The sequence below is a fragment of the Pseudomonas sp. WC2401 genome, from assembly GCF_041200115.1.
GTDB classification, from domain to species: Bacteria; Pseudomonadota; Gammaproteobacteria; order Pseudomonadales; family Pseudomonadaceae; genus Aquipseudomonas; species Aquipseudomonas fragi.
In genome coordinates this window covers 3,519,982-3,577,652 of the sequence record NZ_CP165623.1, presented here as the reverse complement: position 1 = coordinate 3,577,652, position 57,671 = coordinate 3,519,982, and the positions used below count along the sequence as shown (strand labels likewise).

Annotated in this window: 41 protein-coding genes (2 of these 41 only partly in view); 21 read left to right on the top strand and 20 right to left on the bottom strand. The window is 62.0% G+C overall.

Going from position 1 to position 57,671, the window contains the following annotated elements:
• The 4 genes from AB3G35_RS16200 to AB3G35_RS16185 all read right to left on the bottom strand — a co-directional run.
• Window positions 1-30 carry the 5' portion of a FecCD family ABC transporter permease gene (locus AB3G35_RS16200; RefSeq protein WP_369781764.1) on the bottom strand. 1,014 nt of this gene lie to the left of the window's left edge, so only the first 30 of its 1,044 coding nucleotides appear in the window; its start codon is at window positions 28-30; the stop codon falls past the left edge of the window.
• Between the two features lie 3 nt (window positions 31-33).
• Entirely contained in the window at window positions 34-921 is an 888-nt protein-coding gene (fepB, locus tag AB3G35_RS16195) for a Fe2+-enterobactin ABC transporter substrate-binding protein (protein ID WP_167380454.1), read from the bottom strand.
• On the bottom strand, window positions 914-2,233 hold the full coding sequence (locus AB3G35_RS16190; protein ID WP_086797360.1) for an NtaA/DmoA family FMN-dependent monooxygenase: 1,320 nt from the start codon (window positions 2,231-2,233) through the stop codon (window positions 914-916). The genes fepB and AB3G35_RS16190 overlap by 8 nt, the downstream gene beginning before the upstream one ends.
• Window positions 2,234-2,308: 75 nt before the next feature.
• Complete coding sequence (locus AB3G35_RS16185; protein ID WP_369781763.1) at window positions 2,309-4,399, bottom strand: TonB-dependent receptor; 2,091 nt, start codon at window positions 4,397-4,399, stop codon at window positions 2,309-2,311.
• 223 nt (window positions 4,400-4,622) lie between these two features.
• Between AB3G35_RS16185 and AB3G35_RS16180 the strand changes: the two genes are divergently transcribed.
• Complete coding sequence (locus tag AB3G35_RS16180; RefSeq protein WP_369782750.1) at window positions 4,623-5,417, top strand: IclR family transcriptional regulator; 795 nt, start codon at window positions 4,623-4,625, stop codon at window positions 5,415-5,417.
• 3 nt (window positions 5,418-5,420) lie between these two features.
• On the opposite strand, the gene AB3G35_RS16175 is transcribed toward AB3G35_RS16180, so the two are convergent.
• Window positions 5,421-6,209 carry an ABC transporter ATP-binding protein gene (locus tag AB3G35_RS16175; protein WP_134048671.1) on the bottom strand — a complete coding sequence of 263 codons (789 nt, stop codon included), beginning with the start codon at window positions 6,207-6,209 and terminating at the stop codon, window positions 5,421-5,423.
• Between the two features lie 135 nt (window positions 6,210-6,344).
• Window positions 6,345-7,559: an MFS transporter gene (locus AB3G35_RS16170; RefSeq protein WP_369781762.1), complete on the bottom strand. Its 1,215-nt coding sequence runs from the start codon at window positions 7,557-7,559 to the stop codon at window positions 6,345-6,347.
• Window positions 7,560-7,681: 122 nt separating this feature from the next.
• On the opposite strand from AB3G35_RS16170, the gene AB3G35_RS16165 reads away from it, so the two are divergent.
• On the top strand, window positions 7,682-8,140 hold the full coding sequence (locus AB3G35_RS16165; RefSeq protein ID WP_016781138.1) for a helix-turn-helix domain-containing protein: 459 nt from the start codon (window positions 7,682-7,684) through the stop codon (window positions 8,138-8,140).
• 79 nt (window positions 8,141-8,219) lie between these two features.
• Here AB3G35_RS16165 and AB3G35_RS16160 read toward each other — a convergent pair whose 3' ends face one another.
• Genes AB3G35_RS16160 through AB3G35_RS16150 form a run of 3 tightly spaced genes read right to left on the bottom strand, consistent with a single transcriptional unit; the run spans window position 8,220 to window position 10,818 of the window.
• The gene (locus tag AB3G35_RS16160; RefSeq protein ID WP_016781137.1) at window positions 8,220-9,401 is read right to left on the bottom strand and encodes an acetyl-CoA C-acetyltransferase; all 1,182 of its coding nucleotides are present in this window, start codon (window positions 9,399-9,401) and stop codon (window positions 8,220-8,222) included.
• A 26-nt stretch (window positions 9,402-9,427) separates the two neighbouring features.
• Window positions 9,428-10,087 (bottom strand): CoA transferase subunit B, encoded by a 660-nt coding sequence (locus AB3G35_RS16155; protein WP_016781136.1) that lies wholly within the window; start codon window positions 10,085-10,087, stop codon window positions 9,428-9,430.
• 32 nt (window positions 10,088-10,119) lie between these two features.
• Window positions 10,120-10,818, bottom strand: a complete 699-nt coding sequence (locus AB3G35_RS16150) for a CoA transferase subunit A (protein ID WP_016781135.1) — start codon at window positions 10,816-10,818, stop codon at window positions 10,120-10,122.
• A gap of 132 nt (window positions 10,819-10,950) precedes the next feature.
• Here AB3G35_RS16150 and AB3G35_RS16145 point away from each other — a divergent pair, with 132 nt between their 5' ends.
• Complete coding sequence (locus tag AB3G35_RS16145; RefSeq protein WP_369781761.1) at window positions 10,951-11,829, top strand: LysR family transcriptional regulator; 879 nt, start codon at window positions 10,951-10,953, stop codon at window positions 11,827-11,829.
• Window positions 11,830-12,015: 186 nt separating this feature from the next.
• On the opposite strand, the gene AB3G35_RS16140 is transcribed toward AB3G35_RS16145, so the two are convergent.
• The 3 genes from AB3G35_RS16140 to AB3G35_RS16130 form a co-directional block, all read right to left on the bottom strand.
• Window positions 12,016-14,145, bottom strand: coding sequence for an FAD-dependent oxidoreductase (locus tag AB3G35_RS16140; RefSeq protein ID WP_369781760.1), 2,130 nt, complete (start codon window positions 14,143-14,145; stop codon window positions 12,016-12,018).
• Between the two features lie 75 nt (window positions 14,146-14,220).
• A complete protein-coding gene (locus AB3G35_RS16135; protein WP_016781132.1) occupies window positions 14,221-15,048 on the bottom strand; it encodes an alpha/beta fold hydrolase in 828 nt (275 codons plus the stop codon).
• A gap of 17 nt (window positions 15,049-15,065) precedes the next feature.
• Window positions 15,066-16,397 carry an MFS transporter gene (locus AB3G35_RS16130; RefSeq protein ID WP_029611439.1) on the bottom strand — a complete coding sequence of 444 codons (1,332 nt, stop codon included), beginning with the start codon at window positions 16,395-16,397 and terminating at the stop codon, window positions 15,066-15,068.
• 392 nt (window positions 16,398-16,789) lie between these two features.
• Here AB3G35_RS16130 and AB3G35_RS16125 point away from each other — a divergent pair, with 392 nt between their 5' ends.
• From AB3G35_RS16125 to AB3G35_RS16055, 15 genes are all read left to right on the top strand, one after another.
• Window positions 16,790-17,524 carry an SDR family NAD(P)-dependent oxidoreductase gene (locus AB3G35_RS16125; protein ID WP_369781759.1) on the top strand — a complete coding sequence of 245 codons (735 nt, stop codon included), beginning with the start codon at window positions 16,790-16,792 and terminating at the stop codon, window positions 17,522-17,524.
• A gap of 22 nt (window positions 17,525-17,546) precedes the next feature.
• The gene (locus tag AB3G35_RS16120) at window positions 17,547-18,320 is read left to right on the top strand and encodes an SDR family NAD(P)-dependent oxidoreductase (RefSeq protein ID WP_016781129.1); all 774 of its coding nucleotides are present in this window, start codon (window positions 17,547-17,549) and stop codon (window positions 18,318-18,320) included.
• Window positions 18,321-18,330: 10 nt separating this feature from the next.
• Window positions 18,331-18,960, top strand: a complete 630-nt coding sequence (locus AB3G35_RS16115) for a nuclear transport factor 2 family protein (protein WP_016781128.1) — start codon at window positions 18,331-18,333, stop codon at window positions 18,958-18,960.
• 9 nt (window positions 18,961-18,969) lie between these two features.
• Window positions 18,970-20,043 carry an alkene reductase gene (locus AB3G35_RS16110; RefSeq protein WP_106116698.1) on the top strand — a complete coding sequence of 358 codons (1,074 nt, stop codon included), beginning with the start codon at window positions 18,970-18,972 and terminating at the stop codon, window positions 20,041-20,043.
• Complete coding sequence (locus AB3G35_RS16105; RefSeq protein ID WP_095039588.1) at window positions 20,040-21,902, top strand: long-chain-acyl-CoA synthetase; 1,863 nt, start codon at window positions 20,040-20,042, stop codon at window positions 21,900-21,902. Before AB3G35_RS16110 ends, AB3G35_RS16105 begins: the two co-directional genes overlap by 4 nt.
• Window positions 21,895-23,004: an MBL fold metallo-hydrolase gene (locus tag AB3G35_RS16100; protein ID WP_106116699.1), complete on the top strand. Its 1,110-nt coding sequence runs from the start codon at window positions 21,895-21,897 to the stop codon at window positions 23,002-23,004. The genes AB3G35_RS16105 and AB3G35_RS16100 overlap by 8 nt, the downstream gene beginning before the upstream one ends.
• A gap of 43 nt (window positions 23,005-23,047) precedes the next feature.
• Window positions 23,048-24,715 carry a DUF1302 domain-containing protein gene (locus AB3G35_RS16095; RefSeq protein WP_016781124.1) on the top strand — a complete coding sequence of 556 codons (1,668 nt, stop codon included), beginning with the start codon at window positions 23,048-23,050 and terminating at the stop codon, window positions 24,713-24,715.
• Window positions 24,716-24,856: 141 nt separating this feature from the next.
• Window positions 24,857-26,068, top strand: a complete 1,212-nt coding sequence (locus AB3G35_RS16090; protein ID WP_016781123.1) for a thiolase family protein — start codon at window positions 24,857-24,859, stop codon at window positions 26,066-26,068.
• A gap of 5 nt (window positions 26,069-26,073) precedes the next feature.
• Window positions 26,074-27,012: an OB-fold domain-containing protein gene (locus AB3G35_RS16085; protein ID WP_169845940.1), complete on the top strand. Its 939-nt coding sequence runs from the start codon at window positions 26,074-26,076 to the stop codon at window positions 27,010-27,012.
• Window positions 27,013-27,215: 203 nt separating this feature from the next.
• Complete coding sequence (locus AB3G35_RS16080) at window positions 27,216-28,109, top strand: VOC family protein (protein ID WP_016781121.1); 894 nt, start codon at window positions 27,216-27,218, stop codon at window positions 28,107-28,109.
• 10 nt (window positions 28,110-28,119) lie between these two features.
• Window positions 28,120-28,995 (top strand): CoA transferase subunit A, encoded by an 876-nt coding sequence (locus AB3G35_RS16075; protein ID WP_095003684.1) that lies wholly within the window; start codon window positions 28,120-28,122, stop codon window positions 28,993-28,995.
• An 11-nt stretch (window positions 28,996-29,006) separates the two neighbouring features.
• Window positions 29,007-29,804 (top strand): CoA-transferase subunit beta, encoded by a 798-nt coding sequence (locus AB3G35_RS16070; protein WP_169869179.1) that lies wholly within the window; start codon window positions 29,007-29,009, stop codon window positions 29,802-29,804.
• 15 nt (window positions 29,805-29,819) lie between these two features.
• Window positions 29,820-30,725, top strand: a complete 906-nt coding sequence (locus AB3G35_RS16065) for an enoyl-CoA hydratase (RefSeq protein ID WP_016781118.1) — start codon at window positions 29,820-29,822, stop codon at window positions 30,723-30,725.
• Window positions 30,722-31,828 (top strand): NAD(P)H-dependent flavin oxidoreductase, encoded by a 1,107-nt coding sequence (locus tag AB3G35_RS16060; RefSeq protein WP_369781758.1) that lies wholly within the window; start codon window positions 30,722-30,724, stop codon window positions 31,826-31,828. Before AB3G35_RS16065 ends, AB3G35_RS16060 begins: the two co-directional genes overlap by 4 nt.
• A 120-nt stretch (window positions 31,829-31,948) precedes the next feature.
• The gene (locus tag AB3G35_RS16055) at window positions 31,949-34,927 is read left to right on the top strand and encodes an RHS repeat domain-containing protein (protein ID WP_369781757.1); all 2,979 of its coding nucleotides are present in this window, start codon (window positions 31,949-31,951) and stop codon (window positions 34,925-34,927) included.
• A 29-nt stretch (window positions 34,928-34,956) separates the two neighbouring features.
• Here AB3G35_RS16055 and AB3G35_RS16050 read toward each other — a convergent pair whose 3' ends face one another.
• The 4 genes from AB3G35_RS16050 to AB3G35_RS16035 form a co-directional block, all read right to left on the bottom strand.
• Entirely contained in the window at window positions 34,957-35,724 is a 768-nt protein-coding gene (locus AB3G35_RS16050) for an SDR family oxidoreductase (protein WP_134048652.1), read from the bottom strand.
• Window positions 35,725-35,746: 22 nt separating this feature from the next.
• Window positions 35,747-36,814, bottom strand: a complete 1,068-nt coding sequence (locus AB3G35_RS16045; protein WP_016781114.1) for a phosphotransferase family protein — start codon at window positions 36,812-36,814, stop codon at window positions 35,747-35,749.
• Between the two features lie 202 nt (window positions 36,815-37,016).
• Window positions 37,017-37,331 (bottom strand): SCP2 sterol-binding domain-containing protein, encoded by a 315-nt coding sequence (locus tag AB3G35_RS16040; RefSeq protein ID WP_016781113.1) that lies wholly within the window; start codon window positions 37,329-37,331, stop codon window positions 37,017-37,019.
• A gap of 57 nt (window positions 37,332-37,388) precedes the next feature.
• Window positions 37,389-38,099, bottom strand: a complete 711-nt coding sequence (locus AB3G35_RS16035; protein WP_016781112.1) for a histidine phosphatase family protein — start codon at window positions 38,097-38,099, stop codon at window positions 37,389-37,391.
• A gap of 207 nt (window positions 38,100-38,306) precedes the next feature.
• Between AB3G35_RS16035 and sohB the strand changes: the two genes are divergently transcribed.
• The gene (gene sohB / locus AB3G35_RS16030; RefSeq protein WP_016781110.1) at window positions 38,307-39,326 is read left to right on the top strand and encodes a protease SohB; all 1,020 of its coding nucleotides are present in this window, start codon (window positions 38,307-38,309) and stop codon (window positions 39,324-39,326) included.
• Between the two features lie 203 nt (window positions 39,327-39,529).
• Window positions 39,530-44,614: an NEL-type E3 ubiquitin ligase domain-containing protein gene (locus AB3G35_RS16025; protein WP_369781756.1), complete on the top strand. Its 5,085-nt coding sequence runs from the start codon at window positions 39,530-39,532 to the stop codon at window positions 44,612-44,614.
• Between the two features lie 48 nt (window positions 44,615-44,662).
• On the opposite strand, the gene AB3G35_RS16020 is transcribed toward AB3G35_RS16025, so the two are convergent.
• The 3 genes from AB3G35_RS16020 to AB3G35_RS16010 all read right to left on the bottom strand — a co-directional run bounded on the left by AB3G35_RS16020 (window position 44,663) and on the right by AB3G35_RS16010 (window position 47,448).
• Window positions 44,663-45,157 carry a DUF934 domain-containing protein gene (locus tag AB3G35_RS16020; RefSeq protein ID WP_016781108.1) on the bottom strand — a complete coding sequence of 165 codons (495 nt, stop codon included), beginning with the start codon at window positions 45,155-45,157 and terminating at the stop codon, window positions 44,663-44,665.
• Window positions 45,141-46,799, bottom strand: coding sequence for a nitrite/sulfite reductase (locus tag AB3G35_RS16015; RefSeq protein WP_016781107.1), 1,659 nt, complete (start codon window positions 46,797-46,799; stop codon window positions 45,141-45,143). Before AB3G35_RS16015 ends, AB3G35_RS16020 begins: the two co-directional genes overlap by 17 nt.
• A 430-nt stretch (window positions 46,800-47,229) precedes the next feature.
• Window positions 47,230-47,448, bottom strand: a complete 219-nt coding sequence (locus AB3G35_RS16010; RefSeq protein WP_086797331.1) for a DUF2970 domain-containing protein — start codon at window positions 47,446-47,448, stop codon at window positions 47,230-47,232.
• 143 nt (window positions 47,449-47,591) lie between these two features.
• Here AB3G35_RS16010 and AB3G35_RS16005 point away from each other — a divergent pair, with 143 nt between their 5' ends.
• Window positions 47,592-54,065 carry an NEL-type E3 ubiquitin ligase domain-containing protein gene (locus AB3G35_RS16005; protein WP_369781755.1) on the top strand — a complete coding sequence of 2,158 codons (6,474 nt, stop codon included), beginning with the start codon at window positions 47,592-47,594 and terminating at the stop codon, window positions 54,063-54,065.
• 39 nt (window positions 54,066-54,104) lie between these two features.
• Here AB3G35_RS16005 and metH read toward each other — a convergent pair whose 3' ends face one another.
• Window positions 54,105-57,671, bottom strand: partial view of a methionine synthase gene (gene metH / locus AB3G35_RS16000; RefSeq protein ID WP_369781754.1) — the 3' portion only. Its footprint extends 144 nt past the window's final position; only the last 3,567 of its 3,711 coding nucleotides appear in the window; its start codon lies off the right edge, out of view — the gene reads right to left on this strand; the stop codon is at window positions 54,105-54,107.

Here is a 57,671-nt window from a genome sequence, read left to right as displayed (position 1 = left end):
TACCGCGGTTCGCTGAAGAGACAGGGCCATGACTCAGGGGAAACTCCGTGCGACGGTATCGATCATCTGCTTGCCCGAGTAGTAGTCGATGCGAAACGAACTGACCCCCAGTGGGTACACCTGTTTGTTGCGCACCGCAGGCAGATTGGCCAGTACCGGGTCGGCGAGAAACGCCTGTACATCGGCATCACTGCCGCCGAGCAGGAACACGCTGTCACCGGCAATGACCCGGGACAGGTTCTCGCGGGATATAAAACCCACGTCCGAGCTACGCCGCACCTGATCCTTGAGTGCGTCAGGCAAGCCCGCTACGGTAAACCCCAGTGCGCTGAGCAAGCGTGCCTGGGGGCTGGCGGGCAACCCTACCGAATAACTGCCTGCAATGTTGTAGCCCACCACACTGACCGTGCCCGGGGGCGGGGTCAGGCCTGAGGCGACCTTCAGGGTGTAGGCATCGAAGCGCTGGATTGCAGCCTGCGCCTGCTGCTCCAGCCCGGTGACCTTGCCCAGTTCGACGGCCATTTCCTGCCAGCTGTGATTGGAATAGTTGACCACGGCGCTATTGATGCCCTGGGCCTCAAGCTCGGCCTGATGTTGCAGCACGCTGTCGGCACCGGTGGCCGACACCACCAGCAGGTCAGGGGCCCAGCCGATCACGGCCTCAAGATCAAACTGCAGGTTGGGATACAGCACTTGCACTGCGCGCTGGTCGGCGACTTCGGCCCACTGCCGGAAAAAACCCTTGGCATCTGTCAGGCGGCTGGGTGCGGCAGCGGCGGTGGCAATCACAGGTGCATTTATTGCCAGCAAGATCCCGGTCACGCTGGGGGTGGTGGAGACGATGCGTTGCGGTTTGTCGGCGGCGTGGGCCAGCCCCGTCAATAGCAACGCGACCAGGGGCAAGGCGAGTGTTCTAAGCATGCTCGCGACCCTCGTTAAGGTGATGGGCAAAGGTCGTGCCGCTGTAGCCCTGGCGGAACAGCCCGGCCTGCACCAGACGCGGCATCAGCTGTTGAAGAAACAGATGCACCGACTCCACCGAGCCGCCCGGGGCGGCAATGAAACCGTCAATCGCACCGCTGTGGGCCCAGTCGATAATCTGCTCCAGGGCGTCGTCCACTGTGCCCACCACTTGCCAATGCGCTGCAGAGATCACCTCGGGGCGCAGCAGCAACTGCTCGAGGGTCAGGGATTCACGCTCGATCAGGCGGCGCAGCAGGCTGTTGTGGGTGCGGCTGCCGGCATCGGGCGCCACAGGTGGCAGGTCGGTGCGGGTCACCGGGCGGCCTGGGGGCCAGTCAGTCAGGTCGAGGCCGATCATGTCCTTGATCGACGCCAGTTTGCGCGGCTTGTCCAGCCGCGCGTGGGTTTGCATAAACAGGGCGCGGGCCTCTTCGCGGGTGGCGGCCAGGTACAGGCTCAGGCCAGGCAGCAGCCGAATCCCGGCGGGGTCGCGGCCGTGGCGCAGGGCCCGCTGCGAGAGATCGCGACGCAGTTCCAGGGCGGCTTCCTTGTCGGGCGTCGGGGCGAAGACCAGGTCTGCCACCGAGGCGGCAAAATCGCGCCCCGATGCCGATGCACCCGCCTGGATCAGCGGGATGCGCGGGCCGGGGTAGGCGGGCAGGTTGAGCGGCCCCTTGACCTTGAGGTGCTTGCCGTCATGGTCGATGGCATGCACCTGGGACGCGTCAGCATAGTGGCCGCTGGCGCGGTCGATCTTCAATGCCGCGTTGGGGAAACTGGCCCACAGTTGCTGCACCACCGACGTAAATTCGGCGGCGCGCTCATAGCGTTCCTCGGCGCTGGGCATTTGCTCCAGGCCGAAGTTTTCGTGGCCCTGCAGGGCGGTCACGATATTCCAGCCGGCGCGGCCACGGCTCACCCAATTCAGCGATTGCAACTGGCGGGCCACCACATAAGGCGGAAAAAAGGTGGTCGATACCGTGGACACCAGACCGATATGCGACGTTTCCCGGGCCACGGCAGCGAGCAGCACTGTGGGGTCGAGGCTGGCAAAGCCTGAGCCGCTGTCGAGCATGTGCATGGGCATGCAGCTGACGTCGGGGCGAAACACGAAATCCAGGTGCGCGGCTTCGGCGCGCACCGCCAGATCGATGGCGTAGTCTGCGGTGAAAATCTCTTCGATATTGCTGTTTTCCCGTCTCCAGCCATCGCCGCTCAACCAGGTAGGGGCCAGCGACAGGCCTATATGCAGGTGTTTGTGGGTGCTCATAAATGCAGGTTTCCAGCTTGAAAAAAAACCAGGGCAGCCCGCCACGGGGCCGCCCGTTCATGGGCAGGCAAAGGCTCAGAACGCGCCCTTGACCCCGATACCGAACATGCGCGGCGTGGTCATGCTCGCTTCCAGGCCGCCAATGCCACGGTTTTGCTGCATATAAATGGCGGAGCGGTCATCGAACAGGTTTTTCACATAGCCATACACTTCGATGGCCTCGCTGAAACGATGGCTCATGCGTGCATCGGTCAGGGTGTAGGAGTCGATGGTCAGGCTTTTGCTGTTGGCCGTGTCGGAGTAGTAGCCGTCGTAATGACGCACCTGTACCGACAGATTGGTTTTTTCGGTGATGTCCCAGCTCGGCCCAATGCTCAGTGTGTAACCCGGCGAGCGAGCGAATTCGTTGGCCTGATACGCCTCGTTGCTGGAGATCTTGTCGATGCGGGTGCGCAGCGTGCCCAGGCTGGCGCGCAGCTTAAGGCTGTCGAGTAGCTGATAGTCGGCGCCCAGCTCCAGGCCGTAGCCGTGGGCTTTTTCAGCATTGATGGTGTAGGACTGGGCAATACCCGGGGAGACCACTACTGGGATGTTGTACTGGGCATCCTTGAAGTCCATGTAAAACAGGTTGGCGCTGAGGATCAGGCGGTCATTCAGCAGATTGGCGCGGGTAAACAGTTCGTAGTTCCACACCGACTCTTCCTTGAAGTCCTGCCACTGGCGGGTAGTCAGGTTGAGCGACATGCCACCCGGGTTATAACCGCGGCTGATCATGGCGCCCAGTGTCCAGTCCGGGGTAGCGGCGAAGGCCAGCGACACCTTGGGCAAAAAGGCCGAGAAGGTTTTCTGATAATCCAGCGGCCCCGGTGCCAGCACCGATGTGCCCTGGCGGTCGATGCGGTCTTGCTGGTAGCGCAGGCCGCTGCTCAGGGTCCAGCGGTCGTTGAGGCGGTAATTCAACTCACCGAACAGGCCGAAGTTTTCCTTGGTGTCATCAAAGCTCGACAGGCCGGAGAGTAAAAGCGATTCGTCGGATTTGGTGCGGGCTACATAGACCCCGCTGACTCCGCTGAACTCGCTGTGCTGGTCGCCAAACACCAGGCGGGTTTCGTTGGAAATATTGCTTTGCTTGATATCCGCATCACCCTGGCCAGCGATACCGGTGTAGCGCTTGACGCTGGAGTGGGAGTACTGCGCCTGGTTGAACAGTTTGATGCCGTTGTCGAAGTCATAGCTGACATCCAGGATCCCGGTGTTGGTGGTCTGTTCCCAGGACGGCATGGTGTTGGTGATGTGGTCGAGTTTGTGGAAGGGTTTGGAAGCTGATTCCTGGCTCGGGCGGTTGCTGTCGTTGTGGGCCAGGGTGAGCTTTGCCTGCAGCCCGGTCATCGAACTCGGTAACCACAGCAGCTTGGCGCGGGCATTGAGTGCGCTGAAGTCCTGATCAGTCTTGCCCTTCTGGAAGTTGGGGCTGGTGTAATCGATAAAGGTGTCGCGGGCCGAGTAGTCCACCGCCAGGCGCCCGGCCAGGTCTTCGCCCATCAGCGGGCCGGAGAGGGCAATCGAGGTGCGCTTGTGGTTGTAGTTGCCGATCTCGGCCTGGTACAGCGCCTCGGGGGTGAAGGTGGGGTTTTTCGTGTTGACGATAATCGCCCCGGCAATCGCGTTGGCACCCTGGGAGGTGGTCTGCGGGCCGCGGAACACCTCGATATTGTCCAGGTCCCAAACCGAGGTGGCCCCAAAGAACATCTCGTTGTAGTTCAGGTAGTGGCCGTCCAGGTTGATGGTGGCGCGGGGTACCGTGCCGCCCCAGAACACATTCTGGCCATTGTTTGGCCCCTGGCTGTCCATGCCGCGAATCACCGGCGCGCCAACGGTATCGGTATAGATGACGTTGGGTACGCCTTCGAGCACTTCATGCACGGTGGAGTCGCCGGTTTTTTGTTCGTCGATCTCGCGCCCCGAAATAACCGTTACCGACGAAGCAGTGCTCTTCAGGTCACGCTCGAGCTTTTCGCCCGTCACGGTAATCGGCTCGAACACCAGTGCCTGTTTTTTATCGCCAGCAAGCGCTTCATCTGCCAGTGCGGCGCTGGCGCCAAGCAGGGTAGACAGGGTCAGTACGCTGAAACCGCACGTCAGCTTTCGGGGGGAGTAGGCCTTCAAGAGATGCTCCAAATGAGAATGATCCGCGTTATGGTGATCGTAGCATGTGGCTATCACGTTCCTCAATAAAGAATTGATTCCTCTATGTGGTATTTGTTGGCGTGCTATATGCTGGATTTTGTCGCAGGCGACGCCTGCCAAAGCCGGTATCATGCGCGGCGTCGATTGATGCCTATTGAGAAACAGCCGCGAGACAGTGGCGAGGAGAGAACCCTTGAAAAACCTGAAGGCACCGGATGACGATGCACCGGACACCCCGAGCGAAAAGCGCTCGGGCACCATCCAGTCGGTGGCGATTGCAGCGCGGTTTCTCAATGTGCTGGCCAGCGCCGAACGCGAACTGGCCTTGGGCGAAGTGGCGCGTCGCACCCAAACCGGCGGTTCGACGACTCATCGATATTTGCAAAGTCTGGTCAAGGAAGGGCTGGCCAAGCAGGATCCGGCCAGTGGCTTGTACGACTTGGGCCCGGCGGCATTGAGCATCGGCATCGGCGCGTTGAAGCGCGTGGATGCGGTGGAAATTGCCGCCCAACACATGAAGTCGCTGGCCCATGAACATGCGGCCAGTGGTGGTGTGGCGATCTGGACCGACCGCGGGCCGACGCTGGTGCGCTGGTACCGCAGTGCCTTTTTTTCCATCAGCCCGCTGGCGTTGGGCGATATCCTGCCGCTGGACAACACCGCCTGTGGCCTGGTGTTTCAGGCCTGGTTGCCGAAAACCACCATTGATGCCGCGCGCAAGCAGCAACCGGCGCATTTTCGCGGCACGCCGCCAACCAAGGCGGTACTGGACGAAGTGCGCCAGCGTTGCTGGGCTGAACTGACCAGCCACTTGCTGTCCAATGTCACCGGCCAGGCCGCACCGGTGTTTGATGCCCAGGGCGAACTGGTGTGCGTGATGACCACAGTGACCGACCTGGGCCAGCTCAAGACACCAGAGGACCGCCAGGCACTGTTCCACGCTGCCCACCGGGTCAACCAGTCCACCGGTGGCTTGCCCTGGCAGGGTGGCGAGTAAGCCCTAGGCAGGCACCCGGGGCTTGGGCACCACCAGCGGGGTGCCGGTCACCGGGTCGGCGATGATGAGCGACGCCAGGCCGAATACCCGTTCGACCAGGCTTTCGGTAAAGACCTCGGCTGGCGCTCCCTGGGCGACAATGGCCCCGTCTTTCATCGCAATGATGTGCGAGGCATAGCGAGAGGCCTGATTGAGATCGTGCAGCACGGCGACGATGGTGCGGCCTTCGCGGTTAAGCCGGGCGAGCAGTTCGAGCAGTTCGATCTGATGGGCAATATCGAGAAACGTGGTGGGCTCGTCCAGCAACAGGATCGGTGTTTGCTGTGCCAGCACCATGGCAATCCAGACCCGCTGGCGCTGGCCGCCCGACAACTCGTCCAGCAGGCGTTCGCCCAGCTCGCTGACCCGGGCCGCAGCCATTGCAGCACTCACGGCTTGCTCGTCGGCCGGTGACCACTGGCGCAGAAAAGACTGATGCGGGTAACGACCGCGCGCCACCAGATCGGCCACGGTGATGCCATCCGGCGCCGTAGCACTTTGCGCCAGCAGGCCGAGCCGACGCGCCACCTCTTTGCCGGGCAATGCATGGATCGGCGTGTTGTCGAGCAACACCTGCCCGGTTGAGGGCACCAGCAGGCGCGACAGCGCCCGTAACAAGGTGGACTTGCCGCAGGCATTAGGGCCGACGATCACGGTAAACGAGCCATCGAGAATGTTGACGCTGAGGTCGGTGGAAATGGTGCGCTGATCGTAGCCAAGGGTTACGGCATCGGCATGCAGGCGATGGGGCATCAGTCAGGATTCCTGGCGTCGGTGAGCTGGCCAGTATCACTCATATGGAATTTGTTCCGCAATACGGAACGGTGGCGAGTGCTGCCGCGGCCCGTATGAGTGAGCGAATGTCACAGGGCCGGCCGACCTGTACGACTACGCGGGCAGGGCCGTTGCGGGGGCATGACGCAATGTGGCTGCCCAGAATCCTAGGGCAGCCAGGCTCACTCCGGCGCCGAGCAGGCATACGCCGTTCCAGCCGAATGAGGCATGCACGGCCGTGGAGGCCAGCGCCCCCGATCCGCTGCCGACGGCATAGAAGAGCATGTAGCAGCCCACGGCCCGGCTGTGGGAGTGGCCCGGGCTGCTGAAAATCATGCTCTGGTTGGTGACATGTACGGCCTGCGCGCCAAGGTCGAGGATGACAATGCCAATCACCAGCCACAGCAGCGACCAAGGGGCCAGCCACAAGGCTGCCCAGGCCAGTATCAGCAACCCCAGGGCCGCACCGGTTGTTCTTTGGCCCAGGCCTTGGTCCGCCCAACTCCCTGCGCGTGAGGCTGCCAGTGCGCCCGCGACGCCGACCAGGCCAAAGGTGCCGATGATGGTATGTGAGAATTCATAGGGGGCCTGAGTCAGAAGGAACACCAGCGCGCTCCAGAAAATACCCAGTACCGCGAAGATAAACAGGCCGAGCATGCCGCGAATTTGCAGCACGCGATCGTTCCTGAGTAACACAAACATCGAGAGCACCAACTTGGGATAGGCCATCGGTGCCGCCGTGGGCCGCTGTGATGGCAAGACTTTGCACAGGATCAGGGCCAGCGCGGCCATCACCAGCGCCGAGCCTAGATAGACCCAGCGCCACCCGGCCAGATCGCTTATCAACCCGGCCGCCAGCCGTGACAGCAGCAGGCCGATGACCACGCCGCCCTGAACCGTGCCCAGCACCCGGCCCTGTTCCTGTGGCCGTGCTGCGGTGGCGGCGAAGGCAATCAGGCCTTGGGTCATGGCGGTGCCCAGCAGCCCAACCATCATCATGGCCAGCAGCATGATCGCCGCAGAACCAGTGATGCCGAGGCAAACCAGCGCCGCAACCAGGGCGCCGATCTGGGCCAGCATCAAGGTGCGGCGGTTCAGTTGGTCACCCAGCGGCACGACTAACAGCAATGCCAGCACACTGCCGACCTGTGTTGCAGCCATCACGCCACCTGCTGCGCCCGGGTTGATGGCAAAGTCGGCGGCCATCTGGTCAAGCAGGGGTTGGGCGTAATAAACATTGGCTACGCTCAAACCGCTGGCGCAGGCAAACAGCCCTACCAGTGCGGGAGAAGCCGCGGTATTGACCGGGTTAAGATGATGACATGGCACGGGCGGACCTCTCGGCAATCTAGTCTCGAATTAAGACTTGTTTCATTCTAGGTCAACCAGTCTTAAAATGAAACTCGTTGCTCGACGTCACCCTGACATCCCGTTTCACCAGAGGAGCCTGCATGGTCAAGCCGCTTACTGATTCTGCCTCAACTGCCCCAGCCTGCCCGGTGGCCCGGGGGGTGGACTTGATCGGCGATCGCTGGTCATTGTTGATCGTACGTGACGCCTTTGATGGCGTTCGCCGCTTCGGGGATTTCCAGAGTGGTCTGGGCGTTGCGCGCAGCGTGCTCACCAACCGCCTGAAGAATCTGGTGGAAGCCGGGATTTTCGAGGTGCGACCCGCATCAGATGGCACCTCGTATCAGGAGTATGTGCTGACGGCGAAAGGCCAGAGCCTGTTCCCGGTGGTCGTGGCGTTTCGTCAATGGGCCGAGCAGCATCTGTTTGCTCCCCACGAGGCACATTCGCAGTTGGTGGACAGCACCACTGGCCAACCGCTGGGCCTGATGCAGCCGGTGACTGCGCAAGGGCAGGTGATTGCCCCCGAGCAAACCCGGGTGAAAAAAAACCCGGCGTAACCGAGGTCACGCCGGGCGTACTGCCAGCCAGCACTTGGCTATCGTGGAGCTGCGTACTGGCTGTTTGAACGCTTGGCCCTCAGTCGCGCTCGATGGCCAGGGCCACGCCCATGCCACCACCGATGCACAGGGTCGCGAGGCCTTTTTTCGCATCACGCTTGATCATCTCGTGCAACAACGTCACCAGCACCCGGCAACCCGAGGCGCCGATCGGGTGGCCCAGGGCAATGGCACCGCCGTTGACGTTAACCTTGTTCATGTCCCATTCCAGTTCCTTGGCCACGGCCAATGATTGCGCGGCAAAGGCTTCGTTGGCTTCGATCAGGTCCAACTGATCGATGTTCCAGCCAGCCTTGCCCAGGCACGCGCGGGTGGCCGCGACCGGGCCGATGCCCATGATTGCCGGGTCGACCCCGGCGTTGGCGTAACCGGCGATACGGGCCAGCACGGGCAGGCCCAACGCCTTGGCCTTGTCGGCACTCATCAGGATCACGGCAGCGGCGCCGTCATTGATGGTCGATGAGTTGCCGGCAGTGACGCTGCCATCCTTTTTGAACGCAGGCTTGAGCTTGCCCAGGGACTCGGCGGTGATCCCGGCGCGGGGCTGTTCGTCGACTTCGAATGACAGCGGGTCGCCCTTGCGCTGAGGGATCAGAATCGGCGTGATTTCGTCAGCGAAGCGCCCGGACTCGATTGCCGCGCTGGCTTTTTGTTGCGAGGCGGCGGCAAACGCGTCTTGCTGTTCGCGACTCAACTGGTACTTGTCTGCCAGGTTCTCGGCGGTGATGCCCATATGGTAATCGTTGAAGGCATCCATCAAGCCGTCGTGCAGCAGGCTGTCGAGCATCTTCCCATGGCCCATGCGCAAGCCGGTACGGGCTGCGGGCAGCACATAGGGGGCCAGGCTCATGCTTTCCATGCCCCCGGCGATCACCACCTCGGCATCGCCACAGCGAATGGCCTGGGTAGCCAGGTGCAAGGCCTTGAGGCCCGAACCGCAGAGCTTGTTGAGGGTCAGTGCCGGAACCGTGTTGGGCAGGCCGGCAAGGATCGACGCCTGGCGTGCCGGGTTCTGCCCGCAGCCTGCGGTGAGCACCTGGCCGAGGATCACTTCATCCACCTGGTCACCCTTCAGGCCGGTTGTCGCGAGCAACTGACGGATCAGCGCAGCGCCCAGTTCGGCGGCCGGGACAGTGGCCAGTGAGCCTTGAAAGCTGCCTATCGCAGTACGGGTGGCGGCAACAATAACGACATCTTGCATCAAATCTCTCCTGAAAAATGGGCGGCTCAAGCGAACTGCATTTGCGGGACATGCTCCGGGACGATCAACTTGCCTGCGGTTTTGCGCACGATCTCGTCAATGCTGACGCCGGGGGCGCGCTCCTTGAGAATGAAGGCGCCGTTTTCGATCTCCAGATAGGCAAGGTCGGTCAGCACGCGCTTGATGCATCCTGCGCCAGTCAGTGGCAGGCTGCAACGCGACAGCAGTTTGGACTCGCCGTCCTTGGAAGCGTGGGTCATGGTGACGATAATATTGTCTGCGCCGGCTACCAGATCCATCGCGCCGCCCATGCCCTTGACCAGTTTGCCGGGGATCATCCAGGAAGCGATATTGCCCTGTACGTCGACCTCGAAGGCACCGAGTACGGTGAGATCGATATGGCCGCCGCGAATCATCGCGAAGGATTCGGCCGAAGAAAAAATCGAGGCCCCGGTGCGGGCCGTCACGGTTTGCTTGCCGGCGTTGATCATGTCCGCGTCTGCTTCACCGACGCGGGGGAAGGCGCCCATACCGAGCAGCCCGTTCTCCGATTGCAGCATGACTTCCATGCCTTCGGGGATGTAGTTGGCGACCAGGGTGGGGATACCGATCCCCAGGTTTACATAAAAGCCGTCCTGCATTTCGCGGGCGACGCGCTGGGCCATTTGTTCGCGGGAAAGTGCCATGTGGGTACTCCGTCAGAGCTGGGGGAAGGGGATCAGGCGCGCTCGGTGAGCTGTTCGATACGTTTTTCAAACGTGCCGCAAATGATCCGGTCGACGTAGATGCCGGGGGTGTGGATCTGCGTCGGGTCCAGCTCGCCGGGCTCGACGATTTCTTCGACTTCGACCACGGTGATCTTGCCGGCCGTGGCGGCCAGGGGGTTGAAGTTTTGCGCGGTATGGCGATAGATCACGTTGCCGAAGCGGTCAGCCTTCCAGCCTTTGACAATCGCGAAGTCGCCGGTGATGGACTCTTCCATCAAATAGGTGCGCCCTTTGAACTCGCGGGTTTCCTTGCCGTCGGCAACGGGGGTGCCGACCCCGGTCGCGGTGAAAAACGCCGGGATGCCAGCACCGCCAGCGCGCATTTTTTCGGCCAGCGTACCTTGCGGGGTCAGTTCCACTTCAATTTCGCCGCTGAGCAATTGCTTCTCGAACAAGGCGTTTTCACCCACATAAGAAGCAATCACCTTGCTGATCTGGCGGTCCTCCAGCAACACACCTAGGCCAAAACCGTCAACGCCGCAGTTGTTGGAGACCACGGTGAGATCGCGGATGCCCTGGCGCTTGATCTCGTTGATCAGGTTTTCCGGGATGCCGCACAGGCCAAAGCCGCCGGCAATCACGGTCATGCCGTCCTTGAGCCCGGCCAGCGCCTCTTCGTAGGTCGCCACGCACTTGTCGAAACCAGCCATATGCACCTCTTTTATTGTTAGTGGGCTGTCGTCAGCCGTTTGCAGCAGTGTTACTGCCGGTGATTGTTTTGTTAAGTTGATTTTTAAGGTGAATTAATAGATAAAAGAAATTAATCAGCGTGAGGCTATGTGATGACCGTCAAACAGATCCGCGCCTTTCTTGCCGTGGCCCAGAGCTTGAGTTTTGCGGTGGCCTGCCAGCGCCTGCATTTGTCGCAGTCGGCCCTGAGCCTGACCATCAAGGCCCTGGAAGAGGGCCTGGGCGGGCGCCTGTTCAGCCGCACCACGCGCAATGTGGCCCTGACTCCCGAAGGTGAATCGCTGCTGCCCCTGGCCCGGCGCCTGATCGCTGAATGGGACAACGCCGAGGACGAGATACGTCAGCGCTTTACCCTGCAACGTGGACGCGTGACCCTGGCGGCCATCCCGTCGTTCGCGGGTAATTTGCTGCCGTCGATCCTCAAGGATTTTCGTGTGCGTTACCCCAAGGTCAATGTCACGGTCAACGACGTGATCAATGAGCAGGTTCTGGAGCTGGTTGGCGATCGGCAAGTGGAACTGGGCGTGGCTTTCGAGCCCGCGCCGGGTTCTTCGTTGACCTTTACCCCGTTGTACAGGGACCGTTTTGTCGCCGTGGTACCGCGTGACTCAGCGCTGGCCGGGCATACCCTGATTGACTGGCACACCTTGCTGCAGCAGCCCTTTATCACCTTGCAGCGGCCTTCAGCCGTGCGGGTCATGCTGGAGGAACACTTGCAGGCCCGGCAGATGAAACTGCCGGTGGATTTTGAAAGCCATCAACTGGCAACGGTGGGGCGCATGGTCGCCTGCGGGCTGGGTGTCAGTGTGGTTCCAGCCTTGTGCGCCGAGCAGATGCGCGAACTCGGTGCATGCTGCATCACCCTGCATGAGCCGGTGGTGGAGCGGGCCATCGGGGTGTTGACCAAGCCCGGCCATGAGCTGTCTGCCGCGGCCCAGGCGATGTTTGACTGTTTGCTTGAAACGCCCTGATGAGCCTGCTTTCGTCGCCACGGCAAAAGTAACAATGTGCAACAACAACCCGCTCTTGTGGGAGCGGGCTTGCTCGCGATGGCAGCACTTCGCTCATTCAGACAGAACGAGGTGCCTGCATCGCGGGCAAGCCCGGCTCCCACAGAGAAAGTATGTCGCTCGCAAAACCCTGAAGCGGCTAGCGGATCAGGCTTCGCGCCCGGCCTTGTGCCCGGCGCTGATGGCGCCTTCGATGTAGCCGATACTGTGGCAGTCGCCAATGCTCCTGGCGCTCAGGCCCGCCCGGGTCAGCTCGTCGAGCAGGCCGGTATCGGGCTGGGCACCGATAGCCAGCACCACGGAGTCGGCCTCGCTCTGCGCCGAGGTCCCATCGGCCAGTTGATAGCGCACGCAATGACCTTCAATGGCGCTGACGCTGGCTCCGGTGATCAGCTGGCCGCCATGCACATGAATCTCATGCAGCACCCGCCAGCGGCGCACAATGGCCAGTTCGCGGCCCAGGTGGGTACTGCTTTCCAGTACGGTCACCTGGCGCCCGCGGGCAATCAGGAACTCCGCCAGCTCCAGGCCCACCAGGCCGCCACCGATAATGGTCACGCGCTTGCCCAGCGGCATCCACACCCGTGACAGTTTTTCCATGGCTTCACGGCTGTCGGTGATACCAGTCAGGCTGCCGGCTTTCATCATCGCCCGTTGGGTAAAGGACAGTTTGCGTTTGGCGATTTCTTCAGCGCGGTCGCCGGTCATCAGGCGACGCAGTTCGTCGCCGCTCCACACATGGTCCTGATCGGCGCCGGGAATCGCCGGGGCCGCACGTTCGGCTCCGACGGCCACAAGCACCTGATCGGCGCCCAGGTCGCGCAGCAGGGCAGGGCTGGCCTGGGTATTGAGGCGGATATCTATCGACGACTGCTGCACCTGCACCTTGAGGTTGTCCAGTAACCGCGCGTTTTCGGCATAGGCCAGACCTGCGAAAAACAGCGTGCCACCGAGGCGGTCGCTGCGTTCGAGCAGGGTCACGCGGTGGCCGCGCAAGGCGGCGATGCGTGCGGCTTCCATGCCCGCCGGCCCAGCCCCGACCACCACCAGATGTTTGGGCGTGGCCGTGGGGCCGATCACGTATTCGAACTCATGGCCGGTCATGGGGTTGACCGCGCACTTGACCCGTTCGTTGATAAAAATCTGGCTCACGCACACATAGCAATAGATGCACGGGCGGATGCTGGCTTCCTGATCGTGGAGCAGCTTGTTGGGCAAGTCGGGGTCGGCCAGGAACTTGCGCGCCATTGCGATAAAATCACAGTCGCCACGCTTGAGGGCTGCTTCACCGACATCCGGCTCGATGCGCCCCACGGCAATCACCGGCACCTGTACGCTGCGCTTGAGGGCGGCGGTCCATTCCAGATAACCGCCGGGCTTGTGCACCAGTGGCGCCTCGGTAAACACCACGCCGCTGGTGATTCGCGCAGTGGCCGATACGCTCACGGCATCTACCCCGGCGGCCTCTGCCAGGCGCGCCACGGCTTTAGCGTCTTCAAGATTGATGCCGCCGGGGGTGTGCAACTCTTCGGCGTCCAGGCGCAGCCACACGGCAAATTCATGGCCGACCTTGGCCCGTATGGCCGCGATGATTTGCAGCAACAGCCGGGCGCGGTTTTCCAGCGTGCCGCCGTATTCGTCTTCACGCTGGTTGTAATAGCCCGACAAGAAGCCGGCGATGATGTAGCCGTGGGCCGCGTGGATCTCCACACCGTCGAAACCGGCGCGCTTGGCGCGATCGGCGGCACAGGCAAACCAGTCAATCATCTGCGCGATATCGGCGCTGTCCATCACCCGGATCGGCGAGCCTTCGGCGCGGCGTTTCATGGAGCTGACAAAGTTGGCCAGTTCTTCAGGCGTCAAAGCGGCCATCATGTCGCTTTGCAACACGGGCGGTACCGAAGGCACCCACAGTTGCCGGCCTTCAGCCATGTCGCGCACTGCAGTCTTGCCCGCGTGCTGTAACTGCATGGCGATTTTGGCGCCGTGCTGATGCACGCGTTCGGCCAGGCGACTGAGCCCGGGGATAAAGTCATCGCTGGAAACGCCGACCTGGAATGGCTCGGCGGTGCCGGCCGGGAACGCCACCGAGCACACGCCCATGATCAGCAGCCCGGCACCGCCACGGGCGCGGGCTTCGTAATAGGCCTGGATGCGCTCGCCACACTGGCCATCGGCCTCGGCGAAATTGGAGCCCATCGGCGCCATGATGATGCGGTTGCGCAGTTCCATCGAACCGATGCGACCAGGTGCCAGCAACTGAGGGTATTTTGTCATTGTTATTTCAGCCCGAGCGGGTGTTGGAAGGGGCTGCGGCCGCCCGCAGGCAGCCGCAGTTGATACGGGTTGACCTCAACTGCGCAAAAACTCCAGGCACGCCTTGTTGAACAGCTCACGGTGTTCAACCTGCACCCAGTGCCCGCACTGGTTGAGCATGATAAAACGCGCATTGGGCGCGTGGTTCAGCACTTTCAGCGCGCCGGTGGCGGGGTTGAAGTTGTCGTTGGTGCCCCAGAAACCGAGGATCGGCGCCTGCAGTTCCTCAAGGCGTTCGGTCATGTTGGGCACCAGCATGGTGCTGAACAGATTGCGCGGCTGGTGTAAGGCCACGGCTACGCGCTCGGCCAGCAGGTTGTCGTCCAGTTGCGAGCTGTCGAACAGTTGCAGGCTCATGATCCGGCGCATCTGTTCGATGCCCAGCGGGCCTGCGTTGTACAGCTCGACCATGCGCTGGATGCCGATCATCTTGAAATAGGTCTCGCGCTCTTCAACACCGCCGGGGGCCATCAGGATCAGCTTTTCGACGCGCTCCGGCTCCGCCAGCGCCAGGCCCAGGGCAATCGCCCCGCCCAACGAGTTGCCGAGCAGGGTAGCGCGCTTGACGCCTACGGCCTTGAGAAAGCCCGACAGGGTGTTAACGAAAAACTCGAGGTCATAGTTCACCTCTTCCGGCTTGTCGGAGCGGCCGAAACCCGGCAAATCCACCACCAGGTTGCGAAACCCGGCAGCGACAAACTGCGGGTAGTTGCCCTTGAAGTTGCTGTAGCCGCTGGCGCCCGGGCCGCTGCCATGCAGCCACAGCACAACCGGGCCACTGCCCTCGTCGAGAAAGTGCAGGCGCAGGCCGTTGTCCAGTGTCACAAAGTGGCCGATGGGCAGGGGAAGGTCTTGTTCGGTCATCAGTCAATCTCCAGTTGTCAGGCAGTGGCCGCGTCAGCCAGCGGTGCTGGGGTAGGGGTCTTGTTCATCAGGTGGTTGCGATAGCGCGGCAGGGCCAAGGCCAGAAACACCGAGGCCAGGACCAGCAGCGAAACACAGGAGGCCAGGGCATAGCGCAGGCCTTCGTTGCCCAGGGTATGGGCGAAGCCGTCACTGAGCATGCCGATCAGTAGCGGCCCGACGCCAACCCCGAGCAGGGTCATGGCCATCACGAAAATCGCTGTGGCCTGCGCCAGTCGCGTGGCCGGGAACAGATGGGAAATCGCCCCCAGGCAAGGTGTTGCCCACCAGGTGCCGAAGAAGCTGAACACGCCATAAAACAGGAAAGCGCTGGGCACGGGGGTGTTGCCCACATAAAACGCGGTGCCCACCGGCCACAGAAAATAGGCCAGGCCAAAGGGGATGCTGATCAGCGTGCCCAGCAGCGGCACGCCGATTTGCCAGCCCTTGTCACGGCGCGCCAGGCGATCGCACAAGATGCCGCAGGTGAGGGTGCCGAACGTTGCCCCGGCGCCGCCAGCGACCCCGGCCAGCAGCCCGGCGTCCTGCAGGCTCAAGCCGTGGGAGCGGATCAGAAAGCTCGGGCTCCAGGTGCCGATGGCATAACCGGCAATGGCCGCAGAGCCGCCCGTGCAGACCAGCCAGAAAAAGGACGGGGTCTGGAACAACTGGCGCACCGTGACCGCCCAGTGGTCTTGCGCCACCAGACTGGGACTTACCAGCCGTGCCGGTTTGGGCGCGCGCACGGTGAGCAGCAGAAGCAGCCCGAGGAAAATTCCCGGCGCGCCGATGACCACAAATGCGAAACGCCAGCCGTAATGCTGGGCGATCCAGCCGCCCAGGCCCAGACCGAAAATCGCTCCCAGGCTTGAGCCCAGCATCAATACCGACAGGGCGGTGGAACGGCGTTCGGGCGGGTACAGGTCCGAGACCATCGCCATTGACGGTGCGGTCCCCCCGGCTTCGCCGATGGCCACCCCGATACGCGCTATCACCAGCATGGCAAAGCTGGCGGCGAAGCCGCAGAAAATGGTCATCACGCTCCAGGCGATACAGCTGAAGGCAATCACCTTCTTGCGCCCGATACGGTCGGACAGGCGCCCCAGTGGAAAGCCGAACAGGGTGTAGAACACGGCAAAGGTCACGCCTGAGAGCAGGCCGATACCGGTATCGGAAATGCCGAACTCGGCTTTGACCGGCTCGATCAAAATGGCCATCAGCAGCCGGTCTATGTAGTTGAAGATATAGATGGCAGCCAAGACGCCGAGTGCGTAATGGGTTCGCCAGGTGGGGCGCAAGGGTATGGACACGGTGGGCTCTCCCGGTTTTTGTTCTAGTGGGGGTGTTATTCCACGAAGGGGGGCTGGAGAACATCGTCCATTTAGACCAGCCGGTCATGCACAGGATCTCTCTGGGGATGCAAGTTGTAGCAGCTGCCGAGGAACGAAGGCTGCGTCCGGCGGCGAAGCCGTCGTAAAACCCTTTGGGTTCGGTGTTTCAGACACACCGCGTTTAACTGATTTACGACGGCTTCGCCGCCGGACGCAGCCTCGCGCTGCTCGTCAGCTGCTACGGTCGTCATCCGCTGCGGGGCTGCTTAGTCCCATCGGACGATGTTCAGCTTTTTGCGCCAGTCAATGATTGCTCCCATACACCGTCCGGGTTTACCGGCGGGCCAACATCGGGCAGGTGGGAGAACACGATGAAACTGCTGAATAAAGTGGCGTTTGTAACGGGTGCAGGCCAGGGCATGGGGCGGGCGATCGTGCGCCACTTTGCCGAGCAAGGGGCCAAGGTCGTTGCCGCCGATATCAACCTCGAAGCCGCACGCCAGAGTATTGAAGGCTTGGGCGACATGGCGCTGGCGGTGAGTTGCAATGTGGCCGACAGCGACTCGGTGGCCACTGCAATGGCGGGGGTTTACGCCCATTTCGGCAGCCTCGATGTGCTGGTCAACAACGCCGGTATCGGCTCCATCGATGCCTTCGCGCAAACCCCTGACGAGCACTGGCAACGGGTGATCGGGGTCAACCTCACCGGGACGTTTTTCTGCAGCCGTGAAGCGGTAAAACTGATGCTTGCCGCCGCCACGCCCGGGGTGATTATCAATATCTCCAGCACCGCGGCGCTGACCGGTGAAGGCCCCAGCCATTACTGCGCGGCCAAGGCCGGGGTAATGGGCCTGACCCGCAGCATGGCCCGCGAACTGGCAGGCAACGGCATACGCGTCAACACCATCGTTCCGGGCCCGACCAACACGCCGTTGATGGCCGACATCCCGGACGACTGGATGCAAAGCATGCTCAAGGCCATCCCCCTGGGCCGCATGGGCGAAACCCATGAAATCGCCCGTGTCGCCGCCTTTCTGGCCAGCGAAGACGCAGCATTCATCACCGGCCAGAACCTCGCGGTCAACGGCGGCATGGCGTTTATCTGACAGGCCAATGGGAGAGCAGAACATGGGTACTCGTTTACAGGGCAAGGTTGCATTTGTTACCGGCGCCGGTTCCGGCATCGGGGCGGCTACGGCGTTGCGGTTTGCCGAGGAGGGCGCGCGGGTGGTGCTCTGTGGTCGGCGCATCGAGCCATTGCAGGCCGTCGCTGCGCAGATCCGTGACAGCGGTGGGTGCGCCGAGTGCGCAGTGGCCGATGTCAGCAATGAAGCGGCCTATGTCGCAGCCATCAACGATGCGGCGCAGCGCCACGGCCGCCTGGACATTCTGGTCAACAACGCGATGGCCTACAGCTGGGGCGCGATTGACAGCACCTCGACCGCTGACTGGCATTCGAACTTTGCCACCACTGTGGACGGCACCTTTTGGGGCACGCGCACGGCCCTGGGCCTGATGCGTGCCCAGGGCAGCGGCTCGATCATCAACCTGGCGTCGATCTGCGGGCAGTTCGGTACGCCGTGGATGGCCGGTTACTCGGCCGCCAAGGCGGCGGTGATCAACTTCAGCCGCGCTGCGGCCAGTGAAGGTGCCAGCCACAACATCCGTTGCAACGTGGTCAGCCCGGGTGTGGTCGAGACCCCGGCCACGGCAGGCATGCTCACCGATGACAAGACGCGCACCAATACCGAAAAACTCATCCCGCTCAAACGCGTCGGCCAGCCGGTGGAAGTGGCCAACGCCATTCTGTTCCTGGCCAGCGACGAAGCTTCTTACATCACCGGTGCTTGCCTGCCGGTGGATGGCGGGCGCAGCAGCGAGCTGTACACGGTACTGGAATAAGGACCTTTTTATGGAACAGAACGCCTTGCTAGCCCGTCTCGACCGACTGGAGTCGATTGAAGAAATCCGCCAGTTGGCCGGCAAGTATTCGCTGTCGCTGGACATGCGCGACCTCGATGCCCACGTCAACCTGTTTGCTGAAGACATTCGCGTGGGCCGCGAAAAAACCGGGCGTGCGCACCTCAAGGCCTGGGTCGATGACACCCTGCGCGACCAGTTTCACGGCACCTCCCATCACCTGGGCCAGCACCTGATCGAGTTCACCGACCCCGACCATGCGGTGGGCGTGGTGTATTCCAAGAACGAGCACGAGACCGGCCCCGAATGGGTGACCATGCAAATGCTCTATTGGGATGACTACGAGCGTATGCAGGGGCGCTGGTATTTCCGCCGCCGCCTGCCGTGCTACTGGTACGCCAGTGACCTCAACAAACCGCCGATCGGCACGCAAAAAATGCGCTGGCCGGGGCGCGAACCCTACGCCGGTACGTTTCACGACCTGTTCCCGTCCTGGACCGAATTCTGGGCCCAACGCCCGGACAAGGAACAACTGCCGCAAGTGGCGCCAGCTGCCCCGGTCGAACACTTTCTTGCCACCCTGCGCCGCGGGGCTGGTGCGCCGAAAATTCGCGTGCGCTGAGGAAAAACCATGAGCATTTTGTTTGAACCCGTGCGCCTGGGCGAGCTTGAGCTGGCCAACCGCATCGTCATGGCCCCCATGACCCGTAGCCGCGCCGATGCGCAGGGCGTGCCGACCGCCGAAATGGTCGATTACTACCGCCAGCGTGCCTCGGCCGGGCTGATCGTTGCCGAAGGCACGTCGCCGTCGGCCAGCGGCCTGGGTTACTGCCGCACCCCGGCGATTTATACCCAGGCGCAGATCGCTGCCTGGAAAGCCGTGACCGCGGCGGTCCACGCCGAGGGCGGCCTGATCGTGCTGCAACTGATGCATGTGGGGCGCGCCGCCAGCGCGCTGAACAAGCCCAAGGGGGCCGCCACGGTGGCACCCTCGGCCTTGCGCGCCCGTACCCAGCTGTTTACCGATGCGGCCGGGCTGGTCGATACCGACGAGCCCCAGGCCCTGACGCTGGACGCTATCGGGCAGGTGATCGGTGACTACCGCCAGGCGGCATTGAATGCCCGCGCCGCCGGTTTTGACGGCGTCGAGCTGCATTGCACCAGCGGCTACCTGCCCATGCAGTTCATGGCGTCAGGCAGCAACCTGCGCGATGACCAGTACGGTGGCAGTGTCGAGAACCGCGTGCGTTTCCCGGCACAAGTGCTGGCGGCGATGGCGGCTGCCATCGGCGCCGGGCGCGTGGGCTTGCGGCTGTGCCCGGGTAACCCGTTCAACGATATTGAAGATCAGGACCCGCTGGGTACCGCCGTGGCGCTGTGCAAGGCCGCCGAGCCGCTGGGCCTGGCCTATGTACATATCATGCGCTCACCCCTGGCCGAGCTGGATGCCTTTGCCCTGGCCCAGCGTCATTGCAGCAACGGCCTGATCCTAAATGACGGCTTTGACGGCGAATCGGCACACGCCGCGCTGCAGGCCGGGCAGGGCGACGCGGTGTCGTTTGCCCGGCACTTTATCGCCAACCCGGACCTGGTCGAGCGCCTGCGCAGGGGCCTGCCCCTGGCCCGTTTCGAGCGCAAGACCCTGTATTCCCCTGGCCCTGCAGGCTACAGCGACTACCCCCTGGCCGAAGCGGTGAGCGCATGAATGACATGTCCCGGATCAGCGCACTGGTGGCGCCCACACAACAGCCCGTCCCGCGCCAGCAGACCCAGGCCCTGCTGGACTTGCGTTCTGCGGCCAGTGCCCGGATCAAACCAGCGGACCTGTACACCCTGGCCGACCGCCTGGAGGAGCAGGCCCGGGACTTTGCCGAGCGGCCCTTCTTGATCGCTGGCGAGCAGCGGTTCAGCTACGCCAGCGTGGAGGCCCAGGCCAATCGCATGGCCCATGTGTTCTATGCCAAGGGGCTGCGCCCGGGTGACGTGTGCGCGATTGCCATGGAAAACCGCCCGCAGTTTTTCTTCAGTTGGTTCGGGTTGGTTAAGCTCGGTGTGGTGGTGGCGTTCATCAATACCCAGGTCACCGGTAAGCCGCTGGTGCATGCCCTGCAATCCACCGGCGCCAAGGCGGTGGTGGTGGGCGAGGAGTGCCTGGGCAACCTGCTGGGCACCGATGGCCTGCCGGATGTGCCGCTCTGGCTGGTTGAAGATGCCCTCAACCCGTTTGATGGCCCGTTGCCGACCTTTGTCGATTGCGACTTTGCCGAGCAGATCAGGCAGGCGCCAGGCACGGTGTTCCCCCGTGACGTGCGCGCAGCGATCACGGCTGAAACCACCACCCTGCTGATTTTTACCTCGGGCACCACCGGCCTGCCCAAGGCGGCGCGCTACAGCCATATGCGCTGGATGTCTTCGGGTGACGTGATGGAGGTGACCCTGGGGGCCACCTGCGACGACGTGTTTTACTGCTGCCTGCCGCTGTACCACGGCGCGGCGGCCACCTCGGTGACGTCAACGGCATTGCGTGCCGGGGCGAGCATCGTCATGCGGCGCAAGTTCAGCGTGCGCGAGTTCTGGGCCGATGTGCGGCGCAATCGCATCACCGTGTTCCAGTACATCGGCGAGATTTGCCGCTACCTGCTCAACCAACCCGTGGTAGCCGGCGAGCGCGAGCACAGCTTGCGGCATATGCTCGGTGCCGGGCTGACCCCGGAATCCTGGCAACGCTGGTTGGAGCGGTTCGGCCCGATCCAGGTGTTCGAGGGCTGGGGCGCCACGGAGTCCAACGCCAACCTGATCAACGTCGACAACTATGTAGGGTCCTGTGGTCGTGTACCAGACTGGAGCCGCACCAATCTGCGCCTGGTGCGGTACGACGTCGAAAGCGACAGCCATCCCCGGGACGCAAACGGCTTCTATCAACTGTGCCAGCCCGGTGAACTGGGCGAGGCAATGGGCTTTATCATTGACCACCCGCAAATTGGCGGCGGACGTTTCGAGGGCTACACCCAGGCGGCCGCCACCGAGAGCAAGATCCGCCGCAACGTGTTCCAGGAGGGGGATGCCTACTGGAGTTCGGGGGACCTGCTGCGTTATGACGACGAGGGTTATTTCTACTTCGTCGACCGCATCGGCGACACCTACCGCTGGAAAAGCGAGAACGTTTCCACCCTGGAAGTGGCCGACACCCTGAGCGATATGCCGGGTCTTGAGCTGATCAACGTCTACGGTGTGCAGGTGCCCGAGCATGAAGGGCGGGCCGGGATGGCGGCGGTGCTGATGCAGCCCGGGCATGTCTTTGACCCGCAGGCCTTTTATGACCTGACCCTGGCGCGTTTGCCCCGTTATGCGGCGCCGGTGTTTGTGCGGGTCACCCCTGCAGCTGACCTGACTAGCACTTTCAAGCTGCGCAAGGTCGACTTGCAGCGCCAGGGCTACGCCCCGCAGTTTTTCAGCGACCCGCTGTTCGTGCGCGATGAAAGCAGCGCCAGCTATCAGCCGTATTCACTGCAGGTACTGGCCCGTAACGGCCTGCTGCCGTTTGCCGGGGCCAGCCATGAGTGATGACCTCGACGCCCAGGGCCATCAATGGCGTGATGGCCTGCGCTACCCCTGGCCGCAGGCCCCGGCCAACGGCCAGGTGCAGTTTGTGGCCGAGGGGGTGCTGTGGTTGCGCATGCCGCTGCCATTTGGCCTCGACCACATCAACCTGTACCTGCTGCGTCACGCTGACGGTTGGGTGGCGGTGGATACTGGCCTGAACAGTGATCAATGCCGCAGCGTATGGGAGCAGGTGTTTGTCGAGGCAATGGCTGGCTTGCCGCTCAAGGCGGTGATCTGCACCCATTTTCACAGTGACCATACCGGTGTGGTCGGCTGGCTGGCCGAGCGCTTCCGCTGCCCGGTGCTGATGACCCAGGGCGAGTTCGATGCCTTGCATCACGGTCCGCCCACGGCGGCAGAGCCGGACTGGGCGTTTCTGGATTTCTATCAAAAGGCCGGTTTCAGCGCCGAGCGCGCCACCTCGCTGCTACCGCTGATCCAGGGCGAGCACTTTCGCCCGCAGCTGGTGGCCGGGTTTACCCGGTTACGCCACGGCAGCGAACTGACCATCGGCGGGCGCCGCTGGCAGGTGGTGATGGGCAACGGCCATTCGCCGGAACACGCCTGCCTGTATGCCGCGCACGATGGCCTGCTGATTTCCGGCGACCAGGTGTTGCCGCGCATCACCTCGACCATCGCTGTGTACGTCACCGAACCTGCCGCCAACCCGCTGCGCGACTGGCTGGACTCCATCGAACGGCTGCGGGTGATCCCCGACAGCGTGCTGGTGCTACCGGCCCATGAGCGGCCGTTTTTCAACCTGCATCTGCGTCTGGACCAGTTGCGTGACCACCATCACAACCACCTGCAGCAGTTGCTCGCGGCCTGTGCACAACCGCGCACCGGGCTGGAGCTGATGGCGGTGCTGTTCAAAAAGCTGTCAGGCCGTTTCGACGAGCTGATGGCGCTTGGGGAGACGTTGGCGCACGCCAATTACCTTATGGCCGAGGGGGCGCTCGTTCGTGAGGTGCAAGGAGGGCTGCATCGTTATCGGCTGGCCCCGACAGGAGTCGCGAAATTCGACCCGCTTCAGTTGTGCTTTGCAGCATGCAATGACGCTTGAACCCATCGAAGCGGCCACCGAGTCGCGAATCAGGAGAGGCAGAGTGATCAATAAAAATAACAATAAATGTCTTGGGCTGCGCCCGCACAGTGTTCAGGCCAGTGGCCTGGCTGTTGCCGTGGCATTGGTCAGCAGCCCGTTGTGGGCCGGGGATACCATTGAATTTGAAGATGGCACCACCATTGACTGGTCGGTGACCACCAGCTACGGCATCGGCACGCGCCTGGGCAACCCCAGCGGTCGGCTGATGGGGATTAACGCCGATGATCCGAACCGCAACTTTGATCAGCACAGCCTGACCACCAACCGGGTGGGCGCGCTGGGCGAGATGATCCTGCGCAAGGACAACTACGGCGCAGTGGTGCGCGCCAGTACCTTTTACGACGACGTGTATCACCGCAAAAACGACAACGACTCACCGGCCACCGTCAACAAGTACGGTGACAACGACGAGTTCACCAGCGATACCCGCTACTACAGTGGCGGGCGCACGCGCCTGCTCGACGCTTATGTGTTCGGCGGCTGGCGCTTTGAAAACGACACCATGCTCGATGTCAAAGCCGGTCGGCATATCGAGTCCTGGGGTGAAAGCCTGTACTACCCGGGCGTGAACGGCGTACAGAACCCGTCCGACGCGGTCAAGGCGGCGCAGCCGGGGGTCGAGGTCAAAGAGGTGTTGCTGCCGGTGGGGCAGTTCTCGGCGTCGTACCGCATCAACCCGCAATTCACCCTGGGCGGTTATGTGCAGTACGAGTGGAAGGGCACCGAATTGCCGCCGGTGGGCAGCTTCCTGTCGACTTCCGACGTGATCGGCCCGGGCCGCGAGTTCTTGTACATGGGAGCCAACAAGGTGCCTTACCTGGGTACCGATGAGCCGCGCGACAGCGGTCAGTGGGGTGCGCAGGTGCGCTACCGGCCGATCACCGACCTTGAGCTGTCGCTGTTCCATGTGGTGTACCACGACAAAAACCCGGCTACCGCACTGGTCGGCTGGGACCCGATACCGGCAGGCCCCGGTGGCCTGGCTTACAAGGCCAACGGTTACCGGGTCAAGTATTTTGAGGACATCAAACTGACCGGTATCAGCGCCACCACCAAGCTGGGCGAATACCAGCTGGGGGCAGAATGGTCGTATCGCGACGGCGCGCCGGTGATGGTCAATACCGGCCTTGGCCCGGTACCGGCCAAGGGTCGTGGCCAGCAGTTCCAATTGTCGGCGATGCGCATCCTGGGTGATCGCCCGTGGGCCAGCCAGACCACCCTGACCGGTGAATTTGTCACCGTGCGTGCTGACCACGCCGACGAAACCTCGGCCGCGCCGAACCTTGAAGGGGTGGGGCTGTTGCCGTCGCTGGTGCCTTCCGTGCAGCCGTCCGACCAGTACACCTACAAGACCGCCACGGCCTGGCGCACGCGCTCGTCGAGCGCCTACACCGTGGGCGCCTCGTTCAGCTACCCGGGGGTCTTCCAGGGCTGGGACCTGGAAGTGCCGTTCACCTTCTCCAATGTGTTCAGTGGTGCTGCGCCGATGTCGGGAACGATTGCCGGTGTGGCAGGGGATCGCCGCCTGAGTGCTGGGACCACCTTCAAATACCTGAGCAACCTCGAAGTGTCGCTCAAATACATCGGCTACCTGGGCTCGCCGGACCCGATCTACCGCCCGCTGGCAGACCGTGACTACGCCACGTTCTCGATGAAATACACGTTCTGACGATTTGCCCGTTCCCTTTGTGGGAGCGGGCTTGCCCGCGATACAGGCACTGAGGTTTTACAGCAGAACCGCGTTGGTGCCATCGCGAGCAAGCCCGCTCCCGCGCAACGGCCTGATTTGCACTTTTAAAGAGAGAAAACCATGGGTCTTAAAGGTCATGCCGCCATTGTTGGCAGCGCTCAGTACAAACCCGAGAAATACGCCACGGCGCCGCGCATGTTCCATCTGGAGCAAGTCGCCGACCTGGCGGCCCGGGCTTTACAGGATGCCGGCTTGCAGGCATCCGATCTCGACGGCCTGGTGATCAACGGCCCGCAATTTCATGAAGCCTCGGTGTTCGTGCCGGCGATGGCCGCCGAGTATCTGGGCATGCGCCTGAATTTTGCCGAGGTGGTCGACCTCGGCGGCTGTACGTCGGTGGGTATGGTCTGGCGCGCGGCGGCTGCCATCGAGCTGGGTTTGTGCCAGGCGGTACTGTGCGTACTGCCGGCACGCATGGCGCCTTTGGGCCCGGATGAAGACGCCAGCTGGATGGCCCGGGCCATGCGCTATGGCGGGCACAGCACGGCATTCGGCGCTCCCGAAGCCGAGTTCGACTTGCCGTACGGGCATATGGGCCAGAACACCGGCTACGCCATGATCGCCCAGCGCTATGCCGCGCAATATGGCTATGACCCGCGGGCACTGGCAAAAATCGCCGTCGATCAGCGCACCAATGCCCAGTACAACCCCGAAGCGATGTTTTACGGCCAGCCGCTGACCATCGAGCAAGTGCTGGCCAGTAAAAAAGTCGCCGACCCGCTGCATGTGCTGGAAATCGTCATGCCGGTGGCGGGTGGCGCCGCGATGATTATCGCCTCCAAAGAGGTGGTGGCCCGGGCCCGCAAGCGGCCGTCGTGGATCACCGGTTTTGGCGAGCATCTGGCATTCAAGTCACCGTCCTATGCCCAGGACATGCTGCACACGCCTATCGGGCCTGCGTCGCAGCGGGCATTCGCGATGGCCGGGCTCAAGCCGGGCGATGTGGATGCGGCACAAATTTATGACTGCTACACCATCACCGCCTTGTTGACCCTGGAGGACGCCGGGTTTTGCGCCAAGGGCGAAGGCATGAGCTTTGTGCGCGAACACGACCTGACCTGGCGCGGTGACTTCCCGATGAACACCCACGGTGGCCAGCTCAGCTTTGGCCAGGCCGGTGCGGCGGGGGGCATGAGCCAGGTGATCGAGGCGGTGACGCAAATCGCCGGTGAAGCGGGCGAGCGCCAGCTCAAGCGCTGCGACACGGTGTATGTCTCAGGCACCGGTGGGGTGATGAGTGAGCAGGGCGCATTGATACTTCAGGGAGCTTGAATCTAATGTCGAACAACAAACCAATGCCGGTTCCGACCGAGATTTCTGCACCGTTCTGGGAAGGCTTGAAGGCCGAGCGCCTGCTGATTCAGCAATGTGAGCGCTGCAGCCACTGGGTGTTTTACCCGCGCCGGCATTGCCCGGCGTGTTTTACCCATGCACTGGCCTGGCGTGAAGTCAGCGGCGGGGCGACGCTGTACAGCTTCACCGTGACCCGCATCGCGACCCTGCCCGACTTTGCCGATGAAATGCCGCAGATATTGGCGGTGGTCGAGCTGGATCAGGGTGTGCGCATCAATACCAATCTGGTGGGGCTGGACGAGGCCGAAGTGAAGGTCGGTATGCGCCTGCAACCGGTGTATGCCGAGGTCGATGCCAAGGGCAACCGGCTGCTGCGCTTTACCGGGCTGGACAAGGACGCCGAGGGTTTGAAGGCCTTGCGTGCGGTGGAACAGCCGGTGGTAGAAGCCGTTGTACAGGTGCGTCAGGTGGCGCTGGATGACGAAGCGGCGTTGCAGGCGCTGGTCAGCGACGAGTTCAGCCCGTGGAGCAATCAGGTGGTGGTTGATCAGGGCTTGATCGACAGCTTTGCCCTGTTGTCCGGGGATGATTACTGGATCCACACCGACCCGGAGCGGGCGCGCAAGCACAGCCCATTTGGCGGCACCATCGCCCACGGTGCGCTGGTGCAGATCCTGCAATCGCGGATGAAGCTCAATCTGGGGTACGAGATCACCGGCTTTACCAATATGGTCAACTATGGCTCGGATCGTCTGCGCTTCCCGGCGCCGGTGCCGGCGGGCTCGACCATCCATGCGCGGGCGCGGGTCAAGCGGGTGGAGCGGGTCAAGAGTGGCACCCAACTGACACTGGAACTCAACACCCATGTGCTGGGCAGCGAGCGGCCGTCGGTGATCAATGAGCTGGTGATTTTGTATATGTAATGCCCTGTGGGAGCGGGCTTGCCCGCGATGGCATCGACGCGGTTTTAATGACACACCGCGCCGCCTGCATCGCGGGCAAGCCCGCTCCCACCGGTTTAAGGCGCCCCGCCTGGCAAGCTTTAGTCTCAACGGACGATGAGTCCCGCCCGCAACCTTCCCATACTGCCCCAAGCCAATAAATACAGGCATTGAGGAGCAGGCACATGATCGACATTCGTGGTTTGAGCTACTTCGTTGCAGAGTCTGCAGATCCCGTTCAATGGCAGCGTTACGCCACAGACGTGCTCGGGATGATGGTCAGCGAAGCACCCGCCGGTGGCTTGTATGTGAAGATGGACGAGCGTCCTTTTCGCATGCTGATCGTGCCCGGTGGCGAATCGCGCTACCTGGCCTCCGGCTGGGAGCTGGCCAGCGAGAAGGCTTTCAATGCCGCCATCGAAGTGCTGGACCAGGCCGACGTCAGCTGGCGCCACGGCACCGCCGAGCAATGCAATCAGCGCGGTGTACAGGCGCTGTTGCAGGTTACCGATCCGTCAGGCAACCGCCATGAACTGAGCTGGGGCCATCGCTCCGATTGCCAGCCGTTTGTCTCGCCCCAGGGGGTGCCGCGGTTTATCACCGGGGACATGGGCCTGGGCCACACCGTGCTGCCGGCGCCGAACTTCGATGCCACCCTGGCGTTTGCCAAGGATGTACTGGGTTTTGAGTTGTCGGACATTTTCAACTTCCGCCCCGACCCGTCGGCTCCCCCGATCCGTATCCACTTTCTGCATTGCAAGAACAGCCGTCACCACAGCCTGGCCCTGGCCGAATACCCGGTGCCGTCGGGCTGCGTGCATGTGATGGTCGAGGTTGATTGCATGACCGAAGTAGGCCGTGCCCATGACCGGCGCATCGCCCATGACGTGCCGTTGTCGGCCACCCTCGGCCAGCATCTGAACGATCACATGACCTCTTTTTATATGAAAACCCCTTCAGGTTTCGACCTGGAGTACGGCTATGGCGGCCTGCTGGTGGACTGGCAGGAGCACAGCGCTTTTGAATTCACCCGGGTCAGCCTGTGGGGCCACGATTTTTCCGTCGGCCAGCAGCAGTAAGGAGCAACACATGAACAAGCAAATGACAGCGGCCGATGTGGTCGGCCAGTTGCGCGACGGCATGACCATCGGCTTCGGCGGCTGGGGCCCGCGGCGCAAGCCGATGGCGATCGTGCGCGAGATCCTGCGCTCGGACGTCAAGGACCTTACCGTGGTCGCCTACGGCGGCCCCGAGGTCGGCATGCTCTGCGCTGCCGGCAAGGTGAAAAAGCTGATTTTCGGTTTTGCCACCCTCGACGCCATCCCCCTGGAACCCTACTTTCGCAAGGCCCGCGAGGCCGGTGAGCTGGAACTGATGGAGCTGGACGAGGGCATGCTGCAATGGGGCCTGCGCGCCGCCGGCATGCACTTGCCGTTCCTGCCCACCCGCTGTGGCCTGGCCACCGATGTCAGCCGCCTGAACCCCGACATCAAGCCGATAAAGTCGCCCTATGCCGATGGCGAGGTGCTGCTGGCCATGCCAGCGCTCAACCTGGATATCGCCTTCCTGCATGTCAACGTGGCCGACCGTTTGGGCAACACCCTGGTGACCGGCCCCGATCCGTATTTCGATCATTTGTATGCGCGTGCGGCGAAACAATGCTTTGTGTCCTGTGAGCGCATCGAGGAACGCCTGAGCCTGGATGCTGCCCAGGCCCGCTTCAACACCTTTGAGCGGTATCTGGTCAGCGGCGTGGTGCATGCACCGTTTGGCGCGCACCCGACGTCGTGCCCGTCCGACTACGGCTGGGACCTGAGCCACTTGAAACGCTACAGCGCCAGTGCCGCCGAAGAAGGCGGCTGGCAAGGCTACATGGCCGAGTTCGTGACCCCGGGCGAGAGCGCTTATCAGGCCAGCAATGGCGGTGTCGACCGACTCAGCGCCTTGCCGCTGCCCGTGTTTTAAGGAGCTTTTACATGACTGCTACTAGCGAATTTACCCTGGCTGAATTGTTGATCGTGGCCGCCTGTGAAGCCTGGCGTGGCAACGGTGAAGTGGTTGCTTCGGGCCTGGGTGTAATCCCGCGTCTGGGCGCGAGCCTGGCCAAGCTGACCCATAGCCCCGAACTGTTGATGACCGACAGCGAGGCCTTTCTGGTAGAGGAACCGATCCCCCTGGGCCCGCGCGGTGACTATGTGCCGCGTTACTCGGGCTACCTGTCGTTCGAGCGGGTGTTCGAGTGCGTGTGGGGCGGGCGTCGCCACGCGATGATCGGCCCGACCCAGATCGACCGCTGGGGCCAGACCAACCTGTCGTGCATCGGCGACTATCACAAGCCGAAAGTGGCGATGCTCGGGGTGCGCGGCTTGCCGGGCAACAGCATCAACCATATCAACTCGTTTTTCGTGCCGGCGCATAACACCCGGGCGTTTGTCGCCGGGGAAGTGGACATGGTTTCGGGTGTTGGCTTCAAACCCGAGCGCTGGCAAGAAGGCATGCGCCGCGATCTGATGGACATCCGCTTGATCGTCACCGACCTGTGCGTGATGGACTTCGGCGGGCCGGACCGCGCGGTGCAGGTGCGTTCCCTGCACCCTGGCGTGAGCTTTGAAGAGGTGCAGGAAAAAACCGGTTTCCCGCTGCTCAAGGCCGCCGACCTCAAGCAAACCGTGGCGCCGACGCCGGAGCAACTGGCGCTGATCCGCCGCCTCGATCCCCATGACTATCGCGCCTCTGCGCTCAAGGGCAACCCGCCCGGCATTCGTCAGGCCTGAAGGCCAGGAGTTCACATGAGCAGCGACAGCGAATTTGTGCAGCGGGCTGATACCGCTGTGTATGAAACCGAGGAGCCGGTGCTCTATGGGGTGGCGGACGGAATTGCCACGCTGACGATGAACCGGCCGACCGTCAATAATGCGCAGAACTCGCAAATGACCTACGCCCTGGACGATGCCTTTCGCCGTGCCGTCAATGACGACGCCGTGAAGGTCATTGTGTTGCGCGGCAACGGCAAGCATTTTTCGGCGGGGCACGATATCGGCACCCCGGGGCGCGATATCAACAAGGAATTCGACCGCGCCAGCCTGTGGTGGGATCACACCAACAAGCCGGGCGGCGAGTACCTGTATGCCCGCGAGCAGGAGGTGTACCTGGGCATGTGCCGGCGCTGGCGTGAATTGCCCAAGCCGACCATCGCCATGGTCCAGGGCGCGTGCATTGCCGGTGGGCTGATGCTGGCCTGGGTCTGTGACTTGATTGTGGCCAGCGACGATGCGTTTTTCCAGGACCCGGTGGTGCGCATGGGCATTCCGGGGGTGGAATATTTTGCCCATCCCTATGAACTCAACCCGCGCATTGCCAAGGAATTTCTGTTTACCGGCGATCGCATGAGTGCCGAACGCGCTTATCAAATGGGCATGGTCAACCGCCTGTTTGCCCGCGAGGGGCTGGAGGCGGGCACCTATGCGCTGGCGGCGGCCATCGCCAAACAGCCGCGCATGGGCCTGGCGCTGACCAAACAGGCGATCAATCACGTCGAGGACTTGCAGGGCAAGCGCACGGCGATGGACGCTGTGTTTGCCTGGCATCACTTTGCCCATAGCCATAACGAACTGCTCTCCGGCGACAAGCTGGGCGGCTATGACGCCAAGGCGATGATTGAAGCGAACAAGAGTGCTGCGGGAGAGCGTCGATGAGTGAGTATCTGCAAACGGTGTTGACCGACGCTCTGGGCTGTCGCTATCCCATTGTGCAAACCGCGATGGGCTGGGTGGCGGATGCCAATCTGGTGATCGCCAGCACCCGCGCCGGGGCCTTCGGGTTTCTGGCCGGGGCGACCATTGCAGCGGATCAACTGGAAGCGCAAATCCAGCGAGTGATCGAGGCCACGGGTGGCAGTAATTTCGGCCTCAATTTCCATATGTTCCAGGACAACGCTGCGCAGTGCGTGGACCTGGCCATTGAATACCGTCTGCGTGCGGTCAGTTATGGTCGCGGCCCGGATCGTCAAACTATCGACCGTTTCAAAAAGGCCGGGGTGCTGTGTATTCCCACCGTGGGCGCACTGAAGCACGCGCTCAAGGCCGTGGAACTGGGCGCGGACATGATTACCGTGCAGGGTGGTGAAGGCGGCGGCCATACCGGCGGGGTGCCGAGCACGATTTTGCTGCCCCAGGTGCTGGATGCCGTGCAGGTACCGGTGATCGCGGCGGGCGGTTATTCCACCGGGCGCGGGCTGGCCGGTGCGCTGGCGGCGGGGGCGGCGGGAATAGCGATGGGCACGCGGTTTTTGATGACCCAGGAATCGCCCACACCCCTGGCGACCCTGGAACGTTATGTGAACGTCACCGACCCGCAGCAGATTCGCGTCACCACGGCGGTGGACGGCATGCGCCACCGCATGATCGAAAACGCCTTTATCAAGCGCCTGGAACAAGCCAGTGCCTTTGGCCGCCTGCGCATTGCCCTGGGCAGCGCCTGGCAGTGGAAGCAACAGACCGGCATGAGCCTTGGGCATATGCTCGGCGTGTTTGCAAAGTCAGTGAAAGAAGATCCGAGTGCGCTGTCGCAGACGGTGATGGCGGCCAATCAGCCGGTGCTGTTGCAGCGCTCGATGGTGGATGGCGTGCCGGATGAGGGGATTTTGTCGAGCGGGCAGGTGGCCGCGGCCATTGGCGAGCTGAAAAGTTGCCAGAGCCTGATCGACGAGATGGTGCAGGAGGCCGAACGCTGTCTGATCGCGGTCAATGCACGGCAGCAGGCCATGCGCTGTAGGGCTGGTGAACCGGCGGCGCTGTGAAAGGGCCTTTTATGCTGTAACTGAACTTATCCCGATACAAAACCGGTCCGCACAAGCCCGTGGGGCAGCAAACCTGGTCACTACACTTTTTAATTATTGTGCAGTTCAGGAACTTGCCCCATGCCTCAAGCCTTGCATCGCCACACCCCGACGCTTAGCGCCTGTGACCCTCGCGGGCTGCCCGTGCGCGAGGTGGCCTACCACCGGCGCAGTGCGGCACAGTTGGCCGAAGCACGCATTTGCCGACAGGTGTTCGGCCCCACGGGGCATGTGGGTGAACAGTGGGATGCGCGCCTGCTGGCCTTGCGCAACCAGGATCCGGCCACGGTGGCCAATCAACGCAACCGCCACTCACTGTCGGGGCGCCTGCTGTACAGCGCCCATGTCGACCGGGGTGTACGTATCACCCTGACTGGCGCAGGGGCACAACTGCGCTACAGCTGGGATGCCCGGGGCACACGGCACACCTGTGAATACGACGGCCTGCTGCGCCTGAGCGCCGTGTTCGAACAGGGCGCCGACGCCACGACCGGTCGTTGTGTCGAACGCCTGAGCTATGCCGACAACCGCGCAGAACACCGCTTGCTCAACTGCTGCGGGCGGCTGCTCCGCCATGATGACCCGGCAGGCTCGCTCTGGTTTGAGGGCTATGACCTGCTGGGGCAGGTGACGAGCCAGTCGCGGCGCTTTGTCCGCGACGTATCCCTGCTCCCCGATTGGCCGGTGCACAGCGCAGGGCGTGAGCCGTATCTGGAACCCGGCAGCTGGCGCACACAATGGCGCCATGATGCCATGGGCCAGTTGATCGAACAGACCGATGCCCGGGGCAATCGGCAAGTGCTCCAGCAAGGGGTGGATGGCCTGCTGACCTCGCTGCTGGTGCGCACCGGCAGCGGCGCCGAACAGCGGGTGATAGAACAAAGAACCTACACCGCCAATGGCCAGATTGAAGTCGAGCGGGCGGGCAACGGCGTGGTCAGTGTTCTGACCTACAACCCGCTGGATGATCGCCTGCAGCGTCGCCAGACCTGGCGCACCGGCAAACCGGGTGAACCGCTGCAAGACCTGACCTATACCTACGACCGGGTCGGCAATGTGCTGAAGTTGGCGGATGCCGCGCAACCCTTGCAGTGGGCTGACAACAGCCGTGTGCAAGCGGTGAGCAACTATGCCTACGACACCCTCTACCAACTGATCGAAGCTACCGGCCGGGAAAATTCGGACCCTGCCTACGGCCCGCAACTGCCCGGTGTTGCACTGTTATCCGGGGGCAGCGCCCAGCGCTTGCGCAATTACCGCCAGGTCTATACCTACGATGCCGGAGGCAATTTGGCCCGGTTGCAACACATCCCCAGCCACGGCTCGGGCTATACCCGTCAGATGAGGCTGGCGCAGCACAGCAATCACGGCCTTGAGCAAACGCCGGGGTTGGCCGCCAACCCGGTGCCGGGCAGTGGTTTTGATGGCAATGGCAACCAGCAGAGACTGGAGCCCGGCCAGACCCTGGCCTGGAACCTGCGCAACCAGTTGCAGCGGGTGACACTGGTAGCGCGGGCAGAAGGGGCCAACGATGAGGAAATCTACGTTTATGACGGTGGCGGGGCGCGGGTGCTTAAAGTCCGACAAAGGCACGGCCATCGCCTGCCCCGGAACGAAGCCGTGTACTACTTGCCCGGGCTAGAAATCCGTCGCAACAGCGCCACGGGCCAGTGGCTGGATGTGCTGACCATTGCCGGCGAACTCAGCAGTGCGCGGATCCTGCACTGGGAGCAGGGCCGCCCCGCGGACATCGAGAACCACCAGTTGCGCTTGAGCCTGGTAGACCACCTGGGCAGCAGCACCCTGGAGCTGGATGGGGCAGCGCGCCTGCTCAGCCAGGAAATTTGCTACCCCTATGGCGCCACGGCCTGGTGGGCAGCCAGATCGGCCATCGAGGCCAGTTACAAACATGTGCGTTATTCGGGCAAGGAGCGCGATGCCAGCGGCCTTTATTACTACGGCTACCGCTATTACGCACCCTGGCTGGGGCGCTGGATCAGCGCCGATCCGGGGGACGCGGTCGATGGCCTGAACCTGTACGCGATGGCGCGGGGTAACCCGATCAGCAGGCGGGACGAGCAGGGCTTGCAGAGCAGCGAAGTGGTCGCGCAGGGCAGCCTGCTTGCTACGGTGAAAGGTGTCGCCACGGGGGTGTCGAACCTGGTGCGGTCGCGCGTGCAGGCCTCCAGTGCGGCGGCAATCCGCGATGCCCTGGCCACATATATAAGCAATGCCATAGGCGCCGGGGTCGATATTGCCCTGTTCGAGGGGCGCCAGCCGTCGGGTGCGGCCAACAGCGCCCTGAGAAGCGTGGTGGCGGTCCTGGACGCACTGACCATGATGCACATGACCACCGGGGTATTTGGCCACCTCACCCGCTGGAGCCCCTTTATCGGCTTTTTTGCCGCCTCGGCGGCGGATCGGGGTTTCGAAATGCGTGGTGCCATCGAGGGTACGGGAAGCAGTCAAGCCTGGGACCCGGTGGCCCGTCTGCGCCTGGCCGGCCATGTCCGGGCCTTTAGCCGGGAAATCGTCCAGCAGGCGCTCAGAGGCATGGGGGACAGCGTGGCCTGGGGCCAGACCCCGGTCCCAGCGCGAATCCCGCGAACGTTGATGGCTGCGGGCGCCTATAGCCTGGCCACCATCCCCGGTGCGGTCTATGGCCACTATGTGCCGGGACCGCTGGTGTCCAACCTGGCCCCGGCGATTGAGGCTTACGATGCGGCAGCGGGGACGTGGATTCGCGCGGGCCATCCCACTGCGCACCTGGAGCGGCATGCCCAGACACTGCAACTGCCCGCTCTGATGGACACCGCCCAGGGCGGGCTTAGCCGGATGTTCAACCAGACCTGGAGTTACTGGGCGGGGGTAGGTATCGAGGCCATTGCGGCCTTTGCCACGGGCGTGCCCATTGCCCGGCAGAGTGCCCGGGCGCGGGCCTGGGTAGGGGCGGCCAAGGGCGTGGTGTCAGCTCTTACCGAGGTGCGCGGGCTGCTGCTGCAAACTGCCAGAAGTGGCTACAGCAGCCTGTTTGCACGCTGGAGAACGGCCAGAGGCTGAAAAACACCCCTGCTCCGGGAGTGACTGGCTCAGGACAGAAAGCCGCCATCCACATTCAGCGAAACACCGGTGGTGTAGCTGGATGCATCACTGGCCAGGTACAGCACGGCCCCGGCCATTTCGCTGGGGGCTGCTACGCGTTTGAGCGGGATCTGTTGCAATGCAGTTTTCAGAATGGCGTCGTTACTGACCAGCGCCGAGGCAAATTTGGTGTCGGTCAGCCCCGGCAGCAGGGCGTTGCAGCGAATGCCGAAGCCTGCGCATTCCTTGGCAAACACCTTGGTCATGTTGATCACTGCGGCCTTGGTCATGGAATACACGCCCTGGAAAACCCCGGGCGATATGCCGTTGATCGAGGCCACGTTGATGATGCTGCCCCCCCCGTGCTCGCGCATCAGCTTGCCCGCTTCGACCGACATAAAGAAATAGCCGCGGATATTCACGTCCACGGTTTTCTGGAAGGCGCTGAGGTCAGTGTCCAGCACGTTGCAAAACTGCGGGTTGGTCGCCGCGTTGTTGACCAGGATGTCGATGCGGCCAAAGTCGGCGCGGATGCGCGCAAAGGCCTGGGTGATCTGCTCCATTTCACCGATATGGCAGGCAATGGCCGTGGCCTTGCCACCTTCGGCGATGATCGCATCGGCTACTGGCTGGCAGCCCTCGAGCTTACGGCTCGAGACAATCACATGGGCCCCTTGCTGGGCCAGCAATTTGGCGATGGCTTCACCGATGCCGCGACTGGCACCGGAAACAAAGGCGATTTTGCCATCAAGGTCGAACAGTTGGGTCCTGGACATGGAGGTTCCTTGGGTTCTCGGCTTAGAGGCTGGAGCGGCGAATGACGGTGAGGCTCATCTGCTCAAGCAGGGCGTTCATGTGCACGAATTGGGCAAAACGCTTGTCTGCGGTCTGACCGTGGTAGTAGCGGTAGTAGATTTGTTGAACGATACCCGCCAGTCGAAACAGGCCGTAGGTGTAGTAGAAATCGTAGTTGTCTATCTGAATCCCTGAGCGCTCAGCGTAGTAATCGACGAATTCGCGGCGGGTCAACATGCCGGGGGCGTTGCTCGGCTGGCGTCGCATCAATTGCACGGGTGCCGGGTCGTCGGCTTCGATCCAGTAGGCCAGGGTATTGCCCAGATCCATCAACGGGTCGCCCAGGGTGGTCAGTTCCCAGTCCAGTACACCGATGATCTGCATCGGGTCGGCGGGGTCAAGGATCACGTTGTCAAAGCGGTAGTCGTTATGAACGATGGCCGGGGTGGGGTGGTCGGCCGGCATATTGGCCTGCAGCCAGTCCTTGACCGCGTGCCAGCGTGGCGCGTCCGGGGTCAGGGCCTTGTCGTAGCGTTCGCTCCAGCCGCTGATCTGGCGCTGCACATAGCCTTGCGGTTTGCCCAGCTCACCCAGGCCACAGGCGTTGTAGTCGACGCGATGCAGCTCCACCAGCTTGTCGATAAAGCCCTTGCACAGGGCGCGGGTCTGCTCACTGCCCAGTGCCAGTTCCGCTGGCAGGTCAGAGCGCAGAATGATGCCCTTGACCCGCTCCATCACATAGAACTCGGAGCCGATCAGGCTTTCGTCAGTGCAATGCGCGTAGGCCTTGGGGCAGTAGGGGAAGGCCTCGCTGAGCTGGTTGAGGATGCGGAACTCGCGGCCCATGTCATGGGCTGATTTGGCCTTTTGGCCAAAGGGCGGTCGGCGCAGTACCAGTTCCTTGCCGGGGTATTCGATCAGGTAGGTCAGGTTTGAGGCGCCGCCGGGGAACTGGCTGATCGCAGGTGTTCCCACCAGCCCGGCGACGTGCGCCTTGAGGTAAGGGTCAATGCGACCGGCGTCGAGTTCTTCGCCAGGGCGGATGCGGGTGGATGAGTCGGTAAGCGCCATGTTTATCTCTTCTGCTTATATTTGTGGCCTGACAACATTCGCTAATCTAATGGGCAACCCGGGGTGCCACAAGGCAGGCAGGGTCTTAATAGGCAGGGGTGTTAATGGGCAATCAGCCTCCTTGATAAGCCTGTTTGAGTGAAGCACAGAGCAAAAAAAACCGAAGCGTCGTGGGCTTCGGTTTTTGGGTGTTGCGTGTGGCTTAAGCCGGGAACAGTTCGCTCAGCTTCATGGCCAGCATCATGTCGCCTTCAGCGCGCAGCTTGCCGCCCATGAAGGCCTGCATGCCGTCGGTTTCGCCGCTGACGATGCCTTCCAGGGTCTCGCCGTCCATCACCAGAGTTACCTGGGCGTCCGGGTTCTCACCTTCCTTGAGTTCACAGGTGCTGTCTTTGACGATCAGGGAGAAGTGCTTGTCGTCATCGATGCGGAAACCAAATACCAGGTCCAGGCCTGCAGCAGCGGCTGGGTTGAATTTGGCTTTCATTGCTTGAACGGCATCAGCTACAGAAGTCATGGTTCGATCCTTATATAGGGTGGAGTACGGCGGCCCGAAGGCCACGGTTGCCGGTGCTCAACGATAGGTGATGAGTGCCGGCGTCTTCAACAGTTGCAAATGCACATGACTGTTGAAGGAAGCCAGGGTGACCTCGCGGCCATGAAACTTGAGCTGGCTGAGCGAGGTGTTGACGATTTGCCACGCCAGCTTGAAGGCATCGGTGGCGGGAATTTGGGTCAGCAGGTGGATCAGCGCCGTAATGGTGCCAGCAGAGGTAAACACGGCAATGTTCTGCTGGCCCTTGGCAAGGTCGAGCAGACGATTGAGCCCGCCCTGTACCCGTTCGACAAAACCCGGCCAGGTTTCCAGCCCGGGCGCGTCGTAAGTGCCGCTGATCCAGCGTTCGATAATCAGTTCAAAGATGCGCTGGAATTCTGCCGGGTTATGGGCGGCATTGTTCATCGCCGTCAGGGCCTCGGGCTCGTCTGGCAGCAGGCCGGGAAGCAGGGCGTCGAGTATGGCGAAAGCATCGAATTCGTTGAAGGCAGCGTCTGTTTCAACGGTAGGGGCAGGCAGCCCGGCGGCGCCCAGTTGCGCCAGGGCATGGCGCGCGGTGTCTTGCTGGCGCGACAGGTCGCCCGCCAGGCAACGGTCCAGGCGCAGGCCCAGATGGGCCAAGTGCTGGCCGGCAATTTCGGCCTGGCGCACGCCCAGCGGCGACAGCCTGTCGTAGTCGTCGGCACCGAAGGAGGCTTGGCCATGTCTGATCAGATAAATGCTGCCCACGTGCGCGTCATTCCGCTGCGGTGAAAGTCAGGCGAGGTTAGGAGGATGGCAAGTGGCTGTCAATGAAAAAACATACGCTTGTTTGAATTGCTGGTGGCGCCTGCGCTCAAGGTGTTTCACGGCTGGCAGGGCCAGGTTGGCGCCGGTATGCTGGTTGCCATTGCGCAGCCCTGATCCGGGGGCTGCAGACGTTTTCAAGGAGAGGCTGTGGAATTTCTTGCCGAGTACGCCAGTTTTCTGGCCAAAACCGTGACCCTGGTGATCGCCATTGTGGTGGTACTGGTGACCCTCGCCGCCCTGCGCGGCAAAGGGCGACGCACCACCGGGCAATTGCAGGTCATTAAGCTCAATGACTTCTACAAGGGCCTGCGTGAGCGCCTGGAGCAATCGCTGCTGTCCAAGGACCAGCTCAAGACGCTGCGCAAGCAGACCGCCAAGACCGACAAAAAGCTGAAAAAACAGCCCGAAGACAAGCCTAACGTTTTCGTGCTGGATTTCAGCGGCGACATCAAGGCGTCGGCCACCGAGAGCCTGCGCCACGAAATCACCGCCTTGCTGACCCTGGCCAAACCCACCGATGAAGTGGTGCTGCGCCTGGAAAGCGGCGGCGGCATGGTCCACAGTTATGGCCTGGCGTCTTCGCAACTGGCGCGCATCCGTGAGGCGGGCATCCCGTTGACCGTCTGCATCGATAAAGTCGCCGCCAGTGGCGGCTACATGATGGCCTGCATCGGCGAGAAGATTATCAGCGCCCCCTTTGCCATCCTTGGGTCCATCGGCGTTGTTGCGCAATTGCCCAACGTTAACCGCTTGCTGAAAAAGCACGATATCGACTACGAAGTGCTGACCGCTGGCGAATATAAACGCACCCTCACGGTATTTGGCGAAAATACCGAAAAAGGGCGTGAGAAGTTTCAGCAGGATCTGGATATCACCCATCAACTGTTCAAGAACTTTGTCTCCAAATATCGCCCGCAACTGACCATCGACGAAGTGGCAACCGGTGAAGTCTGGCTGGGAGTTGCCGCCATCGACAAGCGCCTGGTCGACGAACTTAAAACCAGCGATGAATACTTGTCGGCACGCGCCAGGGATGCCCATCTCTACCACCTGCACTATGCCCAGCGCAAAAGCCTGCAGGAGCGTGTGGGCCTCGCGGCGAGCACCTCGGCGGAAAAAGTGGTCGACTCGTTGTGGGCGCGCCTGACCCAGCAGCGCTTCTGGTAAAGGGCGGCGACACTTTTGCAATTACACGATTGCAACAGTGTCGCTGTTTTACACTGTGGCGTTACTTTTAAAGTGCGGTAGATAGTTATTGTTTTAACCGTGTTTTTAAATGCGTTGGCCGATTGTTGATCAAGTAATTAACCGACTCGTTTTGCGGGCTGTCTATAAACTTCAAGCATTGTATTGGATGCCGGAGTTTAGTGATGACAGACACTTTTGCCAGCGTTATATCCACGGCCGAACAAACGGTCATTGAACAGGCCGCTCGCCTGGCCAAAACACCGGCCGAAAACCGCCATGTCGCTTACCTGCCCGAGTTGATGCCGCCCTGGTTCGTCCAGGCGCCCCCGGCGCTGCGCGAGGCATTGCGCAGCAGCTTCAGGCAATGGCAGGCCACCCGGCGTGCCACGTCCGCTATCCTGGCCCAGGTCCAGCCCATCGAAGAGTTTGCCGAACCCTTGCTCAGGGCGGCCCTCACTGCCCGCGGCTGGGGTGAGGTAGATCCGCGTAGCTATGGCATCAAACAGGTGCGCCTGTTGAGCAATCTGGTGCTGTTTTTTGCGCGTCAGCAGGTCAAGCTGGTCGATACGGTGATCCAGCTGGCCTGGCCTGAACTGCTGACCCCCGAGTCACTGGAGCTGGATCTGGTGTCCGGCATCACCCGGCACAGCTTGCTGCAAGCGGCCCTGCAAAATTTCGAGCGTGCAGAAACCGCCGAAGACGGTTTTGATCCGGGCAGTTGCCTGTATCAAGTGAGTGGCGAGGCAGATGTGCAGCATGCCACGTTCAAGCCCTGGGCCTTTGCCGCGATCTGCCGTGACCTGGATCTGGGTACGCAATACCAGTGGCACCTGAGCCGCGTGTTTGAGCCGATTGATGACAACCTGGCTCCTGAAGACAGCAACTCCAGAGCCTACAAGGTCAATGTTGCATTCAGCCAGAACAAGCGCTACGAATTTACCTCGGCCCTGCACATGGCCATGATGAAGATGGAGATCAGCCCGGCCAATTACGCCTTTCTGATCAACCTGTTGGCTGCGCCGGGAGCAATCTCGTCGCGTCTGCCTGTGGTCCACAGCACCTTGCAGATCATGGCGTTCGAAGTGCCCGGGGTCATGATCTTCTGGCCCGAAGGCAAACCGGCGCGACAGGTGCAGCCATGCGTACTGTATCTGCCTGACAGCCCGAACCGGGCATTTCACGAGTTCGAGTCGTTCCAATTGTTGAAGGCGACACTGTGGCAATGGCTAAAGGGCCGCAATTTTGCCCACTATTTTTTTCAGCGTGTGCCCCTGCGCCATCGCGCCGAGTTTATGCGGCGTGCCGATGTAAAGAACATGACCTGGGACTCGCTGCTGCTGCGCCGCCCGCCCATCATCAATGAACCTGCACTGATGTCCGAAAGCCAGCACCTGCTGCAGCGGGAGGATCCATTTGTCGTGGCCTGGCGCCTGCAACTGGCGCAGATCAAGGACGATGCCCGGGGCCTGGTGGTGCCCACAGAGGATGAAGACTCCAAAACCCGTCTGGAACGCCAGGCCTGCTTCCTCAATCTGGGGCTGAGCTTGCTGACCATAGCCCTGGGGTTTGTGCCGGTGCTGGGCGAGGTGCTCCTGGTTACCAGCGTGATCCAGCTGGGGGTTGATGTGTATGAAGGCATCAGTGCCTGGCAGCAGGGGGATCGCGTTGCTGCCCTGGAGTATCTGTTTGATGTTGCGCAAAACATCGCGCTGACGGCGGGCCCGGCAACGCTGCGGCCGGCGCCGCTGGTCGATGCCCTGGTGCCGGTGCGTCTGGTGACCGGGCAAAGGCGCCTGTGGCGCCCGGACCTGACCCCTTACGCCATGCCCAAAAATTCCCTCGCAGGGCTTTTACCTGATGCCCAGGGGCTGTACAGCGTGGGTGAGCGGCAATTTATCAGGCTTGAAGACAAAGTGTACGGGGTCAAGGTCGACCCGCAGACCCTCAAGGGGCATATTCAGCATCCCCATGACCCCCAGGCCTACACTCCGCGCATCGAGCACAACGGCAGCGGCGCCTGGGTGCATGAGCTGGAAGACCCCATGCACTGGTCGAGCAGTCAACTGCTGCGTCGCCTGGGGCCTGAGGCCCGTGGGATTGGCGATGCCGGTGCCAGGCAAGCTCTGGCCGTGAGCAATACCGATGAGGGCATGCTGCGCAAGCTGTACCTGGAGCATCTGCCCCTGCCGGCAATGCTGAGCGACAGCCTCACGCGCATCCGCCTCAATGAAATGATTGAAAGCTTTATTGTGCAGATGCAGCAGGGGGGCAACCGCTGGGCAGACAATGCCGAGATGCAACTGGACCTGATAACCCGGTTGCCCGGCTGGCCGCCAGACCGTGTCCTGCGCGTCGTCGACATTCAAGGTACAACGCTGCGCGAGTACGGCCCGGACCTGGCGCCCGCACACCCACGGCTGCAAATCGTGGAAAGCCAGATCCGCAATGGTGATCTGTTGAAGGTGACCCTGGAATGTCTGTCCACGGCCCAGGTTGAAGCGTTGCTGGGGCAGGCCATCGAAGGCCTGCAACAGCAGCTGCAGGCCCTTGCCCGTCAATTGGGCGAGCAGGCCGCGGCCACCAGGGGCGAATTGCTTGCACGCTTGTATGACGCACAGGATGCAGTGCCTGAGCAGGCCCAGGCACTGAAAAACCAGTTTCCCGGCCTGCCGGGGGTGGTGCTGCAGGAGCTGCTGCACCACCTGTCGGCCGCCCGACTGGGGGTGGATGACAGCGCCGGACGCCTGCCCCTGCATGTGCTGGAGGAGGCGCGCAGCTATACCCGGGCCCTGCGCCTCAATCGCGCCCTGGAGGGGCTTGGTTTCGACGCACTGAGCAATGCCGACAGCCTCAGGCTGGCCTGGAAGACCTTGCCCGAGGTGCCCGGCTGGCCCGCCAGCCTGCGCCTGGTGATCCGGGACAAGGCCAGCGGCACGGTGCTCGATAGCGTGGGCAGTGACTCGGCCCTCTACAGCCACGAATTGTTTAAAAGTGCTGACGGCTACGAGTTTCATGGCACGGCCTCGCAAGATGTTTATCGCAGCCCCGACCTGCTGGAGTGCGTGCTCCAGTCACTGACACCGGCACAGCGCCAAAGCCTGGGGTTGCCGCTCGCAGAACCGCTGGCGGCGTTGCGCGCGCGCATCGCCGCCCGGGCGGCAAGCTACCGCGAAAACAGTGCCGTGGCCCTGGGCATGCAACCGGTCAAACCCTGGTTCAGGTCACCGTTACGGCTGGCCGATGGCCGTCTGGGTTACACCTTGGGCGGGCGTTCGGGGCATATGCTGGAAACCGAGCGCACGCACCTGCTCAAAGACCTGGTCAGCGAGCTGTTCCCGCTGATGGACGAGACGCAGGCCGGACAGTTTCTGTACCGCCTGAAACTGACGCCCGAACTGACCACCCGGGCGCTGGCCAGGCTCAAGGGCGAGTTGCAGACGCTGCGTAACGATCTGGAACAGTGGGAAAAGGCCACGGTGTGGACCCAGCCTGCCGAGGGACCGCGGGTGCCGGTGCCCGTTCCGGTCAAACGGGCCATGAGCCAGGCCTTGATCCGAACCTGGCGCCGGCAAACTGAAACCCTGAGCCTGGGCGATTACACGGGCCATGTGCTTGATCTCAATGCCTGGCCGGTGGATTGCCTGCCCGAGCTGTCCGCCGATTTCGGCCATGTTGGCACGTTACGCCTGCACAACTCGCCCAACGGCCGGTTTGCCAACCGGTTTCTGGAGCGTTGCCCCAACGTGCGGGTGCTGTCCCTGGTCAACTGCCAGCTGCTGGAATTGCCCACGGCGATTTCCGGCATGCATGAACTGATCGACCTGGACCTGCACGGCAACCGGATCGAACTCAACGACCGCTCCACCAGCATCCTGGCGGGCCTGAACAAGCTGCAGTCGCTGAACCTGGTGGGCAACACCCTGGGCCGGCGCATCTCGGTGCGCCGCATGACCGGGCTGGTGCATTTACGCCTGCGCTATACCGGCCTGCAGACCTGGCCGGAAGGGGTCGAGGCGCTCACTGGCCTGCAAACCCTGGACCTGCGCGACAACGCCATCACCCGTATCCCCCAGGAGGTACTGACCGCCCAGAGGGCCGCGCTCAATCGTGTCACTCATCTGCATGACAACCCGCTGAGCGCAGACTCCCTGCGGCGCCTGGAGAGCTACCGGCGCAGCCAGGGCATTGACTTTGGAATCATGCCCGGGCGCCAGCACGTGATGCCCGTGCGCGGTATTTTTCATTGGGCATCCCAGCCGACTTTCCAGCAGAACGATATCTGGCACGACCTGAGCAGCCTCGAGCGCTCGGCGGATTTTTTCCGCGTGATTGAGGACCTCAGTGCCTCATCCCAGTACTTGCATGGCCGTGAAAGCCTCAGCCGGCGCGTGTGGGCAATGCTCAATGCGATGCATGCCCACGGTGAACTGCGTGACGAGTTGTTCGAGGTCTCGGCCAACCCCAATACCTGCGCCGACGGGATCCCGATGATCTTTGCCGATCTGGAGCTGCGCCATCAGATCTTTATCGCCCAGAGCACGGTCAACACCGAGAGCAAGCTGCTGACGCTTGGCCAAGGGCTGTTTCGCCTGGAACTGCTGGACAAGCATGTGCGTTCGGTCATTGAGGGGAGGGTGGCGCAGGTTCACGCCGAGCAGAGCGAATATGTGCGGCAGCTGCAAACCCTGGTGGATGCTGTCAGTGCGGATTTTGCGTCCGGGCCGGTGGCGGACATGACGCCCCTGGAGCAGCAGGGCGTGGCCTACCGGCTGGGTACACGGCAAGCCATGCGCCTGGCCCAGCGCCTGAGCCCGGCCGACTTGCAGGCGCGCATTGAGCGCATCGACCCGCTGGAGGTGCAGATGTTCTATCAGGTCAACCTGGCGCGGCAGCTGGGCTTGCCCGCTCGGCCCACGAGCATGATTTTCGAGCGCATGGCCAATGTCACCCCGCAGCAACTGGAAATTGCCCGGCTGCATGTAGTGAGCGAGGACACGCTGGAGACCCGGACGGCCTATATCGAAAAACAGGGATTTTGGGCTGGCTTTCTGGAGAAGAAATACCCGGAGGCGTTCAGTGCTGCCGATGCGCCATTACACGAGCGCATGCAGGTGATTTACATCGCCCGTGAGGGCATGTCCAGTCAGGATTATGTGGCGCAAACCCAGGCGGTGGGCCAGAGTCGCCAGCAAGTGAGGGAAGCGTTGATCGCCCGGCTGACCAGGGCCGAAATCGAAAAGTATCCATTTTCCGAGCCCGGTGCCTGAGCCGCCGGTACGAAGGCCGGCCCCGAGCGTTCGGGGCCGGCCGGCGAATCAACGACGACGGAACAGCGGCATCGGCTCATCGGTTGACGACTGGTACGTCACCGAAAAGTCCTTGAGGCCCTGCAGGGCTTCGTAGGGATCCTTGTCGGGGCGAATGGCAAAGGCGTCGAAACCGCAGCGATGCAGATAGAACAACTGGTCGCGCAATACATCGCCAATGGCGCGCAGCTCGCCTTTGTAACCGTAACGGTCACGCAGCAGGCGGGCATTGGAGTAGCTGCGACCATCGGTGAAGGCCGGAAAATTCAGGGCAATGACCTGAAAATTCGCCACGTCTTCACCCAGTTCTTCAGCTTCTTCATCGCTGTCCAGCCATACGCCCAGGCCGCCATCGCGGGCCTTCAGGGCATGGCCGTGCTCGCGCCACATCGCCAGCGGCACGATCAGGTCGTCGCAGTTGGAGATTTCGTCAAAGGTGGTTTCCTTGGGCAGCAAGTGCCAGGTTTCATCGATGACTTGGTTGTTCTTAATTATTCGCTGCATAGACGCGCTCCTTGAAAGGGTCGATGCCGATACGCTGGTAGGTATCGATAAAACGCTCGTCTTCGGTACGTTTTTCAACATACACGTCGATCAGCTTTTCAATCACATCCGGCATGGCGTCCTGGGCGAACGACGGGCCAAGGATTTTGCCCAGGCTGGCATCACGGCTGGCGCTGCCACCCAGGGACACCTGGTAGAACTCGGCGCCTTTTTTGTCAACGCCCAGAATCCCGATATGACCGACGTGGTGGTGACCACAGGCGTTCATGCAACCGGAAATGTTCAGGTCCAGTTCGCCAATGTCGAACAGGTAATCCAGGTTTTCAAAGCGGCGCTGGATCGACTCGGCAATGGGAATTGACTTGGCGTTGGCCAGGGAGCAGAAATCACCGCCCGGGCAGCAGATCATGTCAGTCAGCAAGCCGATGTTCGGTGTGGCGAAGCCGTTTTCACGCAACTCGCCCCACATGGTGAACAGTTGGCTTTCTTCAACATCGGCCAGGATGATGTTCTGCTCGTGGGAGGTGCGCAGCTGGCCAAAGCTGTAGCGGTCGGCCATATCGGCAATGGCATCCCACTGCTTGTCAGTCACGTCGCCCGGCGCAACGCCTGTAGGCTTGAGCGACAGGGTAACGGCGACATAGCCCGGCTTTTTGTGGGCCAGGGTGTTGCGCACGCGCCAGCGGGCAAAGCCCGGGTGCTGCTTGTCGAGCTCGGCCAGTTCGGCGCCGAAGTCGGGCAGGGCCTTGTAGTCAGGGTCGACAAAGTGCTTGGCGATACGCTGCACTTCGGCTTCGGTCAGGGTGTTGGAACCCCCGCGCAGGTGGACCATTTCCGCTTCGACGCGCTCGGCGAACACTTCAGGCGTGAGGGCCTTGACCAGAATCTTGATCCGCGCCTTGTACTTGTTGTCACGACGGCCATAGCGGTTGTACACACGCAGAATGGCTTCGAGGTAACTGAGCAGGTCTTGCCACGGCAGGAATTCATTGATGAAGGCACCGATCACCGGGGTACGGCCCAGGCCACCACCCACCAGTACACGGAAGCCTACTTCGCCGGCGTCGTTGAGCACAGGCTCCAGGCCGATGTCATGCACTTCAATGGCGGCACGGTCGGATGTCGAGCCGTTGATGGCGATCTTGAATTTGCGTGGAAGGTAGGCGAATTCCGGGTGGAAGGTCGTCCATTGGCGCACGATTTCGCACCAAGGGCGCGAATCGATCAGCTCATCGGCAGCCACACCGGCAAACTGGTCGGTGGTGACGTTGCGCAAGCAGTTGCCGCTGGTCTGAATGGCGTGCATCTGCACGGTGGCCAGCTCTTCCAGGATATCCGGGATGTCTTCCAGCGCAGGCCAGTTGAACTGCACGTTCTGGCGGGTACTGATGTGGGCATAGCCCTTGTCATAATCGCGAGCGATCTTGGCCATCATTCGCGCCTGACGCGAGGTCAGTTGGCCATACGGCACGGCGACCCGCAGCATTGGGGCAAAGCGTTGAACATAAAGGCCATTTTGCAGGCGCAGGGGGCGGAACTCTTCTTCGCTCAGCTCACCTGCCAGATAGCGTCGGGTCTGATCCCGGAACTGCTTGACGCGGTCCTCGATGATCTGCTGATCGTACTCGTCATATACGTACATATAGGTCCTGTTCTCAGGCTGCTAACAGCTTATCTGCGCGCACGGCCGCGCACTCCCCAAGGAGCGGGGCACGATACCAGTTTGTAGTTATGCGCAAAAGTGATGTTTAAGCATATGCAAAGAACCAAAACGACTATAAGCGGTTGATTCTCAATCCCTTACTTGTGGGAAGGTCATGGCTGGACTTAACTCAGTGGAAGTCTTCAAGCAATCACCCATAAAACCGAAAAGAGGCGATGCGATGAGTACTCCCGTGAAAGTCCGTAAAAGCGACAGCAAGGTCGATGCTTGGGCGATTTTCTTCCTGATTGTGCTGGTGGTGGCGACAGCCGTGTTCTGGGTCAGCCACCAGTAACTGGCGGGTAACATCAGCCGGTTTTCAAGGCTCCTTTGTGGGGGCGAGCAAACCCGCTCCCACCACAAGCCCGTGCTAGAGCCCTGCCAGATGTAGCACCAGGGTGACGATCCCGTACAGGGTCAGGGCAAATACCCCTGTAAACAGTAATCCCAGCACCAGGAAATGGGCGGGTTTGCCGTGGGTAAAGTCGCGCGCCCGGTTTTTGGCGCTTTGGACACCAAAGGCGGCGGCCATTACGCTGTGCAGCACTTGCCACAGGGTAGGTGGCTTGTTGTCGGCAGGATCGTCCATAAGTGCCTCGACTGTCTGAGGTGAAGCGGCGATATCCCTGAGCTTAGTCAATTTTCTCCTGCATAAATATTTACCACCTTTGGCGATGCCGTGTTGGTTGTACTGGCGACTCATTCAAACGGGTTTTCAGCCAGAGGCATCCCATGGACAGTTTGCACTCCCCGGCAGAGTCAGGGCCGTACGACACCTTTATCAGCAATAAAATGCCCGCCTGGGTCAAACACACTGTGGCGGACGATATCAAGCGCCTGAAGCCGGGGCTCTTCCCGGGCTACACCGCACCGGCGGATGCCGACAACCGTTTCGCCCGCGCCCCGTCATGGCAGATCCAGGCCTTGTTGGCCAGCCAGCTGCGCAGTCGCGCCGCCAATCAGGCGCTGGCTCTGGCGCTCGGGCATCTGCAGGGCATCACCCAGTTTGCCGAGCCGCGCTTGCAGGAGGCCCTGCAGAGCCATCAGGGCCAGGGCCGGGCAATGGACATCAACAGTGACCGCCTGTTTTATCTGCGCCGTAACCGACCAGTACAGCAACAGACCCTGCTGCAGGCGGCATTGTCGAACTTCGAGGGTAACGAAGACTTCAATCAGCGGGTGGCCGGGCAGGTCAGTGCGCTGGCACCGCCGGGGGCATTGCCCGTCGAACGCTTTGTGCCGCAAACCGGTCCCGATTACCCCGCCATGCTCGCCGATAGTCTGGTCCACGGCTCAGGCTGGCCGGTGGACAAGGTCAAGCAGGAACTGGACAACCTGAACCCCGTGGCCGGTTTCAGTTATCAGCAAACCTTGCCCATGAGCCCCCAGGTGTTCTCACAAATCTGCAGGGCGCTGGATCTGGGCGAGCAGTACCAGGCGCATTTAAATGAGGTGTTCGACCCTCCAGCCGTGCGGTCCCTGATGATCCGGGCGCAGATCGAGCTACTTGCAGTTCGCCTGCATACGGCGCTGATCCAGGGCCATGTCAGCCAGGCAGCCCATGCAATGGTCATGGCCCTGCTGCAACGTCAGCGGGACCCGCAGCTGTATGGCAAGCCCGTGGCGTTCAACCGTCTCCAGATCTATGGCATGACCCTGGATGAGGTGCTGGTCATCGGTCCGTATCGGTCCCGCTGGCCGGTACTGGAGTGGGAGCATACCGGCCTTGATGGCGTACCCGTCATGAAAAAGCCGGACATGGAGCCGGTGGTGGTCTATATCCCGGGGGCTCTTGTGACCCCCCTCAAGGAGTACCCGTCATTCGAGGCGTTCCAGTATGAGCTGGGCCTGAACCTGCGCGATCCGGGCTGTCGGCAACTGATCGCCAGCCTGCTACCCCAGGGCAGCGCCGGGGCTTTTATGGCGCGGCTCAATCAGCATTTGTACCAGACCAGACCAGACCCTGCTGGCCAGGTGCCGCCGGTGTATGTGGACGAAGTTGATCTCAAGTTGGCGCTGGTCGGCATGGATACGCCAGCCCATGAGCTGTTCACGACCCTCAACCGCCAGCACCTGGCCCGACTCAAGGCCAATGCCCGCGTGCTGGCGGTGCCCACGGCCGATGCCGACAGCAAGTTGCTGCAGGAGCGCCTGGAGTACTACCTGGGCATCGGTCTGGATACCCTGAATGTGGCGGCGTTTTTTATCCCGGGGGCCGGGGAGGTGATGATGGCCGTAATGGCACTGCAGATGGGCATGGATGTCTGCCACGGCATCGAAGCATGGAATGTGGGCGATGTGCAGCAGGCCTGGTCCCATATGGAGTCCATTGCCCTGAATATCGCCGTCACCGGTGTGACGGGGGCCGCCGGCCAGGTTATCGGCGGCCGTTTGGCGAAGGCAACGGCGCGCTGGGGCGAGGGGCTTGTACCGATCGTCTTGCCTGATGGGCAAACCCGCCTGTGGCGCCCTGAACTTGAGCCCTATCGGTGCGCCGAGTCGTTCGACCCGCAGGTTGAGCCCAATGCCTTGGGCCAGTATCGGCTGGAGGGCAAAACCTATGTGCGGATAGACCGGCACTTCTACGAACAGGTCTACGATCCGAAGCTCGATGCCTGGAGGGTCAGGCACCCCGGCGACAACAGCGCCTACCAGCCACTGCTCAAGCACAACCATGCGGGCGCCTGGCGCCATAGCCATGAGCAACCCTTGCAGTGGCAGCGCTTGACCCTGCTGCGGCGGCTTGGGCACGAAACCCGCTTCTTTGATGACCAGGTACTGGTGCAGATTGGCGATGTGAGCGGGGTAACGGATGAGGAATTGCGCAGGGTGCATATGGACGGCCTGCCGGTGCCGGCATTGTTGCAGGACACCCTGGCGCAGTTCAGGGCCGCACGGGAGCCGGGCGGGCGTGCCAACGGTGCTCGGGGCGCGGCTGTTGACAGCGGCGGGCCGGATCTTGAGCGGCTGCGTCGCCGCTTCCCGATGCTGACCGGGAATGCTGCCCGGGAAGTCCTCGGGTATGCCGCAGCCAGTGACCTGGCGCGCCTGCGCCTGACAGGCCAGGGCTCCAGGGAGCTGGACGATCTGGCGCGGTATTACGCCCAGCAAGCGCGCCTGAACCGGGCACTGGCCGGGCTGTATGTGCCGGAGCTGGCAAGTGTTGACAGCGAGCGCTTGGCCATCGAGGCAAGGCTGCATGCAAACGGCCTGCTGGGCACTGCGCAGGACGAAGCAATGGCTGCTTATGCCACGTCCCATCGCAATGAGATGGCGGGCGCACTGCATATGCGACCGATACGCGCAATGCCCGGCTGGCAACGGCTCAATGGCAAGGTAGGCTATGCCTTATCGGGCCGCGGGGCAGGGGCGGAGGTCACCCCTTCCTTGATCAGCAGGGTGCGCGATATTTACCCCAACCTGAGCGACGAGCAGGCCGAAGTCTTTGTGCGCGAGCACATGGCGAGCGCACAGACAGACCGGCAGATCTTCGATTTTCTCGCCGCCCGCCAGCGGGAGCTGGATGCCCTGCGTGCCACCTTGGAGAACTGGGCATCGGCGGCTAACGGGCCTTTGAATCAGCGGGTACGGCGCCTGACCGCTGACCGCCTGGTCACATGCTGGCGGCAAGGGTTGCAGCGCAGCGAGCAGCCTTTTGCCTATCTTGATCTCGGGTTTGACTTGAGCGCCGCAGGTGATTTTCCGGTGCTGGAAGCTGATTTTTCCCATGTCAGGACCTTGAAGCTCAGCGCCGACCTGTTGCTGAGCGAGCCCGATGGCGGTCTGGTCAAGCGCTTTGGCGCTGTGCGCAGCCTGGAACTGAGTATCGAACAGGGGCAGATGCCGGCCGTGGCCGATGCATTGACGCAGTTGCCCACGGTTACGCAACTGTCGCTGGAGGCCAGTTGGCAGGGGTTTCCCAGAGCATTTCTGGCGCGCCTGGAGGGCTTGGCCCGGCTCGAATCCCTGACCCTCAAAGGCACCGTGGGTACCCTGGATGCAAGTGGTTGGCCACAACTGCGCCTGCTGCGCGTCAGTGGCCGGCTGGAACACTGGCCGGCCGGGGTGCTGGAACTGGCCCACCTCGAATCCCTGGACCTGTTTGGTACTTCACTCAAGACCTTGCCCGACGAGTTGTTTGCCGGCCATCCAAGGCTCTGGCGGGGCCTGTTGCTGGACTGGTCCGGGATTGAAGCGCGCACCGCGATGAAGGCCTGTGAGTACCTGCGTGAAAACCCTGCCACTGGGGTGGACCTGCACATGTGGTCCAGCGCTTACTGCTCCGGCTGCCTGACCCGCTTCCTGCCCCGGGACCGCCAGTTTGCACGTTCGCTCATGGCCAGTCTGGGCCAGGACGAAAACGCTGTCGCCCGCCTGCTGGAACGGGTCAATGGCTTGCAGGCGGAGCATCAGGCCCTCACCGATGGCATCAATGCCTGGATCGAGGGTGAACCGACCAGTGCCGATACGCTGTTTCGTCGCAAGGCGGGAGAAAGGCTTCTGCGCTGCTGGCGTGCCGGCTTAGAGCCACGGCTGGGGCTGGAAGAATCCGCAGCGGGGCCGTCGTGGCGAGCCACACCCGGCGTGCAGACGCTGGATCTGGCGGGTGATCCGATCAGTGATCTGCCGGTGTTGCCGGGCCAGGCGGCCTTTGCTCATGTCCACAGCCTCAATCTGAGCGAACTGGGCCTTGGGGTGGAGTTGCTTGACCGCTTCCTGGTTTCGTTTGAGCATGTGCGCGAGTTGAACCTGAGTCGCAACGGCCTGGACACGCTGCCACAGGCTCTGGGTGAACTGCACCAGCTGACCGGCCTGAATCTGGCCCATAACGAATTGATCATCACCCCGGCGGTGCAAACCCGCCTGAACGGGTTGACCCGGCTGGAGCGCCTGAACCTGCAGGGCAATCGGGTCACGGTTCTGGACGTCAGCACCATGACCCGACTGGAGTCCCTTGACCTCAGCCATACGGGTATCAAGAGCTGGCCGGCCGGGGTGCTGGAGTTGCCACGCCTGCGCCAGCTGGACCTGAACAGCAGCGCCGTCAGGACCGTGCCCGATGCCCTGCTCAGTGGTCATGACGGGTTGCTGCAGGGCACGCGACTCAACGGTTGCAGCTTGACTGCGCAAAGCTGCGCGGACTTGCTCACTTATGCTCGGCGCACAGGGCGTGACAGGGTTGGCAATATTGCAACCGGGCTGCTGGCTGCCGGCAGGACCGGCGGCAGCCCGGAGTATTTCCCCGTACTGGTGAACGACCAGCCAGACCTGCTGCTGGCCGACGGGCCTGTATTCAGCCCGGATGAAGTGGTGCCCGTTCCTGCACCTGTGTTTGAACCGGGCAACCCCTCATCCAGTCGTACCGCCTTGCTGCAGCAGGTCAACCCGGACCTGAGCCTGCAGGACGCGGTGGCCTGTCTGGATCGGTGGCAGGCAGAGGGTATGGCGGTACTGGATATTGACGCGCGGCTTGGCGAATTGCATCGCCAGCACCAGGTGCTGATCCAGCGCCTCAATGACTGGATCAACACCCCAGGGCACCGGGAAGGCGGACGCTGGGTCAGTGCCGTCGACCGCCGGCGCGCGGCTGACCGGCTTATGGGGAGCTGGCGCCAGGGGGTGACCGCCGCCAGGGGCGACGAGGGCCAGACCCTGGACTTTTCCGATCTGTGCCTGGGCGACATACCGGCCCTGAGCGTCGCCCAGGAGCATGTCACCACCCTCAACCTCAGTGGCGTGCGCATCACTGCTCGAGGCACGCAAGCCTTTATCAGCGAGTTCCCGGCCTTGCGCAGCCTGCACCTGAACAACAACCAGCTGAGCCGCTTGCCAGAGGGGCTGGGTTCCTTGCAGAACCTGTCGCGGCTGGAAGCCTCGCGCAACCATTTGCAGGCCGAGGACAGTTACGGCCCGTTGCGCTCCCTGGCCCATCTGCAGTGGCTGGACCTGAGCTACAACCGGCTTGCCAGCTTCGACCTGAGCGGCATGAACCAGTTGCAAACCCTGAACCTGCAAGGCAATCGCCTGGTGCGCTGGCCAACCCGGGCGCTCACTACCCCCACGCTGACGACCCTCAACCTGAGCGGCAACCAGATCGAGAATATTCCGGTGGAATTGTTTGAAGGTGACAACGACGGGCTTATGGCGCACACCGATCTGTCCAATAATCCGCTTTCGGCCGCGGGGTATGAAACCTTGCGCGACTACATCGACTTTTCAGGCAACGACATGGGTTTGTCTCCCGAAGACATTGACGACGGGCTGGCTTACAGCGACAACAGTTCCGACAGTGACAATGAGCAGGGCCCTGCCCCTGTCGGTGATGAGAACCTGGACCACCTTGATGACTTGAGCCCGGCACAAGTGGCGCAGCAGAAGACCCGCTGGTTGCAGGGCGTGGCCCAGGACTCGCCCTTGCAGGGCATCTGGGATGGCTTGTGGGCACGCAGTGAGGGCAGGGGGCTGTTCTACCTGCTTGACCAGTTGCAATTTACCCAGGACTTTATCCAGGACCGGGCCGGCTTGACCCAGCGGGTATTGAATGTGCTGCAGGCTGCGGCGTCGGATACCCGGCTATGCGACGAACTGTTTGTCATGGGGCGTTCGGATGTGACCTGTGGTGATGGCCGCATCCTGCTGTTCAGCGATCTGGAAGTGAAGGTCTACGAATTCAACGCTTTGAAGTCGGTAGTGGCGGGTCAGGAAGGCCCGGCATTGCTGGCCCTGACCAGGCGTCTGTTCCGTCTGGGGCAGTTGGAGGATATTGCGCAAATGGCCTGTTTGAACCGCCGGGGCGCAGATATCGCCGAAGTGCGCCTGGCCTACCGCATCAGCCTGGGCAAGCGCCTGGATTTGCCATCACAGCCCAAGGACATGCATTACAGGCATGCGGCCAAGGTCAGCGCGCTGGATATCGAGAGCGCCTACCTGAAAATCAAGGCAGCAGAAAGCTCCCCGGCTTTTATGGCGCAGTTGCTTGAGCAGGATTACTGGACGAGTTATCTCAAACGCCAGTACCCCCAGGCGTTCGTGGAGCTTGAACAGCGTTTTGCCCAGGAGCACAAAGCCCTGGAAGAACGCCATGCTGATCTTGGGGATGACTATCAGAGAGACATCAACGATCTGGACGAAGAGAAGAAAAGCGAGGAACGGCAACTGCGTGAGCGCCTGACAGAGCAGGCGATCAGCAGTATTGAAGGGGCTTGACGGTGGGGGAGCGGGCAGCCCGCTCCCCCTGGGTGTCTATCAGTTGTCGTAGCCCAGGTTTGGTGCCAGCCAGCGTTCGGTCACGCTCAGGTCCTGGCCCTTGCGTGCCGTGTAACTGTGGATCTGGTCCTTGTCGACCTTGCCCACTGCAAAGTACTGCGCTTGCGGGTGGGCAAAGTACCAGCCGCTGACTGCCGCCGCCGGGAACATGGCGTAGTGTTCGGTGAGGAACACGCCGCTTTTGCCTGCGCGCATTTCTTCGGCTTCTGGATCAAGCAGCTTGAACAGCGTGGCCTTCTCGGTGTGATCCGGGCACGCCGGGTAGCCGGGAGCAGGGCGGATGCCGCTGTATTGCTCCTTGATCAGCTCTTCGTTGGCCAGTTGCTCGTCCTTGGCATAGCCCCAGTAGTGGGTCCGCACCTGCTGGTGCAGCCACTCGGCGCAGGCCTCGGCCAGACGGTCGGCCAGGGCCTTGACCATGATCGAGTTGTAGTCGTCACCGGCATCCTGGTAAGCCTTGGCCACTTCTTCGGCACCGATCCCCGCGGTGGTGATAAAACCACCCACATAGTCGGTCACGCCGCTGTCCTTTGGCGCAACGAAGTCAGCCAGGGAGAAGTTCGGCTTGCCGTCGGTCTTGATGATCTGCTGGCGCAGGTGATGCAACTTGGCCAAAGGTTGGCCATCGTCGCCATACAGCTCCAGGTCGTCATCGTTGACCTGATTGGCTGGCCAGAAACCAAACACCGCACGGGCGCTGATCAGCTTTTCGTCGATCAGCTTCTTGAGCATTTCCTGGGCATCGGCGTACAGCGCTGTAGCCGCTTCGCCCACCACTTCATCAGTGAGGATGCGCGGGAACTTGCCGGCCAGGTCCCAGGAAATAAAGAACGGTGTCCAGTCGATGTACTCGGCCAGCACCTTGAGGTCGATATTGTCCAGCACCTTGGCGCCGGTAAAGGTCGGCTTGACCGGCTGATAGCTGGCCCAGTCGAACTGCGGCTTCTTGGCGACAGATGCGGCGTAGCTCAGGCGCTCGGTGCGGGCGCTGCGGTTGGCGGTGCGCTCGCGAACTTCAACGTACTCTTCGCGGGTTTTCTCGACGAATGCCGGTTTCAGCTCCTTGGACAGCAGCTGGGTGGCCACGCCCACGGCGCGGGAGGCGTCGGTGACGTAGATCACGGCATCGTTCTGGTACTTGGGTTCGATCTTGACCGCGGTGTGCGCCTTGGAGGTGGTCGCGCCGCCGATCATCAACGGCAGATGGAAGTTCTGACGCTGCATCTCGCGGGCCACATGCACCATTTCATCCAGCGACGGCGTGATCAGGCCGGACAGGCCGATGATGTCGCACTTCTGCTCCTTGGCCACCTGCAGGATTTTCTCCGCAGGCACCATCACCCCCAGGTCAACGATGTCGTAGCCGTTACAGCCCAGCACCACACCGACAATGTTCTTGCCGATGTCATGCACGTCGCCCTTGACCGTTGCCATCAGGATCTTGCCCTTGGCTTCAGGCTTGTCGCCTTTTTCCAGTTCGATAAACGGGATCAGGTGGGCCACGGCCTGTTTCATCACCCGGGCAGATTTGACCACCTGGGGCAGGAACATTTTGCCCGCGCCAAACAGGTCGCCGACGATGTTCATGCCCGACATCAGCGGGCCTTCGATCACTTCGATCGGGCGCTTGAACGACAGGCGCGACTCTTCGGTGTCTTCGACGATATGGGTGGTAATGCCCTTGACCAGTGCATGCTCCAGACGCTTGTTGACGTCCCAGCTGCGCCACTCTTCGGTCTCGGCTTCCTTGACGCTGCCATCGCCCTTGTACTTGTCGGCAATGGCCAGCAGGTTGTCGGTGGCATCCGGGGTGCGGTTGAGCACCACGTCTTCCACGGCATCACGCAGCTCGGCCGGGATCTGGTCGTAGATCTCCAACTGGCCGGCGTTGACGATACCCATGGTCAGGCCATTACGGATCGCGTACAGCAAAAACACCGAGTGGATGGCTTCACGCACCGGGTTGTTGCCGCGGAACGAGAACGACACGTTGGACACGCCACCGGACGTCAGCGCATACGGCAGCTCGTCACGGATATAGGCGCAGGCGTTGATAAAGTCCACGGCGTAGTTGTTGTGCTCTTCAATGCCGGTGGCCACGGCGAAGATGTTCGGGTCGAAGATGATGTCTTCCGGCGGGAAGCCCACTTCATTGACCAGAATGTCGTAGGAGCGTTTGCAGATTTCCTTTTTGCGCGCTTCGGTGTCGGCCTGGCCGGCTTCGTCGAAGGCCATCACCACCACGGCGGCGCCGTAGCGCTTGCACAGTTTGGCGTGGTGGATGAACTGCTCCACGCCTTCTTTCATGCTGATGGAGTTGACGATGCCCTTGCCCTGGATGCACTTGAGGCCGGCTTCGATCACTTCCCACTTGGAGGAATCGATCATGATCGGGACGCGGCTGATATCCGGCTCGCCGGCGATCAGGTTGAGGAAGGTGACCATCGCCTTCTTCGAGTCCAGCATGCCCTCGTCCATGTTGATGTCGATGATCTGCGCACCGGCTTCAACCTGCTGCAGGGCCACTTCCAGGGCTTCGGTGTAGTTGTCTTCGCGGATCAGGCGGGCAAAGCGTGCGGAGCCAGTGATGTTGGTGCGCTCGCCGACGTTGACGAACAACGAGCTGCGATCGATGGTGAACGGTTCCAGCCCGGAGAGGCGGCAGGCCTTTGGAATATCCGGGATCTGGCGTGGCGCATAACCGGCCACGGCATTGGCGATGGCCTGGATATGCCCCGGCGTGGTGCCGCAGCAGCCGCCGACAATGTTGAGGAAACCGCTTTGGGCGAATTCTTCAATGACCTTGGCGGTTTCGGCCGGCAGTTCGTCGTACTCGCCGAATTCGTTGGGCAGGCCGGCGTTGGGGTGCGCCGAAACGTAGGTGCTGGCCTTGTTCGACAATTCTTCGAGGTACGGGCGCAGTTCGCTGGCGCCCAGGGCGCAGTTCAGGCCCACGGAAATCGGTTTGGCATGGGCCACCGAGTTCCAGAATGCTTCGGTGGTCTGGCCCGACAGGGTACGGCCGGAGGCATCGGTGATGGTGCCGGAAATCATGATCGGCAACTCGACACCCAGCTCTTCGAATACGCCTTGTACGGCGAAGATCGCGGCCTTGGCGTTGAGGGTATCGAAAATGGTCTCGATCAGGATCAGGTCGGCGCCGCCTTCGATCAGGCCCTTGGTGGCCTCGGTGTAGTTTTCCACCAGCTCATCGAAGGTCACGTTGCGGTAGCCGGGGTTGTTCACGTCCGGGGACAGGGAGCAGGTGCGGCTGGTCGGGCCCAGTACACCAGCGACAAAACGCGGTTTGTCCGGGGTTTCCAGAGTCTTGGCGTCGGCAACCTTGCGCGCCAGGCGGGCGCCTTCTACGTTTAGTTCGTAGGCCAGTGCCTGCATGCCGTAGTCGGCCTGGGAAACCTGGGTGGCGTTGAAGGTGTTGGTTTCGAGAATATCGGCACCCGCATCCAGATACGCCTTCTCGATGGAGCCGATCACGTCCGGGCGGGTGAGCACCAGAAGGTCGTTGTTGCCCTTGACGTCGCTCGG

Bases quoted from the DNA above. Each gene is read 5' to 3' on its own strand.
- fepB (WP_167380454.1), bottom strand. From the start codon at position 921: ATGCTTAGAACACTCGCCTTGCCCCTGGTCGCGTTGCTATTGACGGGG.
- AB3G35_RS16190 (WP_086797360.1), bottom strand. From the start codon at position 2,233: ATGAGCACCCACAAACACCTGCATATAGGCCTGTCGCTGGCCCCTACC.
- AB3G35_RS16105 (WP_095039588.1), top strand. From the start codon at position 20,040: ATGAATGACATGTCCCGGATCAGCGCACTGGTGGCGCCCACACAACAG.
- AB3G35_RS16150 (WP_016781135.1), bottom strand. From the start codon at position 10,818: ATGGCTGGTTTCGACAAGTGCGTGGCGACCTACGAAGAGGCGCTGGCC.
- AB3G35_RS16040 (WP_016781113.1), bottom strand. From the start codon at position 37,331: ATGACTTCTGTAGCTGATGCCGTTCAAGCAATGAAAGCCAAATTCAAC.
- AB3G35_RS16080 (WP_016781121.1), top strand. From the start codon at position 27,216: ATGATCGACATTCGTGGTTTGAGCTACTTCGTTGCAGAGTCTGCAGAT.
- AB3G35_RS16060 (WP_369781758.1), top strand. From the start codon at position 30,722: ATGAGTGAGTATCTGCAAACGGTGTTGACCGACGCTCTGGGCTGTCGC.
- AB3G35_RS16055 (WP_369781757.1), top strand. From the start codon at position 31,949: ATGCCTCAAGCCTTGCATCGCCACACCCCGACGCTTAGCGCCTGTGAC.
- AB3G35_RS16115 (WP_016781128.1), top strand. From the start codon at position 18,331: ATGGAACAGAACGCCTTGCTAGCCCGTCTCGACCGACTGGAGTCGATT.
- AB3G35_RS16090 (WP_016781123.1), top strand. From the start codon at position 24,857: ATGGGTCTTAAAGGTCATGCCGCCATTGTTGGCAGCGCTCAGTACAAA.
- AB3G35_RS16160 (WP_016781137.1), bottom strand. From the start codon at position 9,401: ATGCAAGATGTCGTTATTGTTGCCGCCACCCGTACTGCGATAGGCAGC.
- AB3G35_RS16110 (WP_106116698.1), top strand. From the start codon at position 18,970: ATGAGCATTTTGTTTGAACCCGTGCGCCTGGGCGAGCTTGAGCTGGCC.
- AB3G35_RS16015 (WP_016781107.1), bottom strand. From the start codon at position 46,799: ATGTACGTATATGACGAGTACGATCAGCAGATCATCGAGGACCGCGTC.
- AB3G35_RS16045 (WP_016781114.1), bottom strand. From the start codon at position 36,814: ATGGCGCTTACCGACTCATCCACCCGCATCCGCCCTGGCGAAGAACTC.
- AB3G35_RS16085 (WP_169845940.1), top strand. From the start codon at position 26,074: ATGTCGAACAACAAACCAATGCCGGTTCCGACCGAGATTTCTGCACCG.
- AB3G35_RS16155 (WP_016781136.1), bottom strand. From the start codon at position 10,087: ATGGCACTTTCCCGCGAACAAATGGCCCAGCGCGTCGCCCGCGAAATG.
- AB3G35_RS16005 (WP_369781755.1), top strand. From the start codon at position 47,592: ATGGACAGTTTGCACTCCCCGGCAGAGTCAGGGCCGTACGACACCTTT.
- AB3G35_RS16065 (WP_016781118.1), top strand. From the start codon at position 29,820: ATGAGCAGCGACAGCGAATTTGTGCAGCGGGCTGATACCGCTGTGTAT.
- AB3G35_RS16050 (WP_134048652.1), bottom strand. From the start codon at position 35,724: ATGTCCAGGACCCAACTGTTCGACCTTGATGGCAAAATCGCCTTTGTT.
- AB3G35_RS16165 (WP_016781138.1), top strand. From the start codon at position 7,682: ATGGTCAAGCCGCTTACTGATTCTGCCTCAACTGCCCCAGCCTGCCCG.
- AB3G35_RS16010 (WP_086797331.1), bottom strand. From the start codon at position 47,448: ATGGACGATCCTGCCGACAACAAGCCACCTACCCTGTGGCAAGTGCTG.
- AB3G35_RS16070 (WP_169869179.1), top strand. From the start codon at position 29,007: ATGACTGCTACTAGCGAATTTACCCTGGCTGAATTGTTGATCGTGGCC.
- AB3G35_RS16175 (WP_134048671.1), bottom strand. From the start codon at position 6,209: ATGCCCCATCGCCTGCATGCCGATGCCGTAACCCTTGGCTACGATCAG.
- AB3G35_RS16075 (WP_095003684.1), top strand. From the start codon at position 28,120: ATGAACAAGCAAATGACAGCGGCCGATGTGGTCGGCCAGTTGCGCGAC.
- AB3G35_RS16020 (WP_016781108.1), bottom strand. From the start codon at position 45,157: ATGCAGCGAATAATTAAGAACAACCAAGTCATCGATGAAACCTGGCAC.
- AB3G35_RS16140 (WP_369781760.1), bottom strand. From the start codon at position 14,145: ATGACAAAATACCCTCAGTTGCTGGCACCTGGTCGCATCGGTTCGATG.
- AB3G35_RS16145 (WP_369781761.1), top strand. From the start codon at position 10,951: ATGACCGTCAAACAGATCCGCGCCTTTCTTGCCGTGGCCCAGAGCTTG.
- AB3G35_RS16135 (WP_016781132.1), bottom strand. From the start codon at position 15,048: ATGACCGAACAAGACCTTCCCCTGCCCATCGGCCACTTTGTGACACTG.
- AB3G35_RS16125 (WP_369781759.1), top strand. From the start codon at position 16,790: ATGAAACTGCTGAATAAAGTGGCGTTTGTAACGGGTGCAGGCCAGGGC.
- AB3G35_RS16120 (WP_016781129.1), top strand. From the start codon at position 17,547: ATGGGTACTCGTTTACAGGGCAAGGTTGCATTTGTTACCGGCGCCGGT.
- AB3G35_RS16100 (WP_106116699.1), top strand. From the start codon at position 21,895: ATGAGTGATGACCTCGACGCCCAGGGCCATCAATGGCGTGATGGCCTG.
- AB3G35_RS16025 (WP_369781756.1), top strand. From the start codon at position 39,530: ATGACAGACACTTTTGCCAGCGTTATATCCACGGCCGAACAAACGGTC.